Source organism: Bifidobacterium tissieri (genome assembly GCF_002259645.1).
In the GTDB taxonomy this organism is placed as follows: domain Bacteria; phylum Actinomycetota; class Actinomycetes; order Actinomycetales; family Bifidobacteriaceae; genus Galliscardovia; species Galliscardovia tissieri.
In genome coordinates, this window is the sequence record NZ_MWWV01000009.1 from 1 (window position 1) to 57,671 (window position 57,671).

The 57,671-nt window shown below is 60.3% G+C and carries 42 protein-coding genes, 1 tRNA gene and 2 pseudogenes; 20 read left to right on the top strand and 25 right to left on the bottom strand.

What is annotated here, in order from left to right; translation table 11 throughout:
- A pseudogene (locus BTIS_RS06965) lies at positions 1 to 569 on the top strand (IS256 family transposase); the annotation flags it as partial.
- A gap of 1,030 nt (positions 570 to 1,599) precedes the next feature.
- Here the strand turns inward: BTIS_RS06965 and metG are convergent.
- The gene (gene metG, locus BTIS_RS06970) at positions 1,600 to 3,459 is read right to left on the bottom strand and encodes a methionine--tRNA ligase (protein WP_094663988.1); all 1,860 of its coding nucleotides are present in this window, start codon (positions 3,457 to 3,459) and stop codon (positions 1,600 to 1,602) included.
- Between the two features lie 243 nt (positions 3,460 to 3,702).
- Here metG and BTIS_RS06975 point away from each other — a divergent pair, with 243 nt between their 5' ends.
- Together BTIS_RS06975 and BTIS_RS06980 are read left to right on the top strand one after the other, a co-directional pair.
- A complete protein-coding gene (locus tag BTIS_RS06975; RefSeq protein WP_143248897.1) occupies positions 3,703 to 4,542 on the top strand; it encodes a hypothetical protein in 840 nt (279 codons plus the stop codon).
- The gene (locus BTIS_RS06980; RefSeq protein ID WP_094663992.1) at positions 4,539 to 4,808 is read left to right on the top strand and encodes a variant leucine-rich repeat-containing protein; all 270 of its coding nucleotides are present in this window, start codon (positions 4,539 to 4,541) and stop codon (positions 4,806 to 4,808) included. The genes BTIS_RS06975 and BTIS_RS06980 overlap by 4 nt, the downstream gene beginning before the upstream one ends.
- A gap of 69 nt (positions 4,809 to 4,877) precedes the next feature.
- On the opposite strand, the gene rsmI is transcribed toward BTIS_RS06980, so the two are convergent.
- Positions 4,878 to 5,876 (bottom strand): 16S rRNA (cytidine(1402)-2'-O)-methyltransferase, encoded by a 999-nt coding sequence (rsmI, locus tag BTIS_RS06985; protein WP_094664216.1) that lies wholly within the window; start codon positions 5,874 to 5,876, stop codon positions 4,878 to 4,880.
- Between the two features lie 174 nt (positions 5,877 to 6,050).
- On the opposite strand from rsmI, the gene BTIS_RS06990 reads away from it, so the two are divergent.
- From BTIS_RS06990 to BTIS_RS07000, 3 genes are all read left to right on the top strand, one after another.
- Complete coding sequence (locus tag BTIS_RS06990) at positions 6,051 to 8,288, top strand: RNA degradosome polyphosphate kinase (protein WP_094663994.1); 2,238 nt, start codon at positions 6,051 to 6,053, stop codon at positions 8,286 to 8,288.
- A gap of 343 nt (positions 8,289 to 8,631) precedes the next feature.
- The gene (locus BTIS_RS06995) at positions 8,632 to 9,693 is read left to right on the top strand and encodes an NUDIX hydrolase (protein WP_094663996.1); all 1,062 of its coding nucleotides are present in this window, start codon (positions 8,632 to 8,634) and stop codon (positions 9,691 to 9,693) included.
- 97 nt (positions 9,694 to 9,790) lie between these two features.
- Positions 9,791 to 10,402: a hypothetical protein gene (locus BTIS_RS07000; RefSeq protein WP_411897108.1), complete on the top strand. Its 612-nt coding sequence runs from the start codon at positions 9,791 to 9,793 to the stop codon at positions 10,400 to 10,402.
- A gap of 1,149 nt (positions 10,403 to 11,551) precedes the next feature.
- On the opposite strand, the gene BTIS_RS07005 is transcribed toward BTIS_RS07000, so the two are convergent.
- Positions 11,552 to 11,624: transfer RNA gene (locus BTIS_RS07005), tRNA-Lys, on the bottom strand.
- 74 nt (positions 11,625 to 11,698) lie between these two features.
- Between BTIS_RS07005 and BTIS_RS07010 the strand changes: the two genes are divergently transcribed.
- Together BTIS_RS07010 and BTIS_RS07015 are read left to right on the top strand one after the other, a co-directional pair.
- Positions 11,699 to 13,036, top strand: coding sequence for a THUMP-like domain-containing protein (locus tag BTIS_RS07010; RefSeq protein ID WP_094664000.1), 1,338 nt, complete (start codon positions 11,699 to 11,701; stop codon positions 13,034 to 13,036).
- Between the two features lie 380 nt (positions 13,037 to 13,416).
- A complete protein-coding gene (locus BTIS_RS07015) occupies positions 13,417 to 14,607 on the top strand; it encodes a pyridoxal phosphate-dependent aminotransferase (RefSeq protein ID WP_094664002.1) in 1,191 nt (396 codons plus the stop codon).
- 186 nt (positions 14,608 to 14,793) lie between these two features.
- On the opposite strand, the gene BTIS_RS07020 is transcribed toward BTIS_RS07015, so the two are convergent.
- Positions 14,794 to 15,609, bottom strand: a complete 816-nt coding sequence (locus tag BTIS_RS07020) for a hypothetical protein (protein ID WP_094664004.1) — start codon at positions 15,607 to 15,609, stop codon at positions 14,794 to 14,796.
- Between the two features lie 379 nt (positions 15,610 to 15,988).
- Here BTIS_RS07020 and BTIS_RS07025 point away from each other — a divergent pair, with 379 nt between their 5' ends.
- The 3 genes from BTIS_RS07025 (at position 15,989) to BTIS_RS07035 (ending at position 21,794) form a co-directional block, all read left to right on the top strand.
- Positions 15,989 to 18,682, top strand: a complete 2,694-nt coding sequence (locus BTIS_RS07025) for a YhgE/Pip domain-containing protein (protein WP_094664006.1) — start codon at positions 15,989 to 15,991, stop codon at positions 18,680 to 18,682.
- 21 nt (positions 18,683 to 18,703) lie between these two features.
- On the top strand, positions 18,704 to 21,124 hold the full coding sequence (locus BTIS_RS07030; protein ID WP_094664008.1) for a YhgE/Pip domain-containing protein: 2,421 nt from the start codon (positions 18,704 to 18,706) through the stop codon (positions 21,122 to 21,124).
- Positions 21,125 to 21,227: 103 nt separating this feature from the next.
- Positions 21,228 to 21,794, top strand: coding sequence for a TetR/AcrR family transcriptional regulator (locus BTIS_RS07035; RefSeq protein WP_094664010.1), 567 nt, complete (start codon positions 21,228 to 21,230; stop codon positions 21,792 to 21,794).
- 56 nt (positions 21,795 to 21,850) lie between these two features.
- On the opposite strand, the gene BTIS_RS11700 is transcribed toward BTIS_RS07035, so the two are convergent.
- From BTIS_RS11700 to BTIS_RS07060, 5 genes are all read right to left on the bottom strand, one after another.
- Positions 21,851 to 23,281, bottom strand: coding sequence for a hypothetical protein (locus tag BTIS_RS11700; protein WP_143248898.1), 1,431 nt, complete (start codon positions 23,279 to 23,281; stop codon positions 21,851 to 21,853).
- A 143-nt stretch (positions 23,282 to 23,424) separates the two neighbouring features.
- The gene (locus tag BTIS_RS07045) at positions 23,425 to 23,775 is read right to left on the bottom strand and encodes a DUF4186 domain-containing protein (RefSeq protein WP_245819367.1); all 351 of its coding nucleotides are present in this window, start codon (positions 23,773 to 23,775) and stop codon (positions 23,425 to 23,427) included.
- A 163-nt stretch (positions 23,776 to 23,938) separates the two neighbouring features.
- The gene (locus BTIS_RS07050) at positions 23,939 to 27,160 is read right to left on the bottom strand and encodes a DUF3427 domain-containing protein (protein WP_245819368.1); all 3,222 of its coding nucleotides are present in this window, start codon (positions 27,158 to 27,160) and stop codon (positions 23,939 to 23,941) included.
- 204 nt (positions 27,161 to 27,364) lie between these two features.
- Positions 27,365 to 27,826, bottom strand: coding sequence for a (deoxy)nucleoside triphosphate pyrophosphohydrolase (locus tag BTIS_RS07055; RefSeq protein ID WP_094664220.1), 462 nt, complete (start codon positions 27,824 to 27,826; stop codon positions 27,365 to 27,367).
- 168 nt (positions 27,827 to 27,994) lie between these two features.
- The gene (locus BTIS_RS07060) at positions 27,995 to 29,947 is read right to left on the bottom strand and encodes a RecQ family ATP-dependent DNA helicase (protein WP_094664016.1); all 1,953 of its coding nucleotides are present in this window, start codon (positions 29,945 to 29,947) and stop codon (positions 27,995 to 27,997) included.
- Between the two features lie 557 nt (positions 29,948 to 30,504).
- On the opposite strand from BTIS_RS07060, the pseudogene BTIS_RS12315 reads away from it, so the two are divergent.
- A pseudogene (locus tag BTIS_RS12315) lies at positions 30,505 to 30,588 on the top strand (zinc-ribbon domain-containing protein); the annotation flags it as partial.
- Between the two features lie 228 nt (positions 30,589 to 30,816).
- Entirely contained in the window at positions 30,817 to 34,290 is a 3,474-nt protein-coding gene (locus BTIS_RS07065; RefSeq protein WP_245819355.1) for a hypothetical protein, read from the top strand.
- A 66-nt stretch (positions 34,291 to 34,356) separates the two neighbouring features.
- Here BTIS_RS07065 and BTIS_RS07070 read toward each other — a convergent pair whose 3' ends face one another.
- From BTIS_RS07070 to BTIS_RS07100, 7 genes are all read right to left on the bottom strand, one after another.
- The gene (locus BTIS_RS07070) at positions 34,357 to 34,878 is read right to left on the bottom strand and encodes an FMN-binding protein (RefSeq protein WP_094664020.1); all 522 of its coding nucleotides are present in this window, start codon (positions 34,876 to 34,878) and stop codon (positions 34,357 to 34,359) included.
- Between the two features lie 64 nt (positions 34,879 to 34,942).
- On the bottom strand, positions 34,943 to 35,737 hold the full coding sequence (locus BTIS_RS07075; protein WP_094664022.1) for an ABC transporter ATP-binding protein: 795 nt from the start codon (positions 35,735 to 35,737) through the stop codon (positions 34,943 to 34,945).
- 55 nt (positions 35,738 to 35,792) lie between these two features.
- Positions 35,793 to 37,094 (bottom strand): ABC transporter permease, encoded by a 1,302-nt coding sequence (locus BTIS_RS07080; RefSeq protein WP_094664222.1) that lies wholly within the window; start codon positions 37,092 to 37,094, stop codon positions 35,793 to 35,795.
- Between the two features lie 58 nt (positions 37,095 to 37,152).
- Complete coding sequence (locus BTIS_RS07085) at positions 37,153 to 38,514, bottom strand: ABC transporter permease (RefSeq protein ID WP_094664024.1); 1,362 nt, start codon at positions 38,512 to 38,514, stop codon at positions 37,153 to 37,155.
- 13 nt (positions 38,515 to 38,527) lie between these two features.
- Complete coding sequence (locus tag BTIS_RS07090) at positions 38,528 to 39,799, bottom strand: Fe-S-containing protein (RefSeq protein ID WP_094664026.1); 1,272 nt, start codon at positions 39,797 to 39,799, stop codon at positions 38,528 to 38,530.
- A gap of 337 nt (positions 39,800 to 40,136) precedes the next feature.
- A complete protein-coding gene (locus BTIS_RS07095) occupies positions 40,137 to 40,769 on the bottom strand; it encodes an iron transporter (RefSeq protein WP_094664028.1) in 633 nt (210 codons plus the stop codon).
- Between the two features lie 93 nt (positions 40,770 to 40,862).
- The gene (locus BTIS_RS07100) at positions 40,863 to 42,593 is read right to left on the bottom strand and encodes an FTR1 family iron permease (RefSeq protein ID WP_094664224.1); all 1,731 of its coding nucleotides are present in this window, start codon (positions 42,591 to 42,593) and stop codon (positions 40,863 to 40,865) included.
- A gap of 485 nt (positions 42,594 to 43,078) precedes the next feature.
- Here BTIS_RS07100 and BTIS_RS07105 point away from each other — a divergent pair, with 485 nt between their 5' ends.
- Positions 43,079 to 44,098, top strand: coding sequence for an FAD:protein FMN transferase (locus tag BTIS_RS07105; protein WP_094664030.1), 1,020 nt, complete (start codon positions 43,079 to 43,081; stop codon positions 44,096 to 44,098).
- An 87-nt stretch (positions 44,099 to 44,185) separates the two neighbouring features.
- Here the strand turns inward: BTIS_RS07105 and BTIS_RS07110 are convergent, their stop codons facing one another.
- Positions 44,186 to 44,599 carry a hypothetical protein gene (locus BTIS_RS07110; RefSeq protein ID WP_094664032.1) on the bottom strand — a complete coding sequence of 138 codons (414 nt, stop codon included), beginning with the start codon at positions 44,597 to 44,599 and terminating at the stop codon, positions 44,186 to 44,188.
- A 330-nt stretch (positions 44,600 to 44,929) separates the two neighbouring features.
- Between BTIS_RS07110 and BTIS_RS07115 the strand changes: the two genes are divergently transcribed.
- From BTIS_RS07115 to BTIS_RS07135, 5 genes are all read left to right on the top strand, one after another.
- Positions 44,930 to 45,271, top strand: coding sequence for a helix-turn-helix domain-containing protein (locus tag BTIS_RS07115; RefSeq protein ID WP_094664034.1), 342 nt, complete (start codon positions 44,930 to 44,932; stop codon positions 45,269 to 45,271).
- 186 nt (positions 45,272 to 45,457) lie between these two features.
- On the top strand, positions 45,458 to 45,856 hold the full coding sequence (locus BTIS_RS07120; protein WP_158216863.1) for an ImmA/IrrE family metallo-endopeptidase: 399 nt from the start codon (positions 45,458 to 45,460) through the stop codon (positions 45,854 to 45,856).
- On the top strand, positions 45,853 to 46,239 hold the full coding sequence (locus BTIS_RS11705) for a hypothetical protein (protein ID WP_143248900.1): 387 nt from the start codon (positions 45,853 to 45,855) through the stop codon (positions 46,237 to 46,239). The genes BTIS_RS07120 and BTIS_RS11705 overlap by 4 nt, the downstream gene beginning before the upstream one ends.
- Complete coding sequence (locus tag BTIS_RS07125; RefSeq protein ID WP_094664038.1) at positions 46,236 to 46,937, top strand: DUF4417 domain-containing protein; 702 nt, start codon at positions 46,236 to 46,238, stop codon at positions 46,935 to 46,937. Before BTIS_RS11705 ends, BTIS_RS07125 begins: the two co-directional genes overlap by 4 nt.
- Positions 46,938 to 47,467: 530 nt before the next feature.
- Positions 47,468 to 47,818 (top strand): hypothetical protein, encoded by a 351-nt coding sequence (locus tag BTIS_RS07135; protein WP_094664042.1) that lies wholly within the window; start codon positions 47,468 to 47,470, stop codon positions 47,816 to 47,818.
- A gap of 30 nt (positions 47,819 to 47,848) precedes the next feature.
- Here BTIS_RS07135 and BTIS_RS07140 read toward each other — a convergent pair whose 3' ends face one another.
- The 4 genes from BTIS_RS07140 to BTIS_RS07155 all read right to left on the bottom strand — a co-directional run bounded on the left by BTIS_RS07140 (position 47,849) and on the right by BTIS_RS07155 (position 53,631).
- Positions 47,849 to 48,853, bottom strand: a complete 1,005-nt coding sequence (locus BTIS_RS07140) for an aldo/keto reductase (protein WP_094664044.1) — start codon at positions 48,851 to 48,853, stop codon at positions 47,849 to 47,851.
- 295 nt (positions 48,854 to 49,148) lie between these two features.
- Positions 49,149 to 50,978: an ABC transporter ATP-binding protein gene (locus tag BTIS_RS07145; RefSeq protein WP_420807013.1), complete on the bottom strand. Its 1,830-nt coding sequence runs from the start codon at positions 50,976 to 50,978 to the stop codon at positions 49,149 to 49,151.
- 71 nt (positions 50,979 to 51,049) lie between these two features.
- Entirely contained in the window at positions 51,050 to 52,873 is a 1,824-nt protein-coding gene (locus BTIS_RS07150; RefSeq protein WP_094664048.1) for an ABC transporter ATP-binding protein, read from the bottom strand.
- Between the two features lie 296 nt (positions 52,874 to 53,169).
- Entirely contained in the window at positions 53,170 to 53,631 is a 462-nt protein-coding gene (locus BTIS_RS07155) for a MarR family winged helix-turn-helix transcriptional regulator (protein WP_094664050.1), read from the bottom strand.
- 362 nt (positions 53,632 to 53,993) lie between these two features.
- Here BTIS_RS07155 and BTIS_RS07160 point away from each other — a divergent pair, with 362 nt between their 5' ends.
- Positions 53,994 to 55,463 carry an amino acid permease gene (locus tag BTIS_RS07160; RefSeq protein WP_094664051.1) on the top strand — a complete coding sequence of 490 codons (1,470 nt, stop codon included), beginning with the start codon at positions 53,994 to 53,996 and terminating at the stop codon, positions 55,461 to 55,463.
- Positions 55,464 to 55,650: 187 nt separating this feature from the next.
- On the opposite strand, the gene BTIS_RS07165 is transcribed toward BTIS_RS07160, so the two are convergent.
- From BTIS_RS07165 to BTIS_RS07180, 4 genes are read right to left on the bottom strand one after another with little or no spacing between them, the layout of a single operon-like run.
- The gene (locus tag BTIS_RS07165) at positions 55,651 to 56,136 is read right to left on the bottom strand and encodes a hypothetical protein (protein WP_094664052.1); all 486 of its coding nucleotides are present in this window, start codon (positions 56,134 to 56,136) and stop codon (positions 55,651 to 55,653) included.
- Positions 56,136 to 56,489 carry a hypothetical protein gene (locus BTIS_RS07170; RefSeq protein ID WP_094664054.1) on the bottom strand — a complete coding sequence of 118 codons (354 nt, stop codon included), beginning with the start codon at positions 56,487 to 56,489 and terminating at the stop codon, positions 56,136 to 56,138. The genes BTIS_RS07165 and BTIS_RS07170 overlap by 1 nt, the downstream gene beginning before the upstream one ends.
- A 9-nt stretch (positions 56,490 to 56,498) precedes the next feature.
- Positions 56,499 to 56,945, bottom strand: coding sequence for a hypothetical protein (locus BTIS_RS07175; RefSeq protein ID WP_094664055.1), 447 nt, complete (start codon positions 56,943 to 56,945; stop codon positions 56,499 to 56,501).
- 2 nt (positions 56,946 to 56,947) lie between these two features.
- Positions 56,948 to 57,640 (bottom strand): DUF4417 domain-containing protein, encoded by a 693-nt coding sequence (locus tag BTIS_RS07180; RefSeq protein ID WP_094664056.1) that lies wholly within the window; start codon positions 57,638 to 57,640, stop codon positions 56,948 to 56,950.
- Positions 57,641 to 57,671: the final 31 nt, after the last annotated feature.

A 57,671-nucleotide genomic window follows, 5' to 3' on the forward strand; every position in this document is an offset into this window, starting at 1 on the left:
GACGGCTCAGACGCATCGCCCTCGCCCTGCCGCGCGTCAGGGACGGCGCGGCCGCGGCCGATTGGCTGGCCTCCTATAACCAGTGGGAGCAGGACTTCGCGGGCTTCCTCGACGAGAAAAGCGAATACGCCGACGGCAGCGTGAACGACATGCACCAAAGACTCGTCAGGGCCAGGCGCATGATCCGCGGACGCATCCGCGAGGGGCGCCTGTTCACGTTCCTCGACGAGGACCTGACGGAGAACGGAACGATACCATCCACGAACAACCTCATCGAATCATGGAACGGACGGATCCGGGACATGCTGCGCCATCACCGCGGACTGCGCCTGATCCGGCAACTGAAGGCGATCTGCTGGTGGTGCCACCAGCACACCGAACACCCCGAGACGGACGCATGGCTGGCAGCGAACGCGGTCACGGACGAACGGCTGGAGAGCCTCTACCGGAAGGCATGGGAGAACAGCCCGCAGGGCCGATACGAGACGTTCGGCATCCCCATGCGCCACGGCACCGGCATCGACTGGAACGACTTCCACACCCGGGTCGACTGGCCATCCAACGACTAGACCACCAGACACACATTTTGGCCTATAAGCCAAGAGTCCGGTAATACCCAAATTCCTGTCCGGGAAAACCCATAACGGGAATCGGGAAAAGACGGAAAAGAAGAAACCCGGCGGGAGAGAAGACCGCCGGGCTAGAGAGAGAAGAGAGAAGAAGGGTTCAGTTATCAGATTCGATTGGAATCTCATCAGCAGGTTCAACCGCTGACGACTCACATATAACCAGCGATTCCTTGGAAAGATGATGCGGGAACCTGAGTCTTTCCTGAAAAAGTACGAGGGATTCTGTGAGAGCTCACATCAGTCGGATATCGCCGGTTTCACGGTAGCACCGTTTTCCTGGCTCATAACCCGAAACTGGACCGCAGACCGGGAGAAGACGGCACCGACTCTCTCGTCGCAAAACCAGTCACGACAACGCAATCCAGTCATAACAACGCAGCCCCCTGTCACAACCAACGCAGAGCCCGTCTGCGAACCACGGCCCCAAAGAGATCCCGCACCTTCCCTCACGGAAAAGCGTGGAAAAGATTTACACAGGAAAGGCCGGGCAGGACACTCGCACTAGCCAGCGGCACACCAACGGCACACGCGAATAAGACCCACGTGCTGACCCTTAACCCGCGGCATACAGCCAGACACCGATTACAAGCACTATGAAAGTTCCTATAGCCCCTATAATCCAGAGGCTGGGTTTCCGAAGGAGATCCTCCGGGAACCCAGCCCGACTGCTCAATTCAGCTCAGCCGGTCAAGCCGAGCCAACTCAGCCAAACCAACTCAACTCAGCTCAGCCGGCCAAGTTAAGCCCGACCGAGTCGAGTCAGCCAAGCCAACTCAGCCTAACCAAGCCAAATCAACTCAGCTCAGCCGGCCAAGTCGAGTCCGGCCAAGTCAAGTCCGGCTCAGTCAAGACACATCAACTCAGACCAACCAAGTCGAGTCAGCCAAGCCAACTCAGACCAGCCAAGCCAACTCAGCCAAGCCAGAAACCACCGAACTCAGACGAGACACAGGCCAGACTCAGACGAAACTCAGGCAAGCTTGGCCTTCTCGGCGGCGAAACGCTCGGCCTCCTTGGCGCGGCGGGCGTCGAGCTCGGCCTGGAAGCGCTCGAGCTCCTCGGCCACGGCCTCCTTCGGGATCTTGGCGAAGATCGGCTTCGGCTTCGGCACGGAAGCACCCACCTCGATCGGCTCGCTCTTCCACGGGTGCACGTTCACGCCCAGCTTGTAGTCGCCGGTGATGATCGGATAGGAGAAGCCGGGCTTGTCGAGATCCTCGACCTCCTCGATGTGCGGCAGCGGCGAGAACACGCCCGTGCCACCCAGAGCCTCCCACACCTTCTGCGCGGAGTGGGGCAGGAACGGAGCCAGCAGGTGGTTGGCGTCGGACACGGCCTGGGCGGCCACGTGCAGCACGGTACCCAGACGGGCCTCGTCGTCCTTGATCTTCCAAGGCTCCACGGCGGAGATGTACTTGTTGATCTCGCCGACGATGCGCATCGCCTCGGCCAGTGCGGCCTTCTGGTGGTGCTTCTCAAGGAAGTTGCCCACAGTGTCGAACGCGGCGTTGGTCTGCTCGAGCAGCGCACGCTCCTGATCGGTCATCGCGGACTCATCAATGGCCGGGATGGAGCCGAAGTTCTTGGCGATCAGGTTGGCCACACGGTTCACCAGATTGCCCCACGCGGCGGCCAGCTCCTCATTGTTGTGACGCACGAACTCGGCCCACGTGAAGTCGGAGTCGGAGCTTTCCGGACCGGCCACGGAGATGTAGTAGCGCACGGCGTCCACGGGGTAGCGGGCGAGGATGTCCTTGACGTAGATCACGATGCCGCGGGACGAGGAGAACTTCTTGCCCTCCATGGTCATGAACTCGCTGGCCACCACCTGCTCGGGCATGTTCAGCGGTCCGAGTTCACCGGTCTCGCCGCCCTTGGAGCCCTGACCGTTGTAGGCGAGCATCTCGGAGGGCCAGATCTGCGAATGGAAGGTGATGTTGTCCTTGCCCATGAAGTAGTAGGCGGGAGTGGACGGATCGTTCCACCATGCGCGCCACGCCTCGGGGTCGCCCTTGCGACGGGCCCATTCGATGGATGCCGACAGGTAGCCGATCACAGCGTCGAACCACACGTAGAGCTTCTTGTTCGGGTTGTCGATCCAGCCGTCCACCGGCACGGGGATGCCCCAGTCGATGTCGCGGGTAATGGCGCGCGGCTTGACTTCCTTGAACAGGCCGATGGAGAAGTTGATGACGTTGGTACGCCAGCCCTCGCGGGTCTTGAGCCATGCGAGGTTCGCCTCGGCGAGCGCGGGCAGATCGAGGAAGTAGTGCTCGGTCTCCTCGAAGCGCGGGGTCTCGCCGTTGATCTTGGAAACGGGGTTGATCAGGTCGATCGGGTCGAGCTCGTTGCCGCAGGCGTCGCACTGATCGCCACGTGCGCCGTCGGTGTGGCAGATCGGGCATTCGCCTTCGATGTATCGGTCGGGCAGGGTGCGTCCGGTGGACGGGCTGATGGCCACCTGCTGGGTGCCCTTGTAGATGTAGCCGTTCTTCAGGCACTGCTTGAACAGCTCCTGCACCACATGCTCGTGGTTGCCGGTGGTGGTGCGGGTGAACAGATCGTAGCTCAGGCCGAGATCGCACAGATCCTTGGCGATCACTCGGTTGTAGCGGTTGGCGAGCTCCTGGGCGGTCAGGCCCTCCTTTTCGGCCTCGACCAGGATCGGGGTGCCGTGCTCGTCGGTGCCGGAGACCATGAGCACGTCGTTGCCCTTCATGCGCTCGTATCGCGCGTAGACATCGGAGGGGACGCCGAAACCGGCTACATGGCCGATATGGCGGGGGCCGTTCGCATACGGCCAGGCGACGTTAACAAGAATATGACTCATAAATCCCGATTATCCGTACGGGCATTGACGTTTCAGTACGTTGAAATGTGGATAATCCGCGGAGTTGTCCACATGGGTGTCGTTTTAAGCGTGGGTTATCCACTTTTCCACATTTTTCGTCGTCGGACTCACACGATCGCATATCCCGCCCTAACGTCGGGAGACATGAACGACATTTCATATGACACAGTCGTTCGTCAAAGCAGACGAGCGAACACAGCACGACAAAACCGCTATAGGAACATGGGGATTGCAACGCGCGAAGGGCCATCACTGGTCCGCAGCAAGGACGTGACCGGATGCATGGCACTGAACCGGCTGATCCGTATGGGTGTGCTGACCCGATTGGACAATACCTGCGGATATCGCAACGATTATGCGAACACGTTGATCGGTCGCGCGATGATCGTGGAGCCGATGATTCCGTATGGTGCCACGGCGGCCGGCAAGCTGGCGCTGTGGGTGTGGGTCGGCGGCCGGTTCCCCACCTGTTTTGATTTGGTGTCGACGTCGCACTATCGCGCACGTGTGCATGGCCGCGACGTGCATGTGCACAATCGTCGGATGATGACGAATCAGGTGATGCGTCTGGCCGAGCTGAAGATCACGTCGCCCATACGCACGGCCTGCGATCTGGCATGCATGGCACCGGCCGAACGGCAGGGTTGTGATGTGAACCGGATGATCATCGAACTGATACAACGGTATTCGATCGATCCGGATCAGTGTCTGGACACATTGTGGTGCAACCAGCGCTGGCCGCGACACAGTCTTGGCATCACCACGTTCATGGCGTTGAAGAATCGGAGGGAGTCATGGGACGTTTCGTACGCGCGACAGGGCGAGGGGCCAGATTCGGATTCCGGCTCAGGCTCCGGTTCGGGAAGACGAACCGCGCCGGACGCCACAGCGGGCATGATCGGCGTGGTGACGAACACGACGACGGCACGACCGTCACCCGTCGGTCGCGGCGCGGAACGGGGCGACGCGCACAACGTTCGGCCGGCCAACGGACGTCCGGTCGGCGATTACGGTCCCGCAAGGCGGACCGGCGTCTCCACACGCTCCGCCGGATCGGCGTGAAACGGACGGCCTCGCCGAACGAACGCGGTCCGAAGCCGCCGGAACCACCGATCCGTCTGACCGCGCAGGTGGCGTGCGATCCGACCACCGCCGACGACGTGCTGTGGACGATCGCCGAGCGTGCGCCGGAGTTGCGTATGTGGCTGATCGCCAATCCGTCGGCGAGCGCCGAACTGCTCGAATATGTGGCGCAGCGCGGCGGACCGGGTGTGGCCCGGGGATTCGAGGTGCTGTTCGGCGCGATGGAGGATGGCGTCACCGGATGATGATTGATGATGATTGCCGCATGATCTGCCGTCTGCAACGCGTCTCGTATCTGCCGCCTGGTCTTTTCCCTACTGCTTGATCTTGAGCACGGCGGCGTAGACCTGCTTGCGGTTGGCGAGCGAGCCGTCGGGCAGCGGATGCTCCTCGATCACCTCGGCGATCGCATCCTTGATGCGCAGCCCGTCCTCGAGCGCACGATCGATGGCGAGCACGGCCAGTTCGTCCACGCTCAGCATGGACGACGACGCTTCGAGTGCCTCGTCCTCGGACGCGCCACCGATCACCAGCACGATCTCGCCGCGCGGCGGGTCGTCGATCACGCTCTGGCGGATCTCGCCGATGCCACCGCGACGGATCTCCTCGAAATCCTTGGTCAGTTCGCGCGCCAACGCCATGGGCCGGTCGGGGCCGAATGCGGACAGCAGGTCGTCCATCGAATCGGCGATGCGGTGAGGGGTCTCGTAGAACACGATCGTGCGGCGTTCGGACTGCAGGGAACGCAGACGCTGCACGCGTTCGGCGTGCTTGCGCGGCAGGAATCCCTCGTAGCAGAAACGGTCGGTGGGCAGACCGGACAGGGCGAGCGCGTCGAGTACGGCGGAGGGGCCGGGCGCGCAGGTGACGGGCAGTCCGCGTTCGATGGCGCGGCGCACGATCGACAGTCCCGGATCGTTGATCGTGGGCATACCGGCGTCGGAAACGACGAGCACGCATGCGCCGGTCTCCACTTCGTCGAGCAGACCGTCGGACTTGGAACGCTCGTTGTGATCATGGAACGCCACCACACGGCCGTTGACGTGCACTCCGAGACGACGGGCCAGATCGTAGAGCCGGCGGGTGTCCTCCGCGGCCACGATGTCGGCCTGTTCCATGAGCGCCGCCAGGCGGGCGGACGCGTCGAAGGTGTTGCCGATCGGTGTGGCGGCGAGCACTACCGTGCCTCGCGGAATCGTCGGCGTGCGTCGGGCTCCGGCGGGGCTGATGTCCGCAACCTGGACGGGTGCCGGCTGGACTGCCGGAACGGTTCGGGCAACGGGTTTCGTGGTTTCCAAGGTTTCCGATTGCATGCCTTCAGTATGGCATGTCTTCGGCATCGCCCACGGCAGTCGCATCACCGACGGTATGAAACAAGTAGTCTAATTCATCCGGGATTCACCGAAAAGATAGGGGGAATATGAATTGCCGTTGAATTCTCCCGTTTCGAACCACAAAAACACGCATAACGAAATAAAGTGGTAGCTATGGCCCAGATATTCAATGAACCCTCAAAGGCGATCCTGAAAAGCCAGATCGCCGAGCATATCGCGGAGACCCCCAAGGACAACCGCGAAAACCCCAACGCCTCCCTCTACGAGCCGTTGCCGAAGGACCGGTTCTTCGATCGCGAACTCAGCTGGCTGAAGTTCAACAAGCGAGTGCTGGAACTGGCCGAGGACGACTCCCTCCCGGTGATTGAGCGCGCCAACTTCGCCGCGATCTTCGCCTCGAACCTCGACGAGTTCTTCATGGTCCGCGTGGCCGGCCTCAAGCGTCGTATCGACACCGGTCTGGCCGTCACGTCGGCAAGCGGTCTGAGCCCGCGTCAGACCCTGCGCGCCATCGCCGATCAGGCCCACCGCCTGCAGGACGAGCACGCGCACTACGTGGTCGACCACATCCTTCCCGATCTGGCCAAGGAGAACATCGTCCTCCTCAAGTGGAGCCAGCTGACCATCGCCGAGCAGGAGCGTCTGAGCAAGTTCTTCCGCATGCAGGTGTTCCCCGTGCTCACCCCGCTGGCCGTGGATCCCGCCCACCCGTTCCCGTACATCTCCGGCAACTCGCTGAACCTCGCCGTGATCGTCGAGAACCCGACGTCCGGCAAGTCGCACTTCGCCCGTGTGAAGATTCCTGACAACCTGTCCCGTCTGGTGCCGGTCGACGACATGACCGAAGACGAGTCCGGCGACGTGCGCTACGGCTTCATCACCATGGAGAACCTGATCATCGCCCATCTGGAATCGCTGTTCCCTGGCATGATCATCAAGGAAGCCCGTTCGTTCCGCGTCACCCGTAACGAGGACATCGACGTCGAAGAGGACGATGCCGAGAACCTGCTCAACGCCATGGAGAAGGAGCTTCTCCGTCGTCGTTTCGGACCGCCGATCCGTCTGGAGCTGTCCGACACCACCTCCCCGTTCCTCTCGCACCTGCTGGCCGACCAGCTGGGCGTGAACGACGAGGAAGTGTACCGTCTGCCCGCACCGCTCGACTTCACCGTGCTGTTCGAGCTTGGCGGCGTGGACCGTCCGGACCTCAAGTTCCCCAAGTTCATCCCCACGACCAACCGCCAGATCGCCGAGGTCGAATCCAGCCGTGCGCAGGACATCTTCGCCGCCATCCGCGAGCGCGACATCCTGCTGCACCACCCCTACGACTCCTTCTCCACCTCCGTGCAGGCGTTCCTGGCTCAGGCCGCCGCCGACCCGAAGGTGCTGGCCATCAAGCAGACCCTGTACCGTACGTCCAGCAACTCGCCGATCATCGACGCTCTGGTCGACGCCGCGCAGGCCGGCAAGCAGGTGCTCGCCCTGGTGGAGATCAAGGCCCGCTTCGACGAGGACGCGAACATCGCCTGGGCCCGCAAGCTCGAACGTGCCGGCGTGCACGTGGTGTACGGCATCGTCGGACTGAAGACGCACTGCAAGCTTTCGCTTGTGGTCCGTCAGGAGGCCGACGGCCTTCGTCGCTACTGCCACGTGGGCACGGGTAACTACAACCCGAAGACCGCCCGCATCTACACCGATCTCGGTCTGCTCACCTGCGACCCGGTGGTCGGACAGGACCTCACCCGCCTGTTCAACCAGCTCTCCGGCTACGCGCCCAAGTCCACGTTCCACCGTCTGCTGGTGGCTCCGCGCGGCATCCGCTCCGGTCTGATCGAGCGCATTCGCCGCGAGGAGGACGCCGCACGCGCCGGCAAGGAAGCCTGGATCAAGATCAAGGTCAACTCCATCGTCGACGAGAAGACGATCGACGCGCTGTACCGCGCCTCGCAGGCCGGCGTGAAGATCGACATCGTGGAGCGCGGCATCTGCTCGCTCAAGCCCGGCGTTCCCGGCATGAGCGAGAACATCCGCGTGCGTTCCATCCTCGGTCGCTTCCTGGAGCACAGCCGCATCTACGCCTTCGCGAACTCGCAGGGCCCGCAGATCGGTGAAGGCCCCGCCTCCGGTCCGGAGGTCTGGATCGGTTCGGCCGATCTGATGCACCGCAACCTCGACCGTCGTGTCGAGGCGCTGATCCGCATCACCGCCCCCGAGCAGATCGAAGCGCTCATCAAGTACGTCGACCTGCAGATGGCCGACACCACCAGCTCCTGGCACATGCAGCCGGACGGCACCTACGTGCGTCACTCCCGCGACGCCGAAGGCAACCCGCTCGTCGACTGCCAGGAGGCGCTGATCAAGAAGCACACGCGTCGTCCGCGCAACAGCTGATCTGATCTGATTGAACTTGATCAGTGATCGGCTGATTGTCGATCGGTGATCAACCGATCATTGATCGACGTTCGCATTAGTCGGAATGGGCATCCTGCAACAGGATGCCCATTCTGCTATCGGCATCACTTGCTTCGATGTTGCATCATTTGTCCATAATCACGCACATTCGTTCACAAACAGTCATAGCCGCCAACACGGTCTGCCACCAACGAAAACCCCATCCGGCAACGTCCAACGACGGACGTACGCCCACAGGCAATTCAACCCATCGCCGACATCCCACCCCACATAGCGCGATAATGGAGCCGTAACGAACAGCTCCGAACACAAAGGAAGCACTATGAGCACAGTCGTCGAGGCAGCCGGCGGCATCGTGTACCGTTGGCGCGATGGAGTCGAGCTATTGGGCGCAGCCCAGCACGACTCGGATCTGATACTGGAAAATCTGGAGGTCTGTGTAGTACACAGACCCAAGTACAACGACTGGAGCTGGCCGAAAGGCAAACTCGACATCAACGAATCGCATCGGCACGCCGCGGTGCGCGAGATCGGCGAGGAAACCGGACTGGCGGTCGCGCTCGGCGCCTACATCGGCGAGATCGAATATCCCCTCGAAGACGAAGGGAAACGCGGCAAACGACGTAACGATCCTCGTAAACCCAGCAAACATATCCGCTACTGGATTGCATCGATCATTGATGATGAAACCGCAATGAAGCGTCGATACGCGTTCGGCCCGATCAACGCCGACAGGCTCGAAGTCGACAACGTGCAGTGGATGTCCCCCGCCGACGCACGCCATAAGCTCACCCATGTACTCGATCTTGACATCCTCGCCGAATTCGTGCGCAAGGTCAAAAGCGGAATCCTGTGGTCGAAGATGTTTCTGCTCATCCGCCACGGCAAGGCGGAAGGACGCAGATTCTGGGGCGGCACCGACGCCGATCGACCGATCACGCCGCTCGGATCGGCCGCGGCGTACGCGCTCACCCGCGAAATCGCATGCTTCGGCGTGAACCGACTCGTCACCTCGCCATGGCGGCGTTGCGTCGGCACCATCCAGACGTTCGCATGGCAGACCGGATTACCCGTCAACATGGCCGACGATCTGACCGAAGACGCCTACGCATCGCAGCCCGACTCCGCATGGGAATGCCTGCGGCACGAAATGGAGATCACACTGCGGACCGGACAGATCACCGCCGTGTGCATGCACCGACCCGTGATCGGTGGCGTGTTCGAACACATGCGCGGACTGTGCGAACGCAAGTCGCTGGCCAAACAGCTACCTGCGAAAACGCCGTACATGGCGACCGGACATGCGATAGCCTTTAATATCGTCAACACGGACAACGGTCCGGCAATCATCGATATTCAGAAGGTAAGCCCCATTGTCTACTAGCTCCTCCTCATACGGTTCCTCCTCCATCCGCGCGGCGGGCTCGGGATTCGCGGCTTCCGGGCGGTTCACCCGACCCGCGCAGCTCGATCCGGCGCTTATGGAGCATCTCTCCGGCGGCGTGGACCCGCAGCAGCTCAGTGAAATCAGCCACACCACGGCCGCTTCGCTGCTCGACCGCGTGCATCACACGCAGGATCCGCAGACCGTGGCACGCGTGCTCACGCTCGTGGAACATGAGGGCGTGGATCTGGTGGCGGAACTGTGGAGCGGCGGAGACCCGGATTCGCTGCCCGGCGTGCTGTGGCGACTGTACATGCTGCGCACGTGGATGCGTCGCAACAGGGAGTCGATCTCGCGGCTGTGGCGCATCGGCGAGCCGGTGGCGGGAGCGTCGTCGGCGATCGCGGGTGTGGATCAGGCGCCGACGGCCGAGGATATCGCGCGCACGGCGGATTCCATTCTTTCCGGCGCGTTTGTCGGTGATTTCGCCGTGGCCATGGAACGGGCGAGCGCGTTCTGCGCCGTGATCTCGGCTGGGCTCGTGGCCGAGGCACGCCGACGCCAGGAGCGTGAAGCGGAGCTGGCCGGGCCGAACCGGATCTCCAGCTCGGGAGCGGCGCATCTGCTGAAGACCGCGCGATCGCTGCACTCCACGTCCAAGGATTTCAAGGCCGGAGCGCGGCTCTGGCGCGAGGGGCGACTGGAGTAGGGCGGCGCGCGGGAACATCGGCCTGGGCCGAGGCTGAGAGTGAGCCGGGCTGAGAGTGAGCCGCGAGGTTAGCGGACGGCGCGCCGCAACTGACCGACATTCCGTTGCGGAAAGACCGGTCCGGCGCATATTCGACGCACGTCTGTGATAGATGGGCCTCTTGCGACAGCTCCGGTGCTTGTCCGACGCACCCATGCAACGGATAAGTACTTGGCGACAACCTCAATGCTCATTCGATGTACGCATGTGGCAGATAAACACCCTGGCCAGCCCCCGGTGCTTGTCTGACGCACACACGCGGCCAAGAAGCACCTCACGGGAGCTCCAGTGCTTGTTTGACGCATACAGGCGACGGATAGGCATCTTGTGACAGGTACGATGTTTGTCTGACGCGCACGGTGCGGGGTTGCCGAACACGCCCACGCCGGCGCCATCGGTTTGGCGGACCGGGAAAAATGCCGTACAGTGGTAGCCGCGTCGGGTCGTGCATTGCCCCGGGCTCCATTTTTTGCCGCTGCGAGCGGCCCTTGCGCCGACAGGCGCATTCACGGTCCGGCGTTCTTTTTACTTGTTTTATTTGTTTTCCTTCATTCGGAAATTCCGCTCTGTTCACGATGGCGGGAATAGAGCGCAAGCACAGACCATATGCAAACGACGCGCCCATCCGATGATCATGCCATGCCGGACTAGTTGGAAAGATCAGGCAGACAGGACGAGGTTACACAGGCGTTGTCCAAAGAGAGAGCATCTACGCTTGTCATTAACGATCATTGACAGATCCGTTTCCCCACGTATGAGAATACGCGTATGAGAAAACCATCAGAATCGTTGCGATTCCAAGGGCGTGCGGCGTCTCGCAGGATTCGACAACTTACGACATTCGGACGTGAAGATAACCGAGCAGGTGTACGGGCAACGCAATCTGAAGAGCGATAGCGCGACTGCGTTGATCGATGCCGGATACGAGTGGTGACAGTGTGTCGCTACACCACTAGGGGGTTGCATGGCATGGGTAGGGGGTATGTTTTGGAAGTGAATGTGATGCATAAATGATGCATTGCGTCCTTTTAACTGCCCGAACGCCGTTTCTGCCGGGAATGCAAAAGCCTCGAAACCGTTGGAATCATTGGCTTCGAGGCTTGTTTGCGGTGCCCCCCGTGGGATTCGAACCCACAACCCACGACTTAAAAGGACGCTGCTCTAACCGTTGAGCTAGAGGGGCAACATTTCTAAGATACACGGCATCTCCGAATAATTCAACCCATATGCCTCGGAAGATTTTCGTACAATGGGCGGGTGAAGATCAGCGCACAGACTTGGGAATTCATCCGATCGCATCGCAATGACGACGTACGCGATCTGGCATTGCACGCGGGCAGGGACGGCAGCGAGATCGACATGCCGTTCGCGCTTGATCAGATCGCGGGATGGCAGCGAGCGCGTACCAAACTACCGGAGTGGGCCGCGCGCGATGGGGTGATCTATCCTCCGCATATCTCCATAGAGCAGTGTTCGTCGCAGTCGACCGCACAGTACAAGGCGAGCGTGGCGCGCACGGTGACCGGATCGCAAGAGCCGCGCGGCACACTGGTGGATCTGACCGGCGGGTTCGGCGTGGATTTCTCGTACATGGCGCGCGGATTCGCGCACGCGACGTACGTGGAGCGGCAGTCGCATTTATGCGAGATCGCCGAGCATAACATGCGTGCGCTTGGTTTGGATCATGTGATGATCGTGAACGGGGATGCGGAGGAGTATCTCGCGGGAATGCCGGATCGGAGTGCAACACGCTGGGGAGATCCCTCCGATGCTACCGAGCCCACGTTTATCTTTCTTGATCCGGCCCGACGTGATGCGCATGGGGCGCGCACCTATGCGATCGCGGACTGCATGCCGGATGTGCTCGCGCTCAAGAGCATGCTGCTCTCCAAGGCGGATTGGGTGATGGTGAAGCTCTCCCCCATGCTTGACTGGCGGAAGACCATGGCCGACCTGGGGAGCTGCGTGCGGGAGGTTCATATCGTGTCCGCCGGCAATGAATGCAAGGAGCTGCTCGTGGTGCTGGCATCCCCGCGGACGCGGCATGATGCAAGCGAGGCGGCGGAGGAACATTCCATTCGCATGGTCTGCGTGAATGATGACGATGTGCTCGAATACATGGTCGATGCCGAGGGACGGATCCTCAACACGGAAGCCACCAACGTCGTCTCCACGGAAGCTGACCCCATAGGCTCCGCAAGGTCCGAGGAATCCGAGCCTCGATACCTGTTCGAGCCCAATGCCTCGATCATGAAGGCGGGATGCTTCGATCTGCTTGAACGGCGATATGCGCGGCACGGGCTTCGACAGATCGGTCCCAACAGTCACCTGTTCACCTCGGCCGAGCCGATTCCAGGATTCCCAGGGAGGGCGTTTCTCATCGACCGTATCACCGGCATGGGCAAGAAGGAGCTGAAATCCGCGCTGGCCGGCATTACGCATGCCAACATCGCGGTGCGCAACTTCCCCATGCCCGTGGCGACGCTGCGCAAGAAGCTCAAGCTCAAGGACGGCGGCGACACCTACATCTTCGCCACCACCACGGCGAGCGGCCAGCATACGCTGATGATCACAAGAAAACCGACGAATAGCTAGACACCAGTACCCCCAGACGAGGCAGCCGGCCGGCAACCTCGGTGCTATCCCTGCTTCGCTAGGCAGATTCAGCCTCTTGCAGAGGTCTAACCCCTCTTCCCTAGGCACATGGTTCCGAATACCTGCGGCATTTCAGCCATCGCCGTGTTGCAACCTCAGGGATTTTGACGAGGTTGTAGTTGGACGGCTGCCTAGCGAACGGCACATAGATTCTGGCAAGAGCCCTAATCTGCCTAATGAAGGCCGGTTATACCTCAAAGTCCGCAAACCGACGCCTCGCACCGCGCATACGCACCGGCATCTCACCAAGCCGACACGACCACCTCCACTTCTCCGCGTCATGATAAAACGGCAATCATCGAGCGAAAAGGAGCACAACAATGATCAACGAGGATTACAAGGCGATGTTGGGCGGCAAGTCCGTGATTCGCGAGTTGAGCGAATACGCGACCGCCCGCGGAGCCGAGATCGGCTACGAGAACGTGTTCGACTACAGCCTCGGCAACCCGAGCGTACCGGCACCGGCCAGCTTCACCAACGCCATGGTCGACCTGTATGAGCACGGCGACCCGGTAGCGATCCACGGATACTCCCCCTCGCTGGGCATCCCCTCGGTGAAGGACGCGATCGCCGACTCGCTCAACCGCCGCTTCGGCATGGAGTACACCGGCAATCACATCTTCCCCACCACAGGTGCCGCCGGCGCTCTCGCCCACGCCATGCGCGCGGTGACCAAGCCTGGTGACGAGATCATCACGTTCGCCCCGTATTTCCCCGAATACCAGCCGTACGTGAAGGGCACCGGCGCGAAGCTCACCATCGTGCCCGCCGACACAGAGAACTTCCAGACCAACTTCGAGGCGTTCGAGGCCGCATTGAACCCGAACGTGCAGGTGGTGCTCATCAACACGCCGAACAACCCGTCGGGAGCCGTGTACTCGGCCGCCACGCTGGAGAAGCTGGCGTCGATCCTCACCGCCAAGCAGACGGAATACGGCCACGACATCTTCCTGGTCAGCGACGAGCCGTACCGCGAGATCGTGTTCGACGGCGGCACGCAGCCCTACCCGGCCAAGTTCTACGCGAACACGCTCACCTGCTACTCGTGGTCCAAGTCACTGAGCCTTCCGGGCGAGCGCATCGGCTACGTGGCCGTGAACCCGAAGGCCACCGACGCCGATCTGCTCGTGCCGATGATGGGCCAGATCTCGCGAGGCACCGGACACAACTGCCCGCCGAGCTCCATCCAGCTGGGCGTGTCGAAGGTGCTCGACACGACGAGCGACCTGTCCGTGTACGAGACCAACATGAACCTGCTGTACGACGCGCTGACCGGCATCGGCTTCGATGTGGTGCGCCCCGGCGGCACGTTCTACATCTTCCCGAAGGCGTTGGAGGACAACGCCACCGCGTTCTGTCTCAAGGCCAAGGAGTACGACCTGATCCTGGTGCCATCTGAAAGCTTTGGCGTGCCTGGCTACTTCCGCATGGCCTACTGCATCGATACGGAGAAGGTGAAGCGTTCGATTCCGGTGCTGGAGAAGTTCGCCCACGAGGTGTACGGCCTGTAAGCCCCACCGGCGGCCAACCGGCGGCCAACCAAACCAGTTTCCGGCCGCCGACCGGACCGATGACAATACAAACGAAAGCCCCCTCACGTTGAACCGCCCCCGATCATTCGACTGAAATAAGTCAGTGCGATAACCGGAGATGCGATTCCACGTGAGGGGGCTTTTGCTGACGCTTCGATAGTGCGCCTACTCGATGTTGCTGATGGCGCCACCCCACGTCTTCTGCAGGGTCTCAGTGCCCTTCTGCTCTCCCACGAGGACCCATCGCTTGCCGGCGAGCATGGAATACTTGGCGTTGCCCGCCTGATCCTGATACTGCGCAAGCACCTCCCTCGCCTTGGACGCGATCGGCGCCTTGTAGATGCCCACGGACGTGTCATTGTCGAACACGGCGAACACCACCCGAGTGTCGCTGCACATCTCAACGGACTTGACGCCCGGGTAGGAGCTGGCGTCCATGCCCTGCCAGCCGCTGGTGCAGGTGCCGAACACCTTGTCCAGATCCGCCTCCATGGCCTTGGGATCGTCGATCGGCGCCGCGTCGAGGACCTTCTCCTCCACCACGCCTTGCGGGAACAGCGTGTTCGCGGCCCATCCGCATCCGGCGAGCATGAGGGACAGCACCAGGGCGATGATGCCCCACGTGCTGGCGATGCCGTGGCCGACCCCGGCCTTGTGGGCGACCCTACGCGCCACGATCACCAGAATCAGCGTGATCACGGCGAGCGCCACGGTGAGTATGATCAACGCGTTGACGGGAATGCCTGCAAACAGTTCCGGCATGCGCGCGGGGGCGATGGCGCGAGCCGCTGTGGCGCATCCGGACAGCACCGCGAGCACGCCGGCGATGGCGCACAGCGGATTCCATGGGCCGAGCGAGACGCGACCGTTGCGGTCGAGTTTGCCGCCACCATTGCCCCCGTTGCCACCGGCGCCGCCTTTGCCGCGATGGCTTCCCCGGCGTGAATGCTTGCGGTAGTCCCCTGCGTGATACACCGTCATGCTCAGCCCCCTCGATACGTTCGATATGCCCGATATGAATCGGCTATGAATAGTCGTCCTGACACCCGCCGACGAGTCCGCGATGCCGCGACGACAGGCCGGTATTGGTCTCCAGTGTAGTGCGACGGTCGTGGTTTCTCGATAATCCGACGGGATGACATGGCGGTTCTCCGAACGCCATCGTCCCGCAGAACGCCATGTACGCCAACCGCCTGCCGAGAATCCCCTAGTGCTACGGATGTCGTAGTGCTACGGTAAACGTAGTGGGTTGGAAATCGATAATGCGATCGGCAAACGATCGATGACACGATCAACAGATCAAACGGCGTCGGCAACAAGGTTCGACAACAAGACCGACCGGACATGACGAGGGGTTGTTATGAGGAATGTTCTACGGCTGGTGAAACGAGATCTGCTACGGCTGGCCAAAGTGCCCGCGGCATGGGTGATCTGCGTTGGCCTGATCGTCATCCCATCGCTGTACGCGTGGGTCAACATCTACGGATTCTGGGACCCGTACGGCAACACCAACAAGATTCAGGTGGCCGTGGCGAACGAGGACAAGGGCACGACGAACGATCTGCTCGGCGAGCTCAATCTGGGCGATCAGATCGTGCAGGCGATGAAAAGCAACACCCAGCTCGGCTGGCATTACGTGAGCCGCGATCAGGCGCTCGACGAGGTACGGTCCGGCAAAAGCTACGCCGCGTTCGTGATTCCCGAGGATTTCAGCAAGGATCTGGCCACGCTGCTGTCCGGCGATTTCCAGCAGCCGAAACTGCAGTACTACGTCAATGAGAAGGCGAACGCCGTGGCGCCCAAGATCACCGACGTCGGCTCCACCACGCTTGACACGACGATCAACAACACGTTCGTGTCGACCGCGAGTCAGGTGATCGTCTCGCAGCTCAACACCAAGCTCAACGACACGTCACAGCAGATCACGCAGGCGCAGACCGACGCGTCGAGCTCGCTCGGCGACACGGTGACCAAGCTCGACAACGCCCGCGGCTCGGTCAAGGATCTCAAGACCACGGTCGGCAAGGCCAAAGGCAAGGCGCAGGACGCCAAGTCCACCCTCAACGACGTGAAGACTCAGACCGGACTGCTCACCGACGGGCTCAAGCAGACATCGTCGCTGCTCACCGACAGCACGAACACGATCAACTCGTTCGCGGCGAACACGTCGAGCACGCTCGACAAAGGATCGTCCCTGATCTCGAACACCTCGTCGAAGGCGAACGTGTCGGTGGGCAAGGTCGCCGGCACGATCACCACGGCCAGCGGTACAGTGTCGGGCGCGATCGAAACCGGCAAGACGATCACCGATCAGAACGCGCAGACACTGAACTCACTCGAATCCGTAATCGCCTCACTGCCCGCCGACTCCCAGCTGCGCACCCGTCTCGACGAGATCGTCAACGGCAAGACCGGCAACGGCGGACTCAAGCAGCGCAACCAGTCCCTCGCACAGACCCTGGGCAATCTGGACAAGCTCAACACCGACACCGTGAACACGGCCAACACCGTGGCCGGCGCGACCAACACACTCGACGCGACCGTGCAGAACACGCTCAACAACGTCAACGGCTACCGCAGCACGCTGTCCGGCACCACGATCCCGCAGATCAACTCCGGACTCACGCAGCTGGCCGGAGTCAGCGGCAACCTCGCCGGCGGCATCACCAGCCAGTCGAACCTGATCGACCAGACCAGCACGATCCTCGACCAGCTGATCTCCACGCTCGACGCCACCGACAAGGCGCTCGACCAAACCGACGCCGGCTTCAAGACACTCCGCGATGACACGGATACCGTGCGCACCGACGTGAACGCGCTCGTCGGCTCCGACACGTGGAGCAAGATCACGTCCGGCGGCAATCTGGACGCGTCCAAGATCGCCGACTTCATGTTCTCCCCCACCACGCTCAAGACCACGACGATCTTCCCGCTCAACGCGTACGGCTCGGGCATGGCCCCGCTGTTCACCGACCTGTCGCTGTGGGTGGGCGCGTTCGTGCTCATGGTGATCGTCAAGCTCGAAGTGGACGACGAGGATATCCCCGGGCTCACCGTCCGCCAGGCGTACATGGGCCGCTGGCTGCTGCTTGCGATCCTGGCCGTTCTGCAGGCGATCGTATGCTGCGTGGGTGATCTGATCATCGGCGTGCAGGCGGCGAACGTGCCCGCGTTCATCGGCACCGGCGTGATCACGTCGCTCACATATCTGAGCATCACGTACGCGCTGTCGGTCACATTCCAGCACGTGGGCAAGGCCCTGTGCGTGGTGCTCGTGATCGTGCAGATCCCCGGCGCGTCCGGCCTGTACCCGATCGAGATGATGCCCGGATTCTTCCAGCGTCTCTACCCGTTCTTCCCGTTCACGTACAGCATCGACGCGCTCCGCGAGACGATCGGCGGCTTCTACGGCAACCAGTATGCGACCGCCGTGGGGCACCTGCTGCTGTTCGTGGTGGCAAGCTTCATCCTCGGTCTCGTGTTGCGCCCGTACCTGACGAATCTCAACGGACTGTTCGCCAGGGAGATCGAGGAAAGCGACATCATCATCGGCGAGCAGAGCGAAGTGCCGTACCGCGCGTACCGCTTCTCGCAGGCCATGAGCGCCATGACCGATCACGCCGGCTACCGCAGTGGCGCCCACCGTCGCGCCATGCGATTCGCCCGGCATTATCCGCGCCTCAAGATCGGCGGCCTGATCGCCGGATTCGTGGTGCCGGTCGCGCTCACCCTGCTGTTCTCACTCAACCCGGCGTTCGCGGACACCAGCCGCAAGGCTCTGATGCTGGGCGCCTGGGTGGCGTGGGTGCTGATCATCATCGGCTTCCTGCTCGCCATCGAATACATTCGCGACACCATCGAACGGCAGATGCTGCTCGGCGCGATGAGTGACGACGAGATCCGCGACCTGTTCTCCGTACGCAAGTACCTGAAGACGATCCAGCGGCCGTCGTTCGGCCTGCCGACCAGGCCGGCGCACACGGGCGCACACGGTTCGACCCACACCCACGGCTCGTCATCCGGATCATCCGGCACCCACAATCAACAGCACTAGGAATCAGGAGAAGGAGGAATCATGCGACAGATCTGGCGACTGTTCATCGGCGACGTCAAGCGCATCACCAGCAACGTGGTGTCGATCATCATCGTGATCGGCCTGGTGGCCATTCCCTCGCTGTTCACCTGGTTCAACGTGGTGGCCAGCTGGGATCCGTTCAGCAACACGAAGAACCTCAAGTTCGCCGTGGCCAGCGTGGACGAAGGATACAAGAGCGACCTCGTGCCGCTGAAGATCAACGTCGGCGATCAGGTGCTCAACGCGCTGCGCGCCAACGACCAGCTCGACTGGACGATCACCAACGAGAACGACGCGGTGGACGGCGTGAAATCCGGCAAATACTATGCGTCCGTGGTGATACCCGAATCGTTCAGCAAGGACATGATGACGTTCTTCGACTCCGACGTGCAGCATGCCAAGCTCACGTACTACACGAACGAGAAGAAGAACGCGCTCGCCCCCAAGGTGACCGGCCAGGGCGCCGATCAGGTGGCCGCGCAGATCAATAACATGTTCGCGAGCACGCTCAGCGATGTGGCGCTCAACATCGTGTCGTCATTGTCCGATTATCTTGACGACGCCGACGTGCAGAGCCGACTCGGCACGATGAACGACCATATCGGCAAACTGTCCGAACAGATGACCGACGCGTCCGGCATGCTCACCACGTATTCGTCGCTCACCGATTCCGCACAGTCGCTGATCACCAATTCGTCGACGTTGCTCACGCAGGCGTCCGGTGCGGCAAGCGATGCGAAGAATTCGATCGGCGACGCCAAGGCGGCCGGCGGCACGATCACCGACGCGCTGAAGGGATCGGCGGCCTCTCTGTCCACGGCGTTGAACGACTCGGCGGACAGTTACGGTGCCGTCGCCGGCGGAGTGGACGCCGTGTTCGATTCGGTGAACACGCAGGCCGCCGATAGTGCGACCGCATTGCGTGATCAGGCGACGAGCATCGACAAGCAGATCGTCGAATACCAGCTGATCGTCAAGGATCTCACCCAGTTCCGCAGCGATATCGCCGCCACGCAGCCGAGCACGCAGATCGGTCAGGATGTGATCGACAACGTCACCAAGCAGACCGATGCCATGATCAGTCAGCTCAATGGTGTGATCACACTACAGCAGGGGCTGCGGGACAAGCTCAACGACGCGGCAGGCAAGATCGAATCCGGCAACAGCTCCGCACAACAGGAACGCAACGACATCAAGGCGCTTGCCGCGCAGGCGAAGTCCGACATCACGTCGTTGACGAACGATTATGACGCCAACCTCAAGCCGCAGATCACCTCGCTTGCCAACACCGTGGCGAACACCGCGCAGACGCTGAGCGGCGGGGCCGCCAAGCTCGAGGGTGCCGTGACGGACCTGTCCGGTTCGAGCGGGTCGGCGTCCAAGCAGCTGGGCACCATGCGCACCACGCTCGACGGTGTGGCTGACGATCTCAACAAGTCAGCCGAAAAGCTGAAGACCCTGCACGATAAGCTCGGCGATGCGCTGACCAGCGGCGACACCTCGATGATCAAGCAGGCGCTGGGCACGGACGCCGAGCAGCTGGCCGACTACATCGCCGCGCCGGTGGGCGTCACGCGCCACGCCGTGTTCAAGGCGGACAACTTCGGTTCGGCGCTCAGCCCGTTCTACACCACGCTGCCGTTGTGGGTGGGATCGCTGCTCATGGCGGTCACGTTGAAGACGTCGGTGAGCAGGCGGATTCGTGCATCGCTCGCCCGGAGTGGCAAGGCTGGGGCAGGAGCCGGCGCTACCGATAGCGGGCAGGCGAAGGATGCCAGCGATGGTGCAGCGACTGCGACTGCCGCGGCTGCGGCAACGGCAACGACCACCGCGGCGGCAGCCGGACCTGATACGCAATCCAGGCGAGGCAACGGCAAGACCGCCAAACCCGCCAAGCGCAAGGCGCGGTCCGGCGAGCTCCGCCCGTACCAGATGTATCTCGGACGGTTCGGCATATTCGCACTGATCTCGCTCATGCAGACCACCTGCCTGTTCCTCGGCAATCTGCTGTTCCTGCGCGTGCAGTGCGAGCATCCGTTCCTGTATCTGCTCACCGGCTGGGTGAGCGGACTCGTGTTCATCTTCATGATCTACACGCTGGTCGTGTCGTTCGGCAACGTGGGCAAGGCCATCGGCGTGCTGTTCCTGGTGCTGCAGATCTCCGGCTCGGGCGGCGCGTATCCGCTGGTCGTATTGCCGGACATCTTCACGCAGATCAGTCCGTTCCTGCCCGCCACGCATACTATCAACGCCATCCGCGCATCCATGTTCGGCATCTACGACAACGACTACTGGCGGGCCATCGGCGCACTGCTGCTGTTCGTCCTGCCGACGCTGTTGCTCGGTCTGGTGCTGCGCAAGCCGTTGGTGAAGTTCAACACATGGTATGTGGCACAGGTGGAAAGCACCAAGCTGATCTAGGAATCAGGAATCAGAAATCCGTTCGTGCCGGCGAACGTCGTCGTGAACCGGCATGAACGATATCGAATATCGACGATGAGAGTTGCGTTGATGGGAGGATACGATGACATCGCAACGCGGAGAGAAGACACGTAAGGAAACCGATCGCAAGATCCTGCAGGCGACGCTGCAGATCGCCATGACCAAGGGCATCGGCGGCATTTCAATCGAGGAGATCGCCCGACGGAGCGGCGTGGCCAAGACCACGATCTACCGTCGGTACGAGAACACCGCCGATCTGCTCAACAAGGTGAGCGCACTGGAGGTGTCGTCATCACCCGAACTGGCCGATCTGGAACCGTCGCGTGACAATCTGGAGCTTATGATGCGCAAGATGGTGGAACGGTTCGTCAGCGGGATCGGCGTGAAGGCCATCGGCATCATCCTCTCCTCGGAGGAGGCGTTCTTCCAGCCGCTGGTGAAGCAGGCGATCGCGCCGGAGGAGCAGACGCTCGAATCGTTCTTCAACCGCGGGGTGAGGAACGGACTGTTCCGCACGGGTATCGATGCGAAGTTCCTGTTCGGTACGATTCTCGGATCGATGATCGCCTGCGAGGCGCTGACCGGCACGATCGACGACGGATGGCCGGCCCGTATGACCAATCTGATCTGGCCGACCATCGCCGTGTAGGGCACCGGTCTCGCGTAGGGCACCCGTCTCGGATCATCTTCGTTCGATGAATTGATTTACTGATTCAGCTGGTCGAGCACGGTTCTGATCGACGCCTGAAGGTTGTCATTTGGCTCGGAACCGCCATCTTCAAACCCGTACGGATCGCTACCGAAATCGAAATCGTAACCGTCGTTCTGTCCGGCGTCGAGTGCGCCGAACACCACACCGATGAAGAACACGATCGCGGCGATCAGCCCGATCACCGCCACCACGATCACGGCGATGATGACGCCGATGTGGCTGTTGCGCTGCTGCGGCTGCGGCGGGAGATAGGACGGCGTGTATGGAACCTGCGGCTGCGGCTGCTGGAACTGCGGTGACTGCTGGGCAGGTTGGGGCTGGAACTGCGGCTGGACCGGCTGTGGTTGTGGCTGCACCGGAGGCTGGAACTGCGGTGGCTGTTGCGCAACGTTGGGATTCGGCGCATAGGTCGGTTGCGTATACGGCGAGCGCGGCATCGGCTGGGCCGGCTGTGGTTGCGGCTGCGGCTGGGTGGGTGCGGGCCACGTTGAAGCCGGTTGCAGAGAGGGAGCCTGTGGCGGTGTCGGTACGGACTGCGGCGGCACTGTCTGCCCGAACTGCTGACCGTACGGCTGACCGTTTACGTTCGGGTATGGCTGTGCCTGATATGGCTGCGGCGTGGCAGGCGTAGGCGGCACGGCAGACGTGGTAGGCATAGGCGACGCAGGCGGCACAGCAGACACAGGCGGCACGAACGGCGTATTCACCGATGGGACATCGGGAATGACCAGATTGCCCTTGCGATCGTAAAATCCCGCTTGCTGAATGTCCTTCGCAGGTACGGCAGGTACCTGAGTCGATGCGACGGGAGCTGATGCTGGAGCCGGTTGCGAGGTCGGTTCCGGTTGCGGCGTTGACGACGGTTGCGATGCCGGCTGTGATGCCGTCACGACGGGCGGCTGCGGGATTGCAGACGATTGCGGAACGGACTGTGGAGACACAGGCTGTTGCGGCGCAGACGGTTGAGACACGGACTGTTGCGGCATCGACTGTTGCGTTCCTGCGGTCGGCTGCTGCACCGGTGCCGACTGCGACACCGGGTTCGACTGTGATGGCTGCTGAGCCGGCGACGGCAGGACGGCGGTGTCCGGCACGGCTGTTTCAAAATGAGGCTGCGGAATGTCGACTGTCGGCCACGGCACCGGGTCGGAACCGGACGCCGATGCGGAACTGGCCGCAGCACTGCTTGTCCCATTGCCCCAATCGGCACCGGGCGACGACAGGGCGTGATCAAACCAGTCCTCTTGCGAGAAGCGCTCGCCGGCAGACCGGTCTTCGGCATCAGGCTCGGGCTTCGATTCGGCATCGAACGCAGCATGACCATCTGCCGGAGCTGCTGTTGCAACCGAAGTCACGTCTGCCGACGTCGCCTCCGGTGCCGACTCCAGTGTTGTATCGGGTTTCGTCTGAGCCGCTTCGGTCACGCCATCCCCCTCGGACCGCGTTCCGTCAGGTCGCACCCCCGTGTTGTCGACCTGTGGCTCATTTTCGGAATTCGTCATGTTCCCAGCCTAGTCCCCGGCTACGTCATACGGAACCCGTATTCCGGTGAACGGTATCGACTGGATTACCGGACGGGATGGTTGATGAGGTCGCGTTCGATCCAGGCCATGACCAGCGCGGACAGGCGGTCGATCTCCTCGTCGGTGAGTTCCCGGCCTTGGGGAATATGATGCCACTTCTCGATGCATCCACGACAGCAGGTGGCGGTGGCGTGCTGTGCGGTGAACACCGGATGCCCACGCCACGGCGCCTGCTTGCCGTCCTTGAGCGGATGCGCCGGGCCGACGCGTTTGGCGAGCAGTTCGTGCGCGTGACGGTCGATCACCGCCTTGCCCTTCGCCCGCGCGTAGGCCCGATCCTTGTCACTGAGCACGAACTTCGCCCGGAACTTCGACATGCCCAGCCGAGCCAGCATATCCGCGGTCCACGCGGAGTAGCCGGCGCCGGTGCCAGAGTCAGGGACGCCAGAATTGTTCGGCCGAGGTTCACCATCGGACCGAGATCCGTTCATCGCATTCGCATCCGTCACTTTCATCGCCATCATCGCCTCCGCCTACAACAGTAGCCAGTAGCCTGCGTTACCCGATGTACGTTCCGGTGATGTGCCGATACAGTTCGGGATCGAGCGGACGATCCAGACGCAACGCGGACAGCACCACCTTGGTGGTCTGTTCGCCGGTCGCGTCAGGCTTCGTCACGACCCTGCTGTTCCTCACCGCGGCTACATGACCCACGTAGTAGTACTTGCGGAACTGTTTGGTCCGCGAATCGTCGGCCTCCTCCTTGCGCATGACGAACAGCGGGATGAAATGCGTCCGATCCCAATCGTCACCGGTACCCTTCGCCATCCATTGGAATTCCGGGGATTTCAGCGAACGATCGTTCTTGCTGTACCACGACATCTCCTGCGGATTCAGGAACTGATCCTCGTACTGGCTGGACGCGTATTTCACGAAGATGGGCATGGTGTCGGTCGACTTGTCGAGCAGATATCCACCGACCATCTGACCGTTGCGTTCCTTCTGCCATCCGAGCATGCGCATGATCTCCGCAAGCGAATACCGCTCCTCATACAGGAAGCCATGATCCGACCGACGGCCATGCTCACGAGCGCGATCATACCGGTCCTGGCAGTTCCGCAATCCCACACGCAATGTGTCGGCGAAGAAGATGCGGAACGTACGGTTGTCGTGCAGCATACGCGCGAAATCGTCCGACAGGCGGTATCGTCCGTCCGGTCCGAGTTCGATCAGCGGAGTATCGCCGAAGCGTTTGGCGCTCGCCTCGAAATAGGTGAAATCAAGCACATGAAGTGCCGAATCCATTTGCTCGGCGGTCATATAGGCGTCGGGGAATCGCGTGGCAATCTCACGTTCAAGATCGTCACGCGTCATGTCTTCCGTCGGCGTCCACGACGATACGTTCGAATCGTCGCCGATATGGCCGATGTGTTCGTCCGTGAATCGGCTCAGCGCATCGAGAATCACCAGTTCGTGCGGCCTCACGCCGGGAAGCAGCACGGCCGTCGCCATCTTCAGGATGGCGTTCTCGACATCGGACACCGGATCGAGCTGATCGTAGAAATCGGACCTGTCGGAATCCTTGCGCATGGCGTGACGTTTACGCTCCTGCGCGCATACGAACGACAGGTAGTTGCGGTCCTTGCCAACGAGTGCGATCACTGGAGGCACAGACGAATCATGCTCGTACAGGTCCATCAGCATCGGAATGCGACCATACTCGTATCGCAACTGCAGGTACTGTTCCTGCATTTTCCTTGCCGCGGTCCAGTTGGCGGTGTCCAATGCCCTGAGAATGCGATCACGCGAAATACGATCAAAACTGATCGACGACAGACCGATCGACGTTCGTTGCATATTCCTGCGCGCGGTATCGCGATCTCCGGTGTTGCCATACAACGCCACCGGAATCAGATAGTTGTTCGCATAATTGCCGATGAAGTCGATGACGACCACGCGATCCTTGTGCGGGAACTTACGCAATCCTCGTCCCAACTGCTGGGTGAACACGATGCTCGATTCGGTGTTGCGCAGCATGATGATCTGGTTCAGCGCGGGGATATCGACACCTTCGTTGAAGATATCGACGGTGAACAGGTAATCCAGTTCGCCGTTTTCCAGCTGCCTGATCAGTGGCTCACGATCCTCCGGGTTCGGATACCTGCTGCTGGTGACGGCGGCCGTGCGATAGGGACGTTCCATCTGCTGGTTGAACTGCCGGTTGAACATATCGGACAGTCGTTCCGCCTCCTCGTTGCGACTGCAGAACACCAGTCCGGTAATTTGCTGATGCTGTCCGTATTGTTGGATCTTGTCGATGATGTAGCGCACACGATCCTCGGAGGTGAGTCGCTGAATTCTCGTCGCGTCCTGATCGTCCTGATCATCCTGTTCGGCCTGCCGATCGTCCTGATCATCGTCGAAGGCCAGATGCTTGATCTCATACGACAGCTGGCCCGCGTTATCAGCCGTCTTGCCATCGCGCGCCACGTCAATGGAAACACCATCATCGCCGAGATATTCGGTCACACCGTGGTATTCAAACGGGCACAGCATGTTCTCTTCCAGCGCACGTTGCAGACGAATCTCATATGCGACGTTGTGATCGAATAACTCGAAAATGTTGATGTCGTCCGTACGCTCCGGCGTGGCGGTCATACCGAGCATGAAGTCGGCACCGGAGAAATAGTCCATGATCTGCCGATAGCTCTTGGCACCGGAATGGTGCGCCTCATCCACCAGAATGTAATCAAATTCGTCCGGTTTGAATTGGGCGAGCACATCGGCACGACGCATCGTCTGCACGGTGGCAAACACGTACTTGCGATCCTGCTGTTTACTGGTTCCGGAGAACAGACCGAGTTTATCGTCCGGGCATCCCAGCACCTTCTGGAACGACTCCATGGACTTGACCAGAATCTGCTGCTGCTGAGCGAGATACAGCATGCGCTTGGGCTTGAACTGACGCACATCAAACGCAGCCAGAAACGTCTTTCCCGTACCGGTTGCGGAGATGACGATTGCGCGACGCTCCCCATGTTCCCGAAGCTTTCTCAGATTCTCCAACGCCTCACGTTGCATGGCGTTCGGCTGGATGTCCTGAGACGATAGCTGCTTGATGATCTCCCGACGCGGCGGCGCGTACCTCCTGAAGTCCTCTTCGTATCGTTTGATCCATTCCCTGGTCAGCGGTTCGGATTCTCCGATCTGTCGTTCAAGCTCCTCACGAACCTGACGGACAAGATCCCCTTCCGGAAGCGATGAAACCTTGAGATTCCATTCGCGCTGAATGTCGGTGAGGGCGGAATCAGTGAGATTCGAACTGCCGACGTACATATCCACATATGAGTCATCACTGTTAGTTCGATGAGTGAATATATATCCTTTCGGATGGAAGTTCTCATCATTCCCAACGGTTCCACGCGCATCATCTGCGGCGCGCGACCAGACACGAATCTCAATGCCGGTGCGATCCTGAATATCGGCAAGCTTCTCGAATGTCTCGGGCTTGTTGAAATAGTTCTTGGTCGAAGTGATGATGCGCCCGGAACCATCATCGTGTGAATCATGCCAATCGTAGAAACTCTGCTGCACTCGGCCGACCGCGGCAGGACTCACAAAGGCCACAGACATGTCAAAGTCCGTACAGCTTTGAAGCTCCTCCTTGAGCTCATTCTCCATGGTCAGCCCCGGCCGATTCGCAACCAGTTTCGGCGCATACGGTCCGGGCAACTCATCGCTCGCATGAACAAGACCGAAACGCACGTCGGAACTCACCATCGAATCCAACACCGCATCAGCCACCGACTCGGTTCTACGACGTTCGGCGTCCTTTTCGAATTCGGAATCGGCATCTTCGATGATCGATCGTGTCTCGCCATCCTGCCGCGTATCGTCAACGTGCCGCATGCCATCCCCCATCACACGTGTCTGAATAATCGTCAATGACTACAACCGGACAATTGCGCCGACGCGCCCTATGCCCTACCGCCGCACGAAACTCATCGCGGAGATCAGCGACACGGCCTTGTGGTCGGCGGGAGCCCAGTCGAGCGTAGGCATGTCGGCGGGGTGTAGCCAGCGGAATTCCTGATGCTCGGTGCGGCGCGGTTCGCCGGAGAGCAGATGGCAGATGAACACGGTGAGCGTGACCGTGCCGAAGTCATAGTCGTAGGAGTCGGTGCACACCTCGTCGCCGATCTCCACCTCGCACAGCAGCTCCTCCTCGATCTCGCGGTGCAGGGCCTCGCGCGGCGTCTCATGCGGTTCGATCTTGCCGCCGGGGAACTCCCACTTGCCGCTCAACTGCTTGCCGCCGCCGCGCTGCGCGCACATCACCTTGCCGTCGCGCACGATCGCCGCGCCCACCACGCGGATCTGCTTGCGCGGCTTCGCCGGAGTCTCCGCGGCATTCTGGGTCTCCCCCGTCGATTGCGTCGATCCCATCGATCCCATCGATTCGTGTACCGGCTGAACATTGTTGTCGCTCATGGGTTCCTCGGATTTATCGAACTGGTCCATCATCACGTCCAGGATACCGTCTCGGTTCGCGTCAGCGACGGTATCGCCATAATTGTGAACAGTCGGCCGGCCCGTCGGAGGCCTGCCCACCAATCAGTCGGAGTCACTGCCGAACATTGCGGAGTAGACGGAATCGGTGGATGTGCGCAGGGCCTTGCCGCTCTTGCCGGACGTCTGCGAGGCGTCGAAATCGTCATCATCGCGGGAGCTCCGGGAACTGCCGGAGCGGGAACCGTAGCGGGAATACGAAACGCCGGATTTCCCGTACCGACGCCCGCCACGCGACTTCCTACCGTGACCGTAACGGTTTCGCGAATCCTGCGAATCATCGGAGGAACCCCAGCCGTCGGAACAGCTGGCATCGTAGTCGACGTCAAGATCCTCGTATCGGGTGCCGTCGAAGTCCCGTCCGCGGCCGCCACCGCCGCCGGAACGCTTCCATCGTCCATCACCGCCGCCACGGCCACCGCGACCGCCGTAGCCACCGGACCCGGATCGATCGTCGTCCTCGAGCAGATCCTCCATTGTGTACAACCCAAGACAATGCGAACAGGAACCGCAATGCGCGGCCTTGGTCTTGCCCTGCTGTTTGTCGGCCTTGCCATTCCCCGCTCCGGCCTTGCCGCCGCCCGTTGCGCCGGACGCACTCTCGGCCGTCTCACCGAAATATCGCAACAACTCGGCACGCAGACAGCCAGGCGTTTCACAATACCGTTGCATCGCATCCAACCGCGCGATCGCCGCGGCCTTGGCGCGCTTCGACTCCTCATCGTCCATCGCCGCATTCGCATACGACTTGGCCACACGCTTGTGCAACCATTCAAAATCATCACTGGACCACAACAGCAGACTCACCGACTGCTTGCCGTCACGCCCCGCACGACCGGCCTCCTGATAATACTCCTCCAGACTGTCGGTCGCGCCATCGTTGATCACCCAGCGCACATCAGGCTTATCCACGCCCATACCGAACGCGCTCGTCGCACAGATCACCTGAATCTCGCCACGCAGGAACCGATCCTGAACCGGCCCCTTATCCTCCTCCGGCATACGCGCGTGAAAATGCGCGGCGGCAATACCGGCGTCGAGCAGCGCCTGCTCCAGTTCCTCGGTACGATCACGACTGCCACAGTACACAATGCCGCACTGTCCCTTGTACATGCGCGCCCAATCCACGATCACACGCTCGCGATTCCACCGTTTGACGGCACGAATATCGAAGCGGATGTTCGGCCGGTCGAACGTGGTGGTCACGCGCGCGGGACTGATCTGCCCAAGATTCGCGATGATCTCCTTGCGTGTGGACGGCGTGGCGGTGGCGGTGAACGCGGCGATCACCGGGCGCGGCATGTGCGCAGTCAGCTGCTGCACGAACGACCGGATTCCCAGATACGCAGGACGAAAATCCTGACCCCACTGCAGCACGCAATGCGCCTCATCCACCGCAATCAGATCGATGGGCGCATGGGTTGCGAAACTCAGAAAATCGTTGGTATGCAAACGTTCCGGAGCCACATACAGCAGTTTGAGGCGCCCGGCGAGCGCGTCCTCGTATATGCGACGACGGTCGGCGTTCGCAGTGCCCGAATCGATGAGCGCGGCGGCGATGCCACGACGGGCGAGTGCCTGCACCTGGTCGCGCATGAGCGCTCGCAGTGGCGTGATGACCAGCGTGAGACGCAGTGCGGCAGCCGGCAGTTGGTAGCACACGGATTTGCCGGCACCGGTGGGCAGTACGGCCAGCACATCGTGATGGTTCATGATGGCGTTGACCACGTCGGCCTGACCGGTGCGGAACGACGTGTAGCCGAAATAGCGTTCGAGCGCCTTGAGTGCGAACGGCGTCAGATCACGGTCCGCGGATGGTTGTTGCCTGTGTGACGGTTGTTCATGCGGCTGCGCGGACGACGTTGCCGAGTTGGCCGATACGGCTGACGTGGACGACGTGGCTGGCGTGGACGCGGATTGCGCGGACGACACGGCTAACGTTGCCGCAGTTGCTGACGTGGGTGTGACTGGTGTGGACGAGGATTGCGGACCGCTCATATGCGCGATCCTATGCCACGGACGCGATGTCGAGGAACCTCAATCCGCAATAAACGAACAGTCACACTGCGGATTCGTACCGATTCGATATCGGACCCGCACCGAGTCGATGCCATACTGCGGATCTGCATCAAGCCGACGATAAACCCGCAGCAAACCAATGTCTGCACTGCGGGTTGGTGTCAGATAGACGACGAACCCGCCTCCAGCCGGTAAGCGCACTGCGGGTCTGCGTCAAGCTAACGACGAACCCGCAGTGCACGAGCCGCCACGCTGCGGGTTCGATGCGTCACGATAACGAACCCGCACCCAAGGGGTGGCGTCTCGGCATCGATTTCCGCGGGGCGTACCGGTCGGATGCCTGACCTGTGTCCAACCGGACATCGCTTCCGCTCCCTATTCCGTGTCTAACCGCCACGCGCAAGACCGCCACTGAGATCTGGGCTCATTCCCGATAATTCCGATAATAGGAATGGGTAGTGGAGCGAGGAGACCCCAAGCGACTAGGCTGGGAGTAACGAGCATCCGTAATGACGCGAGGGAAAGGCGTGAGGTCGATGAGCGAAACAGGGAAGGCACAGTTCTGCCCGAAATGCGGGACCCCGCGTATGGAGGGCGCTAATTTTTGTCCGAAGTGCGGACATCGCTTCGCCGACGCCAGTGTAACGCTTCCGCCGGTGGACGATACGACAACACCGGAAGCGCCGACGACGGTGGAGCCACAAACCGTACGAGAAACACAAGCGGCACGGGAGACTCCGACAGTACACGAAGCACAGGCGGCACGTGGCACGCGATCGGCAGCACCGATACCGTCGGTCGCACTGGGAGCGAATACCCCTACGCCCGATCCTGTGCCGCTGCCGACGATGCATGCGACACAACGCCCGCTGGCCGCACCAGCGCAGATGCCACCGTCGTTCGTTCCGCAAGCGCAAGCGGAGCCGACACAGCCGGAACCGCAGGAGAACGATTTCGGCGAAACGGAGATCCTGCCGCCCCAGCAGTTTGGAGTGACGCAGGAGGGAGTCGCCCGTCCGGGTTCGGTCAGGCCTGGTGCCGTGCAGGATGGCGTGGCCCAACCGATTTCCATTCGTCCCGAGCGTGTGGAGCAAGACGGCCAGTCAGCCGGTCAGCCTCGCATCGCCCAGGAGACCGGCGATATTGCACCATGGGGAGTGACCGCCGAAGAGCGTGAGGCCGCGCATGAAGCGGCTCAGGAGGCTGCACGGGAAGCCGCCCGTGAGGCGGTGCCGGGAGCGCAGACGGAACATGGTCGTCACACGCCGTATATCGCCGCGCAGCCGGTGTATGACGTGCAACCGTTGGAATCGCTGGTGGCCCGTACCGAGGCGATCACCGCGGCCCGTGAGGAGGAGCGCGCCCGGGAAGATGCCGAAGCTGAGACTACGTCGGGTCAGGCGATCCAGGAGCCGAATGGCGACGAGAATCTCATCAGCGCGGAAGCGGCGCGGGCACCGTTGGCGAATCGGAATCGCGAAGCCGCTGCCGCCGATGCGGAACCCGTCGAATCCGCCCAACCTGCTGACTCTGCTACGACCAATGCCTCGCCGAACGATGACGACGCCAATGACGCCGGCGAGGCAACAACCGCGTTCGATCCGCTAGCGGCACTGGCGGAGGAGGAAGCGCAGGAGGCCGAGCAGGCGGCAGCCGTACAGAACGATGCCGAATCACATGCCGCCGGTGACGAGCAGGCCCCGCAGCCGACGCAGCAGCCGGTATCGTTCGCGCCCGCACAGCCGCAATCTCCAACCCCGGTTCCCGTCCCTGCTCCGGCCTCGATTCCGGAAGTGAACGAGAACGCTACAGACAGCGACACCGTGAACAATAACGCGACTGACACGAACGCGATAGATGACGATACCGTGCCGTCGCAGTCCGATATTGACGACGACACCGTGCTGTCCGAACCGGAGATCGATGATCGTACCGTGGTGTCCGATGTGGCGTCGGGCTCGGTTTCGACGGCAACACCGGATGCGGCTTCTGCCCCGGTTCCGACTCCGTCTCCTGTTTCGGTTCCGGACGACAACGCCGATACGCCCGAGGCCGAGGACTCATTGAACATCGACGAAGACCCGACGCGCACTGTCGAAGAGACGACCGCGTTCAATCCGTTGGAATGGTTCGACGACGGTCAGGAGGAATTGGAGCAGCCGAAGGAACCGGAAACGTCCGATGAGGAGACCACGGTGATCCCGCCGGCAGCGGTCCCGACGACTACCGCATTGCCGACCAGTGCAACGCCAACTTCCGCAGTACCGGCCCCGATTCCGCCGACCACCGCGTTGCCTCAGCATGACGATCATGCTACAGGTCAGCAGTCTCCGCAGTCGGAGGAACCGTCGCCATCGGAAGAGCAGCCTACACAGGCGATTCCCGCGAATCAGCTGAAGCCTCTGCTGGCCGGTGCCGCGGCCGTGGCCGGAACGGCTGCGGCCGGAGTCGTAGCACAGCAGGCGTCCGCGGCAGAAAACATTCCGAAGACCACGGCGATTCCACTACCGGACACGGCACAGAATCTGCCGAACAATGATTTGTCAAATGAAAAAACTTTGGAGAATCCGGCCGAGGAAACCGTCGTCATCGGGCCATCGAAGGCAGCGCCAGAACCGGTGAACACCCCGGCACCGAAACCGTCAGCGGACAGCACGACAGTGCTGGGCAATCCTGCCACGGCGGCGAATGAGCCGGCGGACCAGCAGCCGGTGCAACCGCAGGCGATTCAGCCCACCGGCCGTGTTGCGCGGTCCGCAACGTCGTCAATCGCACAGCCGGAATCGGATCCCTCGCAGCCGACCGTGCAATCGTCCACACGCCCGTCGATCCTCGCACCGACCGGTTCCGCACAGGCCAAACCGGAATCGGCGCTTGACGAACTCGCACAGTTCGCCGTGCCCGACGACGAAGACGATGATCTGTTCCCCATGTCCGATCGTTCGGACCGTGCGGGCGGGAATCGTTCCGGCGATGCCGCGGCGGAAACCGCCATCTATCAGCCTCAGGGCGGGGCGGCACCGGCGCCGTTCGCGCCGGGAGCGGGAACATACCAGTACGGTGGACAGCAGTATCAGCAGTACGGCCAGCCCAACCAGCCCAACCAATACGGCCAGTCCAGCCAGCCCGGCACATATCCCGCGTACGCCGGGTATGGCAACGCGAACGCCGCTGGCGGCCCCGGCGCACGCGCAGGCGTCCCGGGACTACCCACGCCGAACGGTCCCAACGGTCCGCAAGGCCCAGCCGGTCAGAACCCGTCCAACGCACCCAAGCCCAAGCGCAAAGGCAAGGGCAAACGAGTCGCCGCGATCGTGGCGGCGGTGATCTGCGTGATCGCGATCGCAGCGAGCGGCGGTGGGTACTTCTGGTGGACGAACCAGCAGCATCAGACCGCGCTCAGCGCCTGCACCAACGCGCAGTCCGAATTCGACAAGTCGGCGACCACGCTGTCGAGCTCGATCACCAAGGGCAAGCAGGCGGCCAGTGGCACGCAATACGACGAGGTGAACGATCAGAACGACCTTACCGGGCTGAACAATCTGGTGAACACCACCACGGACGACGGCTCGTCGGAATCGTGCAACGCCGATCGCACCACGGCGGAGCTCAACAGCAGCGCCGACAAGTTCAAGGCACTGGCCAAAACCAACCTCACGCTCGCATCGAAAATCGACAACGCGGTGACCACGCTCAAGAGCAGCAAGGCCAACAAAACGCTGGCCGACGCGAAGAGCGCACTGGAGTCCACACTCAGCAAGGCCAAGGAACTCATGACGTCGGCCACCGGCAACGTGACCGATGAAAGCACACTCACCGCGCTCCAGCAAGCCATCAGCGACGCGAACACAATGCTGCAGAGCCTCACCACCGACTCGGACACGTCCAAGATCACCGCGTCGTCGTTGAACAAGGCCGCGGAAACGTTGGAAACCGCCATGGATAAGGTGAATGCGTCGGTCAAGGCCAAGCAGGCGGCCGACGACAAGACCCGGTGCCAGAACATCGCCGGCAACTACGGCATGTGGCAGGGCAGCATGCAGCTCACCGTGAACTCCGACTGCAGCATCAGCATGCAGGACGCCGGCACCCCCAGCGGTTCCAGCGGCGCCTACTCGTACACAACCAACTCGTACAAGGAGAACGGCGACGGCACGATCACGTGGACCCTGTCGAACAACGAGACGATGACGTACTACCCGTCGGGCACGCAGTCGCCGAGCATCAAAAAGTTCGTCGACGCGCTCGGCAATGGCGAAACCGATCCGACCGTCAACATGCCCAAGCTCGAAACCGGCGACGGATCGGCGTACGTCGGATGAAATCGAACGGACAGGCACAGGCGTTGCAGTGAACGGCCGAGTCGGCTAGCCGACTAGCCGGCTATTTCACTGCGACGCCTGTTCGCGTACCAGTTCAAGCGCGGAGTTGAACGCGTCGGACGTCCAGCTGGCGCCGGCCACGTTGTCGATCTTGAGCCCCTTGAGCTCCTTGCCGTCCACCACGCCGGGAATGGCCTTGATGAAGTCGTCCTGATGCGTTTTGGAAATGCTGGTGAGCGGGTGACCGACCACCTGCACGTCGGTGATCGAACCGTTGGCGATCGTCAGCGTGACGTCGATGCTGTCCTCGTTGACCGGCCCGTATACGCCCTTGACAGAGTACGTGCCATCCTTGTAGTTGCCGGTGTCCTTGGACGGATCCGTCGACGTGGACGGGGATGCCGACGAACCGTCCGAGGAAGCCGAGCCCTCCGTCGGAGCGGCGGACGATTCGCCTGAATTGCCGGCGTATTCGTCATTCATCGGCACGGCCTTGGACTTGGGGCTGCCGCATCCGCCGAGCAGCGCGCCGACGACCACCAGACCGGCGAGCGCGCCGGCCGCGGTCTTCATGGTCTTGTTGGTCATTGCAAATCCTTTCGTTTCATCCGACCGGTCACTCACTACCAGTCGGGCACCTACCGCCGGCCGATCACTCACCGCCGGTTTTGGCCGCCTTGGTGGGGTCGGCGAATCCGATCGCGGTCTCGCCGGTCTGCGCGCCTTCGGCCGTACTGCCGGTGGACGCAGGCTTGCCGCCGGCCGCCTCGTACTTGGCCCGGGCGTCGTCGTCGTTCCACTTCTCCCCCACGAGCACGCCGTGGTTGAGCATGATCTCGCGTTCGGCGCAGCTGGCGACCAGTGCGTCATGCGTCACGACGATGATCGTGGTGCCCTGCTTGTGCAGCTGACGGAACAGGTCGAGCACGATCTTTTCGTTCTTCTCATCCAGATTACCGGTCGGCTCGTCGGCAAGGATCAGCTTCGGGCAGTTGATGAGCGCACGCGCGATGCACACGCGCTGCTGCTCGCCGCCGGAGAGCTGGCTGGGCAGATGGTGGGCGCGGTCGTTGAGTCCCACGCGGTCGAGCGCGGCGAGCGCCTCCTTCTCGTCGACGACGGAGTGGTAGTACTGGGCGACCATCACGTTTTCAACGGCGGTCAGATGCGGTACCAGATAGAACTTCTGGAACACCAGGCCGATGAGGTTCTTGCGCACGTCGGCCAGCTGGGTGGCGTTGAGGTCCTCAAGCTTGCGGCCTTCCAGCGAAACGGAGCCCTTGCTCGGGGTGTCCATGCAGCCGATCATGTTCATCAGCGTGGTCTTGCCGGAACCGGACGAGCCGACGATGGCGAGCCATTCGCCATCCGGCACGGTGAGGGACAGATCGTCCACGGCGTGCAGCGATCCGTAGATCTTGGAAATGTGATCAAGTTCTAGAAGCATTGGAGATCCTTTGGATGAGGTCTTTGGATGAGGTCTTGAGACATGGGTTTTCCGGTTATTCTTCTCGCAACACGATGGCGGGGTCGATACGGGATGCACGGCGGACCGGCACGATCGACGCGACCACGGCGATCAGTACGCTCAGCACGACCGAGGCCAGTCCGAGCAGCCAGTTGAATTCCAACGACCGATCGAACACGGTCTGGCACAGCACGCGTGCGAACACGTAGCCGATGCCCGTGCCGATCACGCCGCCAAGCAGACCGTAGAGCGCCGACTCCACGTAGAATTCGGCACCGATCGACGCGGAACTCGCGCCCAACGCCTTGCGCAGACCGATCTCATTGCGCCGCTGCGAGACGATCGACGCCATGGTCGTGCTCACGCCCACCAGCGTCAGCACCAGCACCACCACCGACACCAGCCAGAACAGCGTCTGCAGCATGGTGATGATGCGCGCGTTCGACGAGGTGATCTTGCTGACCTGCTGCGCTTTCACGCCGAGCGTCGTGTTCTTGTTGATCGTGTTGACCAGTTGGGTGAGCTGATCGGCGGACGCTTCGGACGAGAATTCGATCACGTCGCTGCCGCGCTCGCCGGCCAGTTTGGTCAGGTCATCGTTCGTGGCGTATACGATCTCATCCTCACTGCCACCGGTGTCGACAATGCCGGCCACGCGGAATTCAGTGCCGTCGGTGTTGAGAATATCGGAGGACACGCGGCCGTCGCGTGTGGACTGGCCGGTGGACTGCGCTTGCGTTTCGGCGGACGTGGTGCCGGCGGTCGTGCCCGACGTACCTGCCGCACCTGAGGTGCCGGATGCGTTGCCACTCGTCGTGCCGGAATCGGACGACGATGCCGCATTATCCGACGCACGATACGCGATCTTGATCGCCGAACCGATCTCCAGACCCATCGCATCGGCCACATCACGGCCCACCAGCACGCGACCCTCGCTGGGCCACTTGCCGTCGACCACCCAATGCCGGTTGAGGTCACGGACCTGATTCACGTCAATGCCACCAAGCACGTACGGCGCCGAATTGATACGCACCGTCTCGTACCGGTAGGTGGCGGACTTGGCGGCTCCGTCGGCCGTGACCGTTTTCTCCACGGTCGCGACCGTTTCGGCACTCAGTCCGGCGGCGCTTGACGTCTCATTCGGAGTGATGATCAGATTCGCGCCATACGCACGCATCTCCGCACTCATCTGCTGCGGCACCACCAAACACACGGCGGCCAGGCAGAACAGCGTGGCCGCGCCCACCATCGACGAGACGACAGCCATCACGGCACGCGAACGACGACGGAACACCGCGCCGAAGATCATGGCGAAGAACATACGCCGATTCGTCATCGAACGTCCGGATTCGCTATTCACGGTCTTGCCCTCACTCTTACGATCACTCTTGCTATCAGCGGCCATGCAGCACCTCCGCGGGACGCAGTCTCAGAATCGAACGAATCGACGACACCGAGGCGATGAGAATCGTAATGGCCAGCAGCACGAACACCAGCACGAACACCATGGGACGCATGGTGATGCCCGAACCGAACACCACCTGTCCCACGATCTGCGCCACACCCGAGCCGAGACCGGCACCGATGATCGCACCCACAAGCGAGATCACCGCCGTTTCGGCCAGCATCAGACGGGACACCGCACCATCCGTAGCGCCGATGGCCTTGAGCAGTGCCAGTTCCGAACCGCGCTCGCCGATCGACGCGGCCATCAGATTCGCCACGGCGATGGCGGCGGCGATCAGGCTCAACGCGGTCATGAGGATCATCACGGCACGGGTCTTGTTCATCACATCACCCTGCAGCGCGGCCACCTGACGCACCTGCTTGGCCACCGCACCGGGGATGACCTCCTCGATCTGGTAGGCGATGGAGCTCGCGTACGCGGTGCAGTACCAGGTCTCCCATTCCTCGGACGTGAGCGCGGCCGGATTCTTGGCGGCCTTGCGCGCCAGATCGTTCTCCGGCGTGGTCAGCGCCTTGACCTCGATCTTGTCGACGGAATCGGGCAGATCAGCCAGCGACTGCGCGACCGAACTCGCCATGTACAGCGAGTTCGCCGCGTCGTCGCCGGAATCGTACGTGCCGACGATCGTCACCTTCTGCACGTTGTTCTTGCCGGACACGGTGGCCTTGTCCAGCACGAGCGAATCGCCGATCTTCACACCAAGCTTGTCGGCCAGATTCACGCCGATCATGGCCTGCGTGGAATCGTCCTTGGGCCAGGCACCCTGTACGGCCCACCATGAGCGCATGCCTTGCACGCCCACCACGGTGGATTCGCCGGTGTCGAGTTTGAGCGTCTTGTTGAACCACGTGCCCACGATCGGGATGGTGGTCTGATTGTGGCCGTTCGCGTCCGGTCCTTCCACGTTCGCATGGATGTTGAGCTGCGGCGCGAAGTTGGTGATGTTGAACGCCCAGAAGATCGTCTTGATGTTCTTGGCGTCGGATTCCTTGAGGAATGACGTCGGATCGCTTGTTGTGGCGGACGCACCCGACGAATCGGATGTGCCGGCCGCTCCCGCCGTATCGTCCGTGGAATACAAATCGGAGATCACGGCGTCGGACTTCGGCTGCACGGTGATGTTCGAACCGTACGTCGACAGTTCGGCGTTGAGCTTGTCGCCCACGTCGAACACCACGCCAAGCATGGCCACACTCACCGTGGCCGACAGACATACGGTGACGGCGATGAGCAGACGACGTTTGAGCTGCCGGCTGAACGACCGGAAAATCATACGAAGAAAGAACACGCTTCACCTCCCCTTACTTGAAGTGCTGTGACAGCGCGTCAAGATCCGCCGTCTGGATGGTGATCTTGCCGTTGCCGATCTTGTAGTTGAACGGAATCGGGTTGCAACCGCCCTTGAATCCGATGGTGGCGAGGTTGATCGCCACATCGCAGCGCTTGCAAATGATCTTGCCGTTCTCCTCGTAGTAGCCGGCGTCGCCGCACGTCTCGCAGGCATCCAGACCGATGCCGTACGCGCCACCGTTCTTCTTGATGATGATGAAGCGCATGGTCGTGCCGTCCTTCGCCTTGTATTCGAAGCGATGCAGATGTCCGTCCTCCACCTGGGAGAAGTTGATCGTGGCGACGCCCTTGCTCAGCGAATACGGTTCCGGCGGCGAGAGCTCCGGCACCTTGTTGTTCTCGTACACGCCGACCGTGAGCGCCACGGTCACGCCGATCATGGCGACGAGGCTCCACACGCTGGCCGCCAGCGCGCGACGTTTGAACGCGATATGCGAGCGGGCGATGGCCTCGTTCGCGCCGGTCCGCGGCATTTTGAATCCGGCGATCAGCGAGGCGACCATCGGAATGACGAACACGAGCGCCTGCGCGAGCGTGAACTGGATCTCGTGATTATGGAAGAAGATGAGCGTGCGGAACGCCGGACCGTGCAGCACCAGAATGAGCATGTTCATCATCAGCGAGAACAGGTCGGTCAGGTGTCGGATGAGGATCAGCACGACCAGCAGCAGGGCCGCCGCGGTGAATGACATGCGCACCGCGGTGGAGCGCATAGTGCGGAAGATGGCCGCCGTGACCACGGCCGTGCCCACGCCGAGCAGGAAACCGAGCGCGCGCAACAGCATTTCGGAGGTGAACGGCGACTTGCCGGTCTCCACGAAGTTCGTCAGCTGCAGGATCACGTCGGGAGTGATGTAGAACGTGGTGCATGCGATGCCGGCGGCCGCGGCGAAGTTGCCCAGATGCAGTGCCACCGGATGATCATGCCAGTTCTTGGTGAGACGATGCGCGGTGATCACGACCGCGATCATCGCCACGTCGAATACGACCGCGAGGATGAGCGCCGGCAGGTTCACCGTGGAACGCCGGTCGATGATGGCGGTGCCTCGCAGCGTTGCGAATACGAGTGCGCCCAGCAGACCCACGATCAGGCCGATGAGACGCCAGTTTGCGCTTCTCGGTTTGTCGCGCCCCTCACCCACGGTGAGCAGCACGCTCATCACCATGACCAGCAGGCATGGCGAGAGCATACCCGGCAACGCCTGCACGTATTGTCCAAGCATTCATCAGCCTTTCCGTAATTGCCACGTTATGTGTGATTGTCACGTTATGTGTCGATTGCCACGTTACGTGGTGTTCTGTTGTATGGTTTTGGTTTCCATCCCAAAACGCGTAGAGGGCATTCCGGCGATTCACCTCCCTCGTGGGGAGCGAATCGGCAGAATGCCCTTGGTGTAAGTTCCCGCTCCCGCTGACGGGAGCAGTCCGGAAGCAACCGGGCGGGTGGTCTTACGATGCCGAAGCATACGCTCCGGATTCAGCCACCGAACGTCCGGTCTCCGGATATCGGGATTGAGACATCTCGGTATCGACCAACGTCAGACGGGAGTCAGCGGGAGATCACCACTGGTGGACGGTGTAGTCCCAATCGAAGGAGGCGGTCAGCGGCTCGGTCCAGAAGCGGCCCTTCACGCCGGTCTCGGGATCCACGTGCAGGGTCCAGCCGTTCTCCTGCGGGGAGTGGATGGTGAAGGTGAGCTTGTACTCGCCGTCCTTGTCGAGCTTCAGGTTGGCGCCGTAGTGCGGACCGTCATCGGCGTTCATTTCCATGAACGTACCCTGCTGCACGTTGTTCGGATCGTTCTTGTCCTCGATCTTGTAGTCCACGGTCAGCTTCGGGATGAACTCGCCTTCGGCGTAGCCCAGCTCGTTGTTCTTCAGGGCGTGGATGTCGGCCTCGAGGTGCAGGTTGGCCTCGGCGGCGCTCAGGCCCTGGCCTTCGGGGTACATGTCGACGGGCTGGAAGTACACGGCGGCCACGTTCAGCGGGCCGACCTCCTGATCGTCACCGATCGGGATCTCCTCGAAACCGGCGCCACCGTCGGTGCTCTTGGCCTCGGTGGTCTCGGAGCTGCTGGAGCTCTTGGCGGAGGAGTCGGAGGAGGCGTTGGAGTTGCCGCATGCGGCGAGCGAGAACGCCATGGCGCCAGCGGCCACGACGGCCAGCAGAGCCTTGATCTTGTTCTTCATCATTTCTCTTTTCCTTTTCTGTTGTGATTTTGGAAAAAACTTGTGTTTGTGTTTGGCGGTCCGCCGGCGATCGGTTCGATCACCGGTGCGAGTTGGTCACTTGGTTTCGGTTCCGGTTTCAGCTCCGGTGGAAGCCTCGAGCTGGGCCTTGACCTTACGCTGCTTGATGAAGCCGACCACGAACAGGACGATCACGGCGACCGCGGCAAGTGCCTGGGCCACGATGGTCTCCACGTACGGGTAGAAGCCGAGCCAGTCGTTGGTAGGCACGCCGTTGAGGTACATGCCGCTCAGGGCGTCACCCTCAATCAGTGCGTGCACGCCACCGCCGGCGAAGACGACCACGAGAATGGACATCAGAATGGAGGTGACCAGGAAGAACGGGCCGATCGGAATCTTCACGGAGGTGAAGCGGATGATCAGGAACACGATCACCAGCACGACCGCCGCCGCGATACCGCCGATCCACATACCGCGTGAATCCTGACTCATCGAGTAGATCGACTCGTAGAAGATCACGGTTTCGGCACCCTCACGGAACACGGCGAGGAAGCTCAGCATGGCAAGCGACACGATGGTGCCCATCGTGGTCTTCTCGCCGGCGGCGGTCACGGAACCGGCGGACGCCACAGCGGATTCGGTCTTGTTCTTGATGTACTTGTTCCATGCTTCGACACTGGACTTATTGAGCATCCAGTTGCTGGTCCACAACAGCATGCCCATGGCGATCAGGGCGCATACGCCTTCCATGATCTCCTGGATCGGGCCACTGCCGCCGAAGAGCAGGCCAAAGAGTATGGCGATGACACCGGAGCCGGCCAGACCGGCCACCACGCCGAGGTAGATCCACTTGACGAAACGCTTGTTCTCGGACTTGATCAGGTAGGCGATGATGGCGGCCACCACGAGCAGCGCCTCAAGACCCTCGCGGATGAGGATCAGGAACGCCTGGCCGACCGAGCTGGTGATGAACTTGGTGAAACCGTTGACGTCGTCGGCGGCACCGCCGTCGAGCTTGCCAGCGTCCTCCACCAGCATGGCCTTGAGGCTGGTGATGTGCTGGGTGGCGTCTTCACCGGCGACCATGGCCTTGCGGGCCTCCTTGAAGGTGGATTCCACCTTGGAGACGCGGTCGCCGCCGATGGCGTTCATCACGTTCTTTTCGAAGCCGAGCTTCTCGTAGTACTGGTAGTAGGCGTTGTTGACGAGGTCGGAGCCCTTGCGGCCGTCACCGGCCTTGGCCGCGGCGAGGGCCTTGTCGAGGATCGGGGTCATTTCGTTGGCCACATCGGTCCAGGAGCGGTTGCCCTTGCCGGTGTTCTTGTTGACCTTGTTGGCCTCGAGCGTCTTGCGCTGGGCGTTGGTCTTCTCGGCGCGGGCCGTGTAGTATTCCTGCGGCTTGAGCAGGTCGGATGCGTTGTCGAGCTGGGTGGCGGTGTCGGCCACGTCGGCGGTGAGCGCGGCGATGCCGGAATCGATGTCGCCTTCCTTGCCCTGCTGGTAGGCCAGGGACTTGAGCGAGTTGAACTGCTGCTGCTGGGACTGGAACTTCTCCTGACCGAGCTTGTCGATGGTGGCCTGCGAGAAGTTGGTGGACACGTAGGTGATGCTGTACGCCGAGTTGAAGGCGGATGCGGCACCGGAGTGGTCGCCGTTCTTGTAGTCGGAGGAGCCTTCGTTGAGCTGTTCGGCGATCTTGTCGGAGATCTGGGTCCATGTGGTGTAGTCGAACGATGCCTTGGTGGGCACGCCGTCCGAACCGGAGGCGGCCATGGCGGCGTTCGGCGCGGCGAACAGGGTCGCCACCATAAGCACCGCCATGATCATGGCCGCGAAGACGCGGGCGACGCCACGGGCCGAGCCGCCGATTTCGGCATTTCGCTCATAGCGTACAAGTATGGTGCTTAGTGAACGCATAATTCCTCTCAATTCCAGCCACTAGGGAAGCACGTTAGGAAAACCAATGTTTCCAAGGCTTCCATAGCATTTCCATGAACCGTTACGGAAACTTAGAACCACTTTGGGGAAAAAGAAAGTCTTGACATTTTTAACAATGGATGATATTGGCCACCGTTCTGGATGAGTTGCACGTATGTGAGCGCTCATAAACCGTTGTGCGCACTACGTTTTGTTCATTTGGAGGAACAAACTGGCACAACTCAAGGGCTTGTCTCAATAGTTGAAATCACACAACTCGAAGATACCCAAATACGATCGCTGGAATTCCGCGGCACCGTTGTTCGTACCTTCGAGTTGTGTACCATCTCGTCCCGAGCCATGCACAAAACCACTATGGGACTACCATCGAACCCATGAACCACGCGATCGCCTTTTCCAAAGCTCTGGGCGGCGGAATAGTCGTCACCACGTCGAGAAGTGTCCCCTCCAAGCTGCGCGAACGCATGGCGGCGCGCATCAAGGAGTTCGAGCGGGCATTGTCGCGGTTCCGAGATGATTCGATCGTTGCGGATATGGCCCGGGCCGTACATGGGGGACGATTCGAATTCCCGGGCTTCACGCATCCCCTGTTCGAGTTCTACGACCGGTTGTATGCGACCTCGCAGGGCGCGATCGATCCGTGCGTGGGCGAGGACCTTGCACGACTGGGCTATGACGCGAATCTGACGTTTCGCATGGAATCCGGCGCGTTCGCGCACCTAGGCCAGGAGCACGGACGAGCCACATGGGACTCGGTGCGGCGCAACGGCACCACGCTGATCACCACCGGCCCGGTGCGGTTGGATTTCGGAGCCGCGGGCAAAGGACTCATGGTGGATCTGCTCGGCGACATGCTGGAGCAGTACGCCCGTGAAACCGGCCTCCCACTGCACTATGTGATCGATGCAGGCGGCGACCTGAGAATACGCGTGCACAATACATCGCCCAAAAACGAACGCCACACCGACGATCGGAAGTCCGACTTCGGCGAGCGTCCCACCCGCATCGCATTGGAGGACCCGGACGACACCACGCGGGCCATCGGTGTTCTCGCACTCACGAACGCCTCGCTGTGTGCATCGGCCCCCAGTCGCCGACACTGGCCAGTACGCGGAACCTCCGAGGCTCTGCGCGAAGCCCATCATCTGCTCAACGCGATCGACGGGCTTCCCGCAGACGAAGTACGCGCCTCGTGGGTGCTGCTCGACGGCAACAGCAACGACAGCACCCACGAACCGTATCCGACCATGGTCGCGGACGGATTGGCAACCGCCTTGTTCGTCACATCGGCGGCCGCGCTCGCCGAATCATTCAATTTTCAGTGCGCGCTCGTCACCGCCGACCGCGTGGTCGCCAAATCCCCCGGTTTTCCGGGGCGGTTCTTCATGAAGTGAAGAGATTGCGATGGCGCAATGGACACAAAACGACGATGGCTGGTGAATTACCAGTCATCGTCGTTGTATCAGGTTCCTCTATCAGGGTCAGTTGTCGTCCCTATCATCGTTCTGGTCGTCCTGATCATCATTCTGATCGTCAGCGTCGTCATTCTGATCGTCCTGATCATCATTCTGGTCATCGGCGTCGTCATTCTGATCGTCCTGATCGTCGTTACGATCGTCGGCATCGTCGTCTCCGGTATTGGACTGGCTGTTGCCGGTATTGCCGGAGTTTCCGGAATTACCAGCATCGGAACCGCCGGAACCATTCGATCCGCTGGTCGACGACTGGCTCGGCGAATCCGCCGGAGCGTCATCGTCGGAGGAGCTGCCGCACGCGGACAATCCGAACAGCAGCAGCACGGCGGCGAGCGCCGCCATCACCACGGCAAACCTGCGATCGCGACCGGAGCGGACTCCGGCCCCATTCCATCCAACCTTGTTCCACATTGCGTTCATGGCGCTCCCCTTTCGGCGTCATTGTCAGAGGCATGCGTCGCCGTCATCCACGCGGATCCAACCCAAACCCCTATCGGAAGCGCACACGGCATCGTTCATGCATCAACGGAGCCAATCGGTCCGTCGTATCCATCGTTCCATATCCGCTCGATCACCCGCAACCCCCTCCCCGCCACACACGAACGGGGGTCGGAGGCCAAGCACGCCGGCAATACTCATGGCCGCAATCTATCTCTACATAGCAGCAGGATACAAGCACATACAATTATTCATTTTCGAATAATTGGTGTATGCTGTTATTCGGAAACAAAATATCAGCAAGGGGATCGCATGACGGAGCAACTGGGAGAAAGAATGAGAGCACTGATGACAAAATACGGCATAACACAAGCAAAGCTTGCAGCGTATGCGGGCACATCTCAGTCGAGCATATCGAAGTACTTGTCCGGAACGCAGGAACCCAACGCTAACGTTCTAGCAAACATCGCGACAGCATTGCATACCACCTCTGCCAATCTTTTGGGTAAGCCCGAACCAACGATCGTCACACCGTTCGGCTTCATCAAGGAATATTGCGCTCGACATGGAGGCGAGCTCAGCGAAGCCGAAGTATCTGAACTCATAACAACTCTGCTCAAAGCGCGAGAGAAACGCAATGATCAAACTCGATGATCAGATGTACTGCGAACTAAAACAGAATGTAGTGAAAGCTTACAGACAACTGGGATTCATCCGTATCCCCGTCGATCCGCTGGAACTTCTAGCATCAGATGGCATCCAAGCAGTCCCCTACTCTATAGGCCTCAATATTAGGAATCTCAACGATTTCCTGACACTGAGCGCCTGTCCCTGTGGCATGTGATCGCCCTCGAGGGGAGAAAGAACACCACTAAACTAGCGTTTTATAACGATTATGAGTCACAAGGCCGAATCCGCTTCACTGTCGCACATGAGGCAGCCCACTGCTTTCTTGGTCATAAAGAAGATAGCGAACTTGCTGAGAGACAAGCCAATTTTTGGGCACGATATGCAATTGCTCCCCCAGCTCTCATCTATTGCAAAGAACTGAGATCAGCTGCTGAAGTGGCCGATCAATTCGGTCTTTCAAACGAATGTGCCGGCTATGCATTCAACGCTTATATGAAATGGCAGAATCATCGCATCAATGATAAGCAAATTGATGACAGCATCATCGATCTTTATGTGCAAGGACTGCGGCATCAACACAGTTATCAATTCCTAGGAGATGATCAATGAAAAAATCATACCGTCTTCCCGGCGTATTCTGGGATCATCGACCAGAATCTATTTCAGCACTAGAGTCAGTTGCTTATAACCCATTTTATTTGAAGGTCGGCCATCCAGAATGCTTATTCGATTACAACGGTAAGCACCGTTGCATCAGCCTCACCGAACTGCTTTCACTGAGCTCTCAGACAGCAGTCGATTCACTTGCTCGACAATTATTGAATGTTACTGCAATCGCCATCATCTGTGATTACAAACCTGAGTTTTACGGGAGCATAGCTAACAAGTTCTTCCAACATCGAATACGTCAGGCACTCCGCTTGTTGGAAGACTTAGTCCCAGACACTGCAGTGACATTGATGCAACTACCAAATCGAAAGTCGGTCTCATGATCCATACGCTGGTAGATATCTTGAAATTGATTGAACAGTATCAACATTACCTCGAACAGCAAGGGGTTAACTTTGACAGTCAAGGCTTTCCTCACCTGCGACGCGAATGGTATTTAAAAGAATGGCCAGACGTAATCGTGACGTATAAGGAACGCAAATCCACGCTCGTAAAGAATCCGTCGAATACCGTATTGTGCTTCTACTGTGCAGACGGACTCATCTATCCGCGTCTCGAACACGCACTAGATGAGATCGATAATTATCGGCCATTCATGGGCATCATTGGCTCAGACGTCACCGTTACGGAGGACATGGATATTGAGTGGCAACGAACAACCATCCTCCTTAACCAATTATTCAATGCCATTCTCGCAGTCAACGGCATCAGAATTGCACAGAATCTACGTATTGGTTTGCCATCAACTCTTGCGTGTCTTCTCAACATACCGGCAAATGTCATGTGTGCTTCTAGCACGCTTGGTTGTTCCCCGACACAACAAGGAGATATCTCATATTCAGTCAAGCTTCATACGCTTAGACCATCCGCGGTCATGCTCTATGGCAAGGAGGATCTTATCATGGAGCAGCAGCTGGATTCCGCCGGAATTCCTTATCGACGATATGACGATGTTCACACATTGTACAAAACAAACTCTTTCTCTTTACGAACAGAACCGAGGCACAAATTGGACAACTGAAAACAAAGACTCTCATCATGCGTCGGAGCTAACCAGTAGTACCCTCACAAGGATTCGCACATCCCTCATACCGCAGTTTACTTATGTGGCATTGTTAGGAAATATTCTACAAATTGTCATTATCCAAAATTCGATTCGGATGCACTATAAGGAGTTTTCATATCCGACACGAAAACCGCGTATTCGGCAGCATCGAAGCACTATATCAAAGATGTCGTCCCCAAATCACCAACTGAACAGGAACGGTACCGCAAGGCTAAGGAACGCGAAGCCAAGTATAACGATGATTGGGGCAGACTCTCGGTCAATCTCAATGATATTATCCAACAATTCGCCCCAGGATCCACCGGAAAAAAGAAAGGCTATAAATATAAATATGTTGGCAAGGACTACATTGTTTTAGCAGACATGATCGCCGGATACCTACGTATCGTCGACCGACGTACCAGTCAGTTCGTCAAACTTGATGGAACACCCGGCGATGATCCGGAAACACATTTTAAAATCCTCAAGAGGAAGGATATGCGATCATGATGTTCGCTCTGTTTCATAATTTCGACAATGTCAAGTTCTGGCACAGAATCCCCCAAAGAATCGGATGCCCTCCATCACAGGTTGAGATCTTTCGTATGACGGCGGACGCCGATCGCGATCTGATGGACGCCGATCTCGTGGACCCTGTCAACAATCTATGCGATGCATTACTTGGTCCGTATGATGTGGATTTTCTCGACGCCACGCAATGTCGGTTGCTGGCAGGCTGGATTGAGGCCCGTCTCACACAGCCGATCACACCACGATTGGCAGAGATCTACCGCAAACTCGATGACTACGCACGCCGCGCTATCGAATACAATACCGGCGTGGTCATCGAGCTCTAAGCCATCCCAGCGTCCGTAGAAGAAGCAATCTCACCGACTCACAGAGGCGTTGAGGAAGCGCAGTTCGTCGGGGGTGAGCACGAGGCGGGTCGCAGCGAACGAATCCTTGATTTCGTGCGGATTGCGAGCGCTGGGGATTGTGAACAGCTGATCGTATTGGGCCAGCTCCCACGCGAGTACCACACGCTGGTACGAGCAGTCGTGCACGGCGGCGACCGTGCGGAATGCGTCGTATCGACGCTGGTCCACCTTGTCGAGGAATCCGCCGAGCGGCGACCAGCAGACGAACGCCAATCCCAACTGTTCACAGTATTCCAGCGTGTGATCCGGGTCGGGATATGACGGGGAGAACTGGTTCTGCACGGCGATGAACGCGTCTTCCAGAATCGCGTTCGCGGTCTCGATGTCGTCGGCGTTCACTCGGGAGATGCCCACGTAGCGCACCACGCCCTCGTCCACAAGCTGACGGAACGCCCCCATCTGCTCGTCGTACGGCACCTGCGGATCGTTGCAGTGCGAATACAGCAGGCTCAACGTGTCGACGCCGAGTCGCAGCGCCGATTCCTTGGCCTGACGGATGATGGTCTCCGGTCGGGCGTCGGCCTGCCATCCGTATTCGCCGAAAGCGTTGCCGCTGACCGCGCCGGTACGATCGGCGATGACGGCACGATTCTGATCGGCATCGGATTCGGAGTCAGTACTGTTCTCCGCAGCAGCCTCAACGGCGACAGGAGCGGACAGCGTGCGCAGCCATCCGGTCTTGGTGGCGACCAGCACCTCGTCACGCGGCCCATCCCACGTGCGCAATGCGTCATACACGAGTCTTTCGCCGTAGCCGAGATCCTCCGGCTCGCCGGTGCCGGGTCGACTCGGCAGATAGTACGACCATGCGGTGTCGAGGTAGCGTACGCCTTCGTCGAGCGCGGCATGAATCGTATCGATCGCCTCGGTGCGATCGGTCGGCCGCCCCTCGATGGCGAGTGCCATCGTTCCCATACCCAATCGCGGTGTCTCGAATCCTGCCAACTGCGCCATATGAGTCCCCTTTCAACTGCTCGGCGGTTGCTCACGCGTTGTGCGCGTTCCCCGATGCCCTGCGGCACCTTGCGGCACGCACCGTGCCACTTCTCCATCACGATCGTCTCTCAAGGCAACACCTTAGCCGTTTGAAGCCGTTCAGGGTATCCCCAATGTTTCCAGCATGTCGGCGGGGATTCAAAACAATATTGCCGGCCGACGTCGTTCATTCGACATCGACCGGCAAATCCGTGGCGCACCGTGCGCACGCCGACACGGACTACGCGTCGGCACCACGCACGACTACGCGCGTTTACGCGGCGAGAGTGGCGAACTGGCTGTTGTACAGGTCGGCGTAGAACCCACCGGCGGCGAGCAGCTCGTCGTGCGTACCGCGTTCGATGATGTCGCCGTCCTTCATCACGAGGATCATGTCGGCGTTCTTGATCGTGGACAGCCGGTGCGCGATCACGAAGCTCGTGCGTCCCACGGTCAACTGGTCCATGGCCTTCTGGATCAGCTCCTCGGTTCGCGTATCCACGGAACTGGTCGCCTCGTCGAGGATCAGAATGGGCGCATCCTGGATCATGGCTCGTGCGATGGTGAGCAGCTGCTTCTGTCCGGCGGACAGGCTGGTGTTGTCGTTGAGCACGGTGTCGTAGCCGTCGGGCAGCGAGTTGATGAACCGGTCGAGGCCCACGGCGCGGCACGCCTCGCGCACCTGTTCGTCGGTCACGCCCTGCTTGGAGTACACGATGTTCTCGCGGATCGTGCCCTCGAACGTCCACGTGTCCTGCAGCACCATGGCGAACTGGTCGTGCACTTCACTGCGTGGCACGGACGAGGTGGACACGCCGTCGATGCGGATGTCGCCGCCGTTGAGATCGTAGAAGCGCATGAGCAGGTTGACCATGGTGGTCTTGCCGGCACCGGTCGGGCCCACGATCGCCACCTTCTGGCCGGCCTTCACGCTGGCGCTGAAGTCGTGGATCACGAGTTCGCCGGGCTTGTAGCCGAAGCTCACGTGGTCGAATTCCACGTCGCCACGCAGCCCGTTGGCGTCACCGGCCTCGTCGGTGATGTGACGACCGGCGAGCGCGGTCTCATCGCTCATCTCCGGCTCCTCAAGGAAGCCGAACACGCGCTCGGACGCGGCGGCGCAGCGCTGCAGATTCTGGAACGCCTGGGCGAACTGGGAGAGCGGCTGCGTGTAGAGGCGGATGTACATCATGAACGCCACGATCACGCCGAACTCGATGTCGCCGTTCATGGCGAGCGCGGCACCCACCACGCACACGGCCACGTAGCCGATGTTGCCGATGAACTGCATGAGCGGCATCATGAGTCCGGACAGGAACTGCGATTTCCATCCGGACACGTACAGACGGTCGTTGTACTTCTCGAACTGCGCGATCGACGCATCCTCGCCGGAGTATGCCTTGACGATCGTGTGACCCGCGTACATCTCCTCCACGTGGCCGTTGACCTCGCCGAGCGCGAGCTGCTGCAGCGTGAAGTACTTCTGCGACGCCTTCATGATGATCAGCATGAGCAGCAGGCCGACCACGCTCACGCCGATCGCGGTGAGCGTCATGATCACGTTGTTGTAGAACATCATGACGAGCGAGCCGACGAACAGGGTGACGGATGTGATGAGCGCGCCCAGCGACTGGCCGAGCGTCTGGCCGATGGCGTCCACATCGTTGGTGATGCGGCTGAGCACGTCGCCGTAGCTGACCTTGTCGAAGTACTTGAGCGGCAGTTTGTTGATCTTCTTCGAGATGGCGTCGCGCAGACGCTGGGCGGTGCGCTGCGTGACGGTGGCCATGAGCCAGCTCTGCACGTAGGTGAGCAGCGCGTAGCCCACGTAGAGCGCCACGAGCGTGACGCAGATGTGCGTGACGGCGTCCATGTCGATCGCGTTCACGACCGGACGTCCGTTCACCATGGCGGGAAGACCCTTGGTGATCTCGTTGGTGACTTCCTTGAGTTTGTCCGGTCCGATGATCTGGCAGACCGTTCCGATCGCGCCGAGGATCAGCGCGATACCCATGACGGGCAGGTACCGCTTGCAGAAGCGGACGAGCTTGCCCATGATCTTGCCGAAGTCCTGCGGTTTTTCCTGTGGTCGGTTCGACCCCATTGGTCCTGGCATTGGTTTCTCCTTATACGACTTGTACGTTGTGCGACTTGACTGTGATGTGGCGGTCCGGTTCAGGCGGCGAGTTCGGACTGGCTGAGCTGGCTTTCGGCGATTTCGCGGTAGACATCGCAGGTGTCGAGCAGTTCCTTGTGCGTGCCGTGGCCGACCACGCGGCCGCCGTCGAGCACGATGATCTGGTCGGCGTGCATGATCGTGCCGATGCGCTGGGCGACGATCAGCTTGGTCGAGTCGGCGCATTCGCGGGCGAGCGCCTCGCGCACTTCGCGGTCGGTGCGGAAATCAAGCGCGGAGAACGAGTCGTCGAACACGAGGATCTCGGGGTGACGCCATACCGCGCGCGCGATGGACAGTCGCTGCTTCTGGCCGCCGGACACGTTGGAACCGCCCTGGGCGATGTCGGAATCAATGCCGCGTGGCATCTTGTCGACGAATTCGCTGGCCTGCGCCACGTCGATGGCGGCGCGCACGGAGTCGGCGATGGCGTCGGCATCGGTATCGGCCTTATCGGAAGCGGACGCGGCAACGGACGCGTTTCGTGCATCCTTGTCGCCGTACGCCACGTTGCTTGCCACGGTTCCCTTGAACATCACGGATCGCTGCGGCACGTAGCCGATGCGGTCACGCAGCGCCTTGAGGGTGTAGTCACGCACGTCCACGCCGTCGACGAACACCTGTCCTTCGGTGGCGTCGTAGAAGCGCGGCACCAGATTCACGAGCGTGGACTTGCCGGAGCCGGTGGAGCCGATGAACGCCACGGTCTGTCCGGGTTCGGCCTTGAAGCTCACGTGCTCGAGCATCGGCTCACGCGAGTCGGGGTAGGTGAAGCTCACGTCGCGGAACTCGACCTCGCCGCGTAGTGCGCGACCGCTGGCGTCACGCTCACCGTCGGTGCGCTCGCCGTCGGTGACGGTCGGCTTGGTGTTCAGCACCTCAAGCACGCGCTTGGCGGACACGTCGGCGCGCGGCCAGAGCACGAATACCATACTCATCATGAGGAAGCTCATGATCACCTGCACGGAGTAGCTGGAGAACACCACCATGTTCGAGAACAGGGTGAGCTTGTCCATCATGCCGGCGGCGTCGATCAGATAGGCGCCGATCCAGTAGACGGCGAGCATCAGACCGTTCATCACGGTGTTCATGAGCGGCATCATCACGCTCATCGCACGGTTGGCGAACAGCTGCGTTTCGGTCAGATCGGTGTTGGCCTTGTCGAACTTGGCCTCCTGATAGGCCTCGGCGTTGTATGCGCGGACCACGCGCAGGCCGGTGAGGTTTTCACGTGAAACGCGGTTGATGTTGTCGGTAAGGGCCTGCATGGCCTTGAACTTGGGCATGACCAGCGCCATCAGGATCACGATGGCCACCATGAGGACCGCTACGGCCACGCCGGTGGCCAGCGTCCATTCGAAGCCCTTGCCTGCGATCTTGAGCACCGCCCACACGGCCATGATCGGCGACTGTACGAGCAGCATCAGGCCCATGGTCATGAACATCTGGATCTGCGTGATGTCGTTGGTCGAACGGGTGATCAGACTGGCGGACGAGAACCGACTCATCTCCGCCGGACCGAACGATTCCACACGGTGGAATTCCAACGAACGCAGACGTTGGCTGAACGATGCGCCCACGCGTGCGGCGATCAGGCTGATGAACACCATGCACACGACTGCGCCAAGCGATACGGCGAGCATCTTGCCGCCGGCGATCCAGATGTCGCGCATCTCGCTGCCGGGCGTTTCGACGAGTCGGGTGATATCGGCCATGTAGTCGGGCAGTTCCAGATTGAACCAGATCTGCGCGATGACCAGCAGCAGGCCGACGAACAGCTGCCCCCATTCGGCCTTGGATAGGTATTTACTGATTTTCAGCACGGTTACGCTCCCCTCATGTCATATCCCACTCACATCCCCCGCCCCTTCATCCTTAGTGTGATCACACCAAGGTGGCAGGACCCAAGCAAGCAGTCCCAGAATCCTTGCAATATCAAGGATTTAAGGCCTATTCACCAGAACACCACATTCTTAGTGTGATCACACTAAGAATGTGGATAGGTTGTTTTGGGTTGTTTTGATTATTTTGAGTGGTCATTATTTGTAGTGTTCAGTATTCTGCAATAGAAAACCCGGCTTGAACACCGGGCGTATGGTCGGCTCACACGACACACGACTCAGATCTTGCAAGGCGGACCCGCAGGTGGGCCGGGAAATCCTTCATCGTGCATGCAGTCGACAAATTCCTTGCAGCGATCAAGAAACTGTCGGGTATGCTCCTCCCCCATTCGTTCGAAGACGCGGACAAACCGATCATGAATCTCACGAAACATCGCCTCGTCCGTTTCACGACCGAGCTTGGTGACACTCACCAGCACGTTGCGTCGATTGGCCGGGTCGGTTTCGCGTACGATCAGCCCCTTCTTCTCCAGCCGATCCAGAATCGCGGATACACGACCCGGACTGACACCCAGATCGTCGGATATGCGCCCCGGCGTCAACGGCACGCTCGACGCGGCCAGTATATGCAACGCCGGGCGTTCGCCGCGCGATCCGCGGTTCATCTTGTCAAAGGACTTGCCGCGATCGTTCATCGTGAGTGAAAACATCTCCGATACCGCGTCCTCAGCAAATCCCATGATCGTTCCTTTCTCGATTTCCGAATACTTTTTATCATCAATATTTTATAGTGTCAACTATTCGGCGTTCCGTGCGTTTTCCCTTGAAATTTCAATGGTTTTGACACATCAAGCCACACCCGGCGAATACGACTACATTCCACATTCGCCACACTATCTTCCACACGCACGCCACGCGCCTTCCACGTAGTGGGTTCAAACCCGCGGGTGACGTGCCATGCGACTACCCTCGGTACACGTTGCTCGAACGACGCCCAAACCGAGTCATCGGCAAAGGCGCCCGTATCGAATGTTTCACGTGGAACGTCCACTCGGCGACCACGCGCGGCATTCGCACAGCCATCAGAGAGGAAGGGAACGCCATGGCCGAACAATCGACCAAACCGCGCGAGACCGACGACGTGCCGGTCCCCGCATCGCTTCGTAAATCACTGAAAAACCGTCACATCCAGCTCATCGCACTCGGCGGCGCCATCGGCACGGGCCTGTTCTACGGCTCGTCCGAATCCATCGCGCTCGCCGGACCGTCGATCCTGCTGGCCTACCTGATCGGCGGCCTCGCGATCTTCATGATCGTGCGTGCGCTGTCCGAAATGTCGGTGGAGGACCCGAAGGCCGGCGCCTTCAGCTACTACGCCACCCAGTACTGGTCCAAGCGAGCCGGATTCGTGTCCGGATGGAACTACTGGTTCAACTACATCCTCGTGTCGATGGTGGAGCTGTCGGTCGTCGGATCGTTCGTGAACTACTGGTTCCCCGCCATCCCGACGTGGGTGTCCGCCGCCGCGTTCCTCATCATCATCGCGGCCGCCAACCTGCTCGGCGTCAGCCAGTTCGGTGAGTTCGAGTTCTGGTTCGCCATCATCAAGATCGTGGCCGTGGTGGCCATGATCCTCGGTGGTCTTGCCGTGATCGTCTTCGGCCTGCCCACCGACTCCGGTATCAAGGCCAGCTTCGCCAACTGGTTCAACATCGACGGCGGATTCTTCCCGAACGGCCTGATGTCCCACTCCGCAGACGGCACGTGGACCGGTCTGCTCATGGCACTCGTCGTGGTGATGTTCAGCTTCGGCGGCACCGAGCTCATCGGCATCACCGCCGGCGAGACCGAGGACCCGCGTCGCACGATCCCGCGCGCCACCAACGACATCATCTGGCGAATCCTCGTGTTCTACATCGGCGCGCTCGGCGTGATCATGGCCGTGGTGCCGTGGAACACGATCGACGGCAAGTCCAGCCCGTTCGTGCAGATCTTCGACTCCGTGGGCGTGCATGTGGCCGCCGGCATCCTCAACTTCGTGTGCCTCACCGCCGTGATGAGTGTCTACAACTCCGGCCTGTACGCCAACTCGCGCATGCTGTACTCGCTCGCCAAGCAGGGTAATGCACCCGCCTACCTCGGCAAGCTCAACAAGAACGGCGTGCCCGTGGCCGGCGTGATCACCTCCGCCGTGATCACCGCCATCGCCGTGGTGGTCGTGTTCCTGTGGCCTGAGTTCGCGTTCAACTACCTGATGTCGATCGCCACGATCGCCGGCGTGATCAACTGGACGATGATCATGATCACCGAAATGAAGTTCCGCCGCGTGGCCGAGGCCGGCAATTCACCGGAAGATTCCGCACTGCACGGACTCTCCGGCAAGGACGCGCTGGCGGCGATCCACTTCAAGCTGCCGTTCGCGAAAGTCACCCCGTGGATCGTGCTCGCGTTCCTCGCACTCGTCGTGGTGCTCATGTGCTTCTCGCCGAGCTACCGCGTGGCCGTGATCGCCGGCGTGATCTGGCTGGTGATCCTGTTCGTCGGCTACCAGCTCACCCAGGTGCGCAAGTAGTCGTCGCACAACAGTCAGACAAATACGGGCTGAACAAGACGAAATCCTGAATTCGTAGTGGGTTACGGACGCTATACGACTCCACAACATCCGTAACCCACTACGAATCGCCGGAACCGTCTTGTTCAGCCCGTATTTTCGTATACGCCTACGCCGCAGCCCAGAAACAGACGAGCGCGCGGGCATGTCATACGACCCGGCATACGGCTCCTGATCGTTCAATCATCGTACGAAATGCGTCAAGCGAACGGCGAGAAAACGCTCGATATGCAGGATTGCCACATCGTGGCCGATCATCATGGATGACGATCTCTGCCACATTCATCTTTTCAACTGCGTCGAGGAACTCGTCCAAACCGCTCGCAGTCTGACCAGCGACATCCAGCCATGTAGCATTGACATGGCGGATGATGATTCCCCGTTCGGCATCCCACAAATTGTAGGGGTCTCCGAACGGAGACTCGTCAATGGCAAAACCGGACGCATTGATCTTTCCCGATGCGCGGTCGTACTCAGGAGCAGCCTCCGCATTACGATGAAAAACGTCATCCTTCATGCGCTGTGCCGTTTCTGAATCTTGATCGTGACTCACATTGCCGCGTCGGATGCCTGTTTCATCCGTCAGATGTTGGTACCAGACCTCCTTCGGCGCAGATCTCTTGTGCATGCGCATTAGAACACCAGTTCTACGAACGTGTGGTGCTCCTGAGCGACCCGAAGTGCATCGATCAAGGTATGCAGACCACTGCGTTCCACGTCATTGGTACACTTCTTCAATGCAGTTTCTGCCATAGTCAGAGCGGTATCAATATATTGCGCGGGAAGTTCCTCATCCTCGTATTCGTCAATGATAATCCGGAATGCAAAATTGTAGGCGTCCCACAGGGGGCTGAGCGCATTGTATTCGGCCTGCCGCAGTTCAAACGTCGCACAGTGCTCGGTATCAAAATCCGCGTACTGCATATCCTGTTCCCCCTGAGCATCCAGCGGAACGAACAGGTTGTACCCTTCATCGATTTCGCTCATGGAAATACCTCATCCCCTCATTCCTGGACGTTTCTTAATGCGGAAATGCGTCAGTCTCATGGCGGATTCTTTGTCACGACGCTCCAACTTGCCATTGACGAGGACAAACCTAACGTCGTTGCCATTCAAATCCACGAAAACGCGCTTCTTCTTGGGGAAGTTTCGTATGTCCTGAATTCGTAAGTACCCACCTGCAGAGTCGGCGACAATTTCGTAACGTCCACGTGGATCTACGAAATGCACCTTGACACCGGATTTCTTCACCTGAGCACCGGGAGTGAATCTTGCAATCACTTCATTGATATCAACTTCCCGCCAATTCTGTTTGTACAGTGCGGTTCTCGTACGCCCACGAGCGAATGCATAAGCCAAGACGCTGTCGCCACCAAGAAGTCGTCGTGCGGCTTCCGCTCGCTGCTCTGCCGCAGCAGACGAATACGATGATTTGACGTCCATGCCTATGCCTCCTTTCTGAGTTGCGAAGCAGCATATGAACGTTTGCGATACTCCCGGAAGTGGGAGTAGGGAGTGTCGAATTCGTTAAGGATCTGCTCGTATCGCTCCGGCAGCGGACCGTAGATAAACAAGCGCTTCGGCATGGTGATAAGCAGTTTCGTACGCAACATGAGTTCGCCATATTGAGCCTCTTCCTTGCCGCCGCGCGAACATCCGAGAGTACCGACTGCAAACGTGGATCCCTGTGGATATACACGCAATGCGGAGATTGTGGACTGATCGCCGATACGCCAGTTCGGAACGATTTGCACACCGTGCAGACCGAGCCAAATGGTGGCCATCATACTAAGGATGATGTTGAACCGCTGAAGTTCAGGGTCCATACCAATGCGGGGGCTGAGATCGAAGCCAGTAACCCCAAGGAATTCCCGGTATGCAGGCAGGTCACTTTCAAGGTGAAACAGCCTACGGTACAGAAGCTCGTCATCCATGAACATGACGACGACTGTATTCTCGGGGGACTCCACTCTGCGACGATTCTTCCAATCAATCATGTCAGCGATATCATTTGTACCGCAGTCCAGCATGATATGTTCCGGAAACACGGGGTATCCGTCTTTAGTGAACTTGATACCGGACGCCAGGAGTTCTCCACAAAGGTGAGCGAAGAGCTCAAAGAGCGTAAATCTGGTCATTTCTTCCTTTCCCTGAAAGAAAAGTAACAAA

Coding starts and splice junctions, on each gene's coding strand:
- metG (WP_094663988.1), bottom strand. CDS start 3,459: ATGAGTCATATTCTTGTTAACGTCGCCTGGCCGTATGCGAACGGCCCC.
- BTIS_RS06975 (WP_143248897.1), top strand. CDS start 3,703: ATGGGGATTGCAACGCGCGAAGGGCCATCACTGGTCCGCAGCAAGGAC.
- rsmI (WP_094664216.1), bottom strand. CDS start 5,876: ATGCAATCGGAAACCTTGGAAACCACGAAACCCGTTGCCCGAACCGTT.
- BTIS_RS06990 (WP_094663994.1), top strand. CDS start 6,051: ATGGCCCAGATATTCAATGAACCCTCAAAGGCGATCCTGAAAAGCCAG.
- BTIS_RS06995 (WP_094663996.1), top strand. CDS start 8,632: ATGAGCACAGTCGTCGAGGCAGCCGGCGGCATCGTGTACCGTTGGCGC.
- BTIS_RS07000 (WP_411897108.1), top strand. CDS start 9,791: ATGGAGCATCTCTCCGGCGGCGTGGACCCGCAGCAGCTCAGTGAAATC.
- BTIS_RS07015 (WP_094664002.1), top strand. CDS start 13,417: ATGATCAACGAGGATTACAAGGCGATGTTGGGCGGCAAGTCCGTGATT.
- BTIS_RS07020 (WP_094664004.1), bottom strand. CDS start 15,609: ATGACGGTGTATCACGCAGGGGACTACCGCAAGCATTCACGCCGGGGA.
- BTIS_RS07025 (WP_094664006.1), top strand. CDS start 15,989: ATGAGGAATGTTCTACGGCTGGTGAAACGAGATCTGCTACGGCTGGCC.
- BTIS_RS07030 (WP_094664008.1), top strand. CDS start 18,704: ATGCGACAGATCTGGCGACTGTTCATCGGCGACGTCAAGCGCATCACC.
- BTIS_RS07035 (WP_094664010.1), top strand. CDS start 21,228: ATGACATCGCAACGCGGAGAGAAGACACGTAAGGAAACCGATCGCAAG.
- BTIS_RS07045 (WP_245819367.1), bottom strand. CDS start 23,775: ATGCTGGCTCGGCTGGGCATGTCGAAGTTCCGGGCGAAGTTCGTGCTC.
- BTIS_RS07050 (WP_245819368.1), bottom strand. CDS start 27,160: ATGGTGAGTTCCGACGTGCGTTTCGGTCTTGTTCATGCGAGCGATGAG.
- BTIS_RS07055 (WP_094664220.1), bottom strand. CDS start 27,826: ATGGGATCGACGCAATCGACGGGGGAGACCCAGAATGCCGCGGAGACT.
- BTIS_RS07060 (WP_094664016.1), bottom strand. CDS start 29,947: ATGAGCGGTCCGCAATCCTCGTCCACACCAGTCACACCCACGTCAGCA.
- BTIS_RS07065 (WP_245819355.1), top strand. CDS start 30,817: ATGCATGCGACACAACGCCCGCTGGCCGCACCAGCGCAGATGCCACCG.
- BTIS_RS07070 (WP_094664020.1), bottom strand. CDS start 34,878: ATGACCAACAAGACCATGAAGACCGCGGCCGGCGCGCTCGCCGGTCTG.
- BTIS_RS07075 (WP_094664022.1), bottom strand. CDS start 35,737: ATGCTTCTAGAACTTGATCACATTTCCAAGATCTACGGATCGCTGCAC.
- BTIS_RS07080 (WP_094664222.1), bottom strand. CDS start 37,094: ATGACGAATCGGCGTATGTTCTTCGCCATGATCTTCGGCGCGGTGTTC.
- BTIS_RS07090 (WP_094664026.1), bottom strand. CDS start 39,799: ATGCTTGGACAATACGTGCAGGCGTTGCCGGGTATGCTCTCGCCATGC.
- BTIS_RS07095 (WP_094664028.1), bottom strand. CDS start 40,769: ATGATGAAGAACAAGATCAAGGCTCTGCTGGCCGTCGTGGCCGCTGGC.
- BTIS_RS07100 (WP_094664224.1), bottom strand. CDS start 42,593: ATGATCATGGCGGTGCTTATGGTGGCGACCCTGTTCGCCGCGCCGAAC.
- BTIS_RS07105 (WP_094664030.1), top strand. CDS start 43,079: ATGAACCACGCGATCGCCTTTTCCAAAGCTCTGGGCGGCGGAATAGTC.
- BTIS_RS07110 (WP_094664032.1), bottom strand. CDS start 44,599: ATGAACGCAATGTGGAACAAGGTTGGATGGAATGGGGCCGGAGTCCGC.
- BTIS_RS07115 (WP_094664034.1), top strand. CDS start 44,930: ATGACGGAGCAACTGGGAGAAAGAATGAGAGCACTGATGACAAAATAC.
- BTIS_RS11705 (WP_143248900.1), top strand. CDS start 45,853: ATGAAAAAATCATACCGTCTTCCCGGCGTATTCTGGGATCATCGACCA.
- BTIS_RS07125 (WP_094664038.1), top strand. CDS start 46,236: ATGATCCATACGCTGGTAGATATCTTGAAATTGATTGAACAGTATCAA.
- BTIS_RS07135 (WP_094664042.1), top strand. CDS start 47,468: ATGATGTTCGCTCTGTTTCATAATTTCGACAATGTCAAGTTCTGGCAC.
- BTIS_RS07140 (WP_094664044.1), bottom strand. CDS start 48,853: ATGGCGCAGTTGGCAGGATTCGAGACACCGCGATTGGGTATGGGAACG.
- BTIS_RS07145 (WP_420807013.1), bottom strand. CDS start 50,978: ATGGGGTCGAACCGACCACAGGAAAAACCGCAGGACTTCGGCAAGATC.
- BTIS_RS07155 (WP_094664050.1), bottom strand. CDS start 53,631: ATGGGATTTGCTGAGGACGCGGTATCGGAGATGTTTTCACTCACGATG.
- BTIS_RS07160 (WP_094664051.1), top strand. CDS start 53,994: ATGGCCGAACAATCGACCAAACCGCGCGAGACCGACGACGTGCCGGTC.
- BTIS_RS07165 (WP_094664052.1), bottom strand. CDS start 56,136: ATGCGCATGCACAAGAGATCTGCGCCGAAGGAGGTCTGGTACCAACAT.
- BTIS_RS07170 (WP_094664054.1), bottom strand. CDS start 56,489: ATGAGCGAAATCGATGAAGGGTACAACCTGTTCGTTCCGCTGGATGCT.
- BTIS_RS07175 (WP_094664055.1), bottom strand. CDS start 56,945: ATGGACGTCAAATCATCGTATTCGTCTGCTGCGGCAGAGCAGCGAGCG.
- BTIS_RS07180 (WP_094664056.1), bottom strand. CDS start 57,640: ATGACCAGATTTACGCTCTTTGAGCTCTTCGCTCACCTTTGTGGAGAA.